Annotated in this window: 47 protein-coding genes, 1 tRNA gene and 1 pseudogene (2 of these 49 cut by a window edge); 31 read left to right on the top strand and 18 right to left on the bottom strand. The window is 70.8% G+C overall.

Going from position 1 to position 55,805, the window contains the following annotated elements; genetic code table 11:
* Positions 1-425 carry the 5' portion of an FhaA domain-containing protein gene (locus tag SMA5143A_RS12295; RefSeq protein ID WP_107462992.1) on the bottom strand. 406 nt of this gene lie to the left of the window's left edge, so the window shows 425 of its 831 coding nt (coding positions 1-425); the start codon lies at positions 423-425; its stop codon lies off the left edge, out of view.
* Positions 426-910: 485 nt separating this feature from the next.
* Between SMA5143A_RS12295 and SMA5143A_RS12290 the strand changes: the two genes are divergently transcribed.
* Positions 911-994: transfer RNA gene (locus SMA5143A_RS12290), tRNA-Leu, on the top strand.
* A gap of 229 nt (positions 995-1,223) precedes the next feature.
* On the opposite strand, the gene SMA5143A_RS12285 is transcribed toward SMA5143A_RS12290, so the two are convergent.
* Positions 1,224-1,463: a hypothetical protein gene (locus tag SMA5143A_RS12285; RefSeq protein WP_107462991.1), complete on the bottom strand. Its 240-nt coding sequence runs from the start codon at positions 1,461-1,463 to the stop codon at positions 1,224-1,226.
* 344 nt (positions 1,464-1,807) lie between these two features.
* On the opposite strand from SMA5143A_RS12285, the gene SMA5143A_RS12280 reads away from it, so the two are divergent.
* Complete coding sequence (locus SMA5143A_RS12280) at positions 1,808-4,615, top strand: beta-L-arabinofuranosidase domain-containing protein (RefSeq protein ID WP_107462990.1); 2,808 nt, start codon at positions 1,808-1,810, stop codon at positions 4,613-4,615.
* Positions 4,616-4,739: 124 nt separating this feature from the next.
* On the opposite strand, the gene SMA5143A_RS12275 is transcribed toward SMA5143A_RS12280, so the two are convergent.
* Complete coding sequence (locus tag SMA5143A_RS12275; RefSeq protein WP_107462989.1) at positions 4,740-5,393, bottom strand: FMN-dependent NADH-azoreductase; 654 nt, start codon at positions 5,391-5,393, stop codon at positions 4,740-4,742.
* A gap of 101 nt (positions 5,394-5,494) precedes the next feature.
* On the opposite strand from SMA5143A_RS12275, the gene SMA5143A_RS12270 reads away from it, so the two are divergent.
* The 4 genes from SMA5143A_RS12270 to SMA5143A_RS12255 all read left to right on the top strand — a co-directional run bounded on the left by SMA5143A_RS12270 (position 5,495) and on the right by SMA5143A_RS12255 (position 9,145).
* A complete protein-coding gene (locus SMA5143A_RS12270; RefSeq protein WP_107462988.1) occupies positions 5,495-5,872 on the top strand; it encodes a winged helix-turn-helix transcriptional regulator in 378 nt (125 codons plus the stop codon).
* A gap of 126 nt (positions 5,873-5,998) precedes the next feature.
* Positions 5,999-7,477 carry a DUF2252 domain-containing protein gene (locus SMA5143A_RS12265; protein WP_107462987.1) on the top strand — a complete coding sequence of 493 codons (1,479 nt, stop codon included), beginning with the start codon at positions 5,999-6,001 and terminating at the stop codon, positions 7,475-7,477.
* Positions 7,478-7,694: 217 nt separating this feature from the next.
* Positions 7,695-8,699, top strand: coding sequence for a J domain-containing protein (locus tag SMA5143A_RS12260; protein WP_258193488.1), 1,005 nt, complete (start codon positions 7,695-7,697; stop codon positions 8,697-8,699).
* A gap of 116 nt (positions 8,700-8,815) precedes the next feature.
* Positions 8,816-9,145, top strand: a complete 330-nt coding sequence (locus tag SMA5143A_RS12255) for a rhodanese-like domain-containing protein (protein WP_107462986.1) — start codon at positions 8,816-8,818, stop codon at positions 9,143-9,145.
* Between the two features lie 96 nt (positions 9,146-9,241).
* Here SMA5143A_RS12255 and SMA5143A_RS12250 read toward each other — a convergent pair whose 3' ends face one another.
* A complete protein-coding gene (locus SMA5143A_RS12250) occupies positions 9,242-10,435 on the bottom strand; it encodes an acyl-CoA dehydrogenase family protein (RefSeq protein ID WP_107462985.1) in 1,194 nt (397 codons plus the stop codon).
* Between the two features lie 331 nt (positions 10,436-10,766).
* On the opposite strand from SMA5143A_RS12250, the gene SMA5143A_RS12245 reads away from it, so the two are divergent.
* From SMA5143A_RS12245 to SMA5143A_RS12235, 3 genes are read left to right on the top strand one after another with little or no spacing between them, the layout of a single operon-like run.
* The gene (locus SMA5143A_RS12245; protein WP_107462984.1) at positions 10,767-11,777 is read left to right on the top strand and encodes a DUF5819 family protein; all 1,011 of its coding nucleotides are present in this window, start codon (positions 10,767-10,769) and stop codon (positions 11,775-11,777) included.
* Positions 11,774-13,111 (top strand): HTTM domain-containing protein, encoded by a 1,338-nt coding sequence (locus SMA5143A_RS12240; protein WP_258193487.1) that lies wholly within the window; start codon positions 11,774-11,776, stop codon positions 13,109-13,111. The genes SMA5143A_RS12245 and SMA5143A_RS12240 overlap by 4 nt, the downstream gene beginning before the upstream one ends.
* A gap of 19 nt (positions 13,112-13,130) precedes the next feature.
* Positions 13,131-13,904, top strand: coding sequence for a TrmH family RNA methyltransferase (locus SMA5143A_RS12235; protein ID WP_107462983.1), 774 nt, complete (start codon positions 13,131-13,133; stop codon positions 13,902-13,904).
* A gap of 149 nt (positions 13,905-14,053) precedes the next feature.
* Here SMA5143A_RS12235 and paaN read toward each other — a convergent pair whose 3' ends face one another.
* Positions 14,054-15,745: a phenylacetic acid degradation protein PaaN gene (paaN, locus tag SMA5143A_RS12230; RefSeq protein ID WP_107462982.1), complete on the bottom strand. Its 1,692-nt coding sequence runs from the start codon at positions 15,743-15,745 to the stop codon at positions 14,054-14,056.
* Between the two features lie 147 nt (positions 15,746-15,892).
* Here paaN and SMA5143A_RS12225 point away from each other — a divergent pair, with 147 nt between their 5' ends.
* Positions 15,893-17,410, top strand: coding sequence for a 3-hydroxyacyl-CoA dehydrogenase (locus SMA5143A_RS12225; protein ID WP_107462981.1), 1,518 nt, complete (start codon positions 15,893-15,895; stop codon positions 17,408-17,410).
* On the top strand, positions 17,407-17,997 hold the full coding sequence (locus tag SMA5143A_RS12220; protein WP_107462980.1) for a TetR/AcrR family transcriptional regulator: 591 nt from the start codon (positions 17,407-17,409) through the stop codon (positions 17,995-17,997). Before SMA5143A_RS12225 ends, SMA5143A_RS12220 begins: the two co-directional genes overlap by 4 nt.
* A 71-nt stretch (positions 17,998-18,068) precedes the next feature.
* On the opposite strand, the gene SMA5143A_RS12215 is transcribed toward SMA5143A_RS12220, so the two are convergent.
* Positions 18,069-18,554, bottom strand: coding sequence for an Lrp/AsnC family transcriptional regulator (locus SMA5143A_RS12215; protein ID WP_055542543.1), 486 nt, complete (start codon positions 18,552-18,554; stop codon positions 18,069-18,071).
* A 189-nt stretch (positions 18,555-18,743) separates the two neighbouring features.
* Between SMA5143A_RS12215 and pdhA (SMA5143A_RS12210) the strand changes: the two genes are divergently transcribed.
* From pdhA (SMA5143A_RS12210) to SMA5143A_RS12185, 6 genes are all read left to right on the top strand, one after another.
* Positions 18,744-19,877: a pyruvate dehydrogenase (acetyl-transferring) E1 component subunit alpha gene (pdhA, locus tag SMA5143A_RS12210; RefSeq protein WP_107462979.1), complete on the top strand. Its 1,134-nt coding sequence runs from the start codon at positions 18,744-18,746 to the stop codon at positions 19,875-19,877.
* On the top strand, positions 19,877-20,881 hold the full coding sequence (locus tag SMA5143A_RS12205) for an alpha-ketoacid dehydrogenase subunit beta (RefSeq protein ID WP_107462978.1): 1,005 nt from the start codon (positions 19,877-19,879) through the stop codon (positions 20,879-20,881). The genes pdhA (SMA5143A_RS12210) and SMA5143A_RS12205 overlap by 1 nt, the downstream gene beginning before the upstream one ends.
* Entirely contained in the window at positions 20,881-22,434 is a 1,554-nt protein-coding gene (locus tag SMA5143A_RS12200; RefSeq protein WP_107462977.1) for a dihydrolipoamide acetyltransferase family protein, read from the top strand. Before SMA5143A_RS12205 ends, SMA5143A_RS12200 begins: the two co-directional genes overlap by 1 nt.
* 248 nt (positions 22,435-22,682) lie before the next feature.
* Positions 22,683-23,747 (top strand): DUF6457 domain-containing protein, encoded by a 1,065-nt coding sequence (locus SMA5143A_RS12195; protein WP_107462976.1) that lies wholly within the window; start codon positions 22,683-22,685, stop codon positions 23,745-23,747.
* Positions 23,744-25,105, top strand: a complete 1,362-nt coding sequence (locus SMA5143A_RS12190) for a molybdopterin molybdotransferase MoeA (protein ID WP_107462975.1) — start codon at positions 23,744-23,746, stop codon at positions 25,103-25,105. Before SMA5143A_RS12195 ends, SMA5143A_RS12190 begins: the two co-directional genes overlap by 4 nt.
* A 111-nt stretch (positions 25,106-25,216) precedes the next feature.
* Positions 25,217-26,308 (top strand): potassium channel family protein, encoded by a 1,092-nt coding sequence (locus tag SMA5143A_RS12185; RefSeq protein WP_107462974.1) that lies wholly within the window; start codon positions 25,217-25,219, stop codon positions 26,306-26,308.
* Between the two features lie 60 nt (positions 26,309-26,368).
* Here SMA5143A_RS12185 and SMA5143A_RS12180 read toward each other — a convergent pair whose 3' ends face one another.
* From SMA5143A_RS12180 to SMA5143A_RS42560, 3 genes are all read right to left on the bottom strand, one after another.
* Complete coding sequence (locus SMA5143A_RS12180) at positions 26,369-27,217, bottom strand: ABC transporter permease (RefSeq protein WP_107462973.1); 849 nt, start codon at positions 27,215-27,217, stop codon at positions 26,369-26,371.
* Entirely contained in the window at positions 27,214-28,236 is a 1,023-nt protein-coding gene (locus SMA5143A_RS12175; RefSeq protein ID WP_107462972.1) for an ATP-binding cassette domain-containing protein, read from the bottom strand. The genes SMA5143A_RS12180 and SMA5143A_RS12175 overlap by 4 nt, the downstream gene beginning before the upstream one ends.
* A 71-nt stretch (positions 28,237-28,307) precedes the next feature.
* Positions 28,308-28,523, bottom strand: a complete 216-nt coding sequence (locus SMA5143A_RS42560; RefSeq protein WP_146193899.1) for a hypothetical protein — start codon at positions 28,521-28,523, stop codon at positions 28,308-28,310.
* Between SMA5143A_RS42560 and SMA5143A_RS12170 the strand changes: the two genes are divergently transcribed.
* Complete coding sequence (locus SMA5143A_RS12170) at positions 28,522-29,502, top strand: NAD(P)H-quinone oxidoreductase (protein WP_107462971.1); 981 nt, start codon at positions 28,522-28,524, stop codon at positions 29,500-29,502. The two genes, SMA5143A_RS42560 and SMA5143A_RS12170, sit on opposite strands and share 2 nt — an antisense overlap.
* Positions 29,503-29,738: 236 nt before the next feature.
* Here SMA5143A_RS12170 and SMA5143A_RS12165 read toward each other — a convergent pair whose 3' ends face one another.
* Complete coding sequence (locus SMA5143A_RS12165) at positions 29,739-30,143, bottom strand: hypothetical protein (protein ID WP_258193486.1); 405 nt, start codon at positions 30,141-30,143, stop codon at positions 29,739-29,741.
* A gap of 312 nt (positions 30,144-30,455) precedes the next feature.
* Between SMA5143A_RS12165 and SMA5143A_RS12160 the strand changes: the two genes are divergently transcribed.
* A complete protein-coding gene (locus tag SMA5143A_RS12160) occupies positions 30,456-30,998 on the top strand; it encodes a bacterial proteasome activator family protein (protein ID WP_055511741.1) in 543 nt (180 codons plus the stop codon).
* Between the two features lie 104 nt (positions 30,999-31,102).
* Here SMA5143A_RS12160 and SMA5143A_RS12155 read toward each other — a convergent pair whose 3' ends face one another.
* Positions 31,103-32,749, bottom strand: coding sequence for a protein kinase domain-containing protein (locus SMA5143A_RS12155; protein ID WP_107462970.1), 1,647 nt, complete (start codon positions 32,747-32,749; stop codon positions 31,103-31,105).
* A 390-nt stretch (positions 32,750-33,139) separates the two neighbouring features.
* Between SMA5143A_RS12155 and SMA5143A_RS12150 the strand changes: the two genes are divergently transcribed.
* The 4 genes from SMA5143A_RS12150 (at position 33,140) to SMA5143A_RS12135 (ending at position 38,839) form a co-directional block, all read left to right on the top strand.
* Positions 33,140-34,705 (top strand): protein kinase domain-containing protein, encoded by a 1,566-nt coding sequence (locus tag SMA5143A_RS12150; RefSeq protein WP_107462969.1) that lies wholly within the window; start codon positions 33,140-33,142, stop codon positions 34,703-34,705.
* A gap of 440 nt (positions 34,706-35,145) precedes the next feature.
* On the top strand, positions 35,146-36,369 hold the full coding sequence (gene pdhA, locus SMA5143A_RS12145; RefSeq protein ID WP_107462968.1) for a pyruvate dehydrogenase (acetyl-transferring) E1 component subunit alpha: 1,224 nt from the start codon (positions 35,146-35,148) through the stop codon (positions 36,367-36,369).
* Positions 36,370-36,371: 2 nt separating this feature from the next.
* A complete protein-coding gene (locus SMA5143A_RS12140) occupies positions 36,372-37,385 on the top strand; it encodes an alpha-ketoacid dehydrogenase subunit beta (RefSeq protein WP_107462967.1) in 1,014 nt (337 codons plus the stop codon).
* A gap of 11 nt (positions 37,386-37,396) precedes the next feature.
* Positions 37,397-38,839 carry a dihydrolipoamide acetyltransferase family protein gene (locus SMA5143A_RS12135; protein ID WP_107462966.1) on the top strand — a complete coding sequence of 481 codons (1,443 nt, stop codon included), beginning with the start codon at positions 37,397-37,399 and terminating at the stop codon, positions 38,837-38,839.
* 107 nt (positions 38,840-38,946) lie between these two features.
* Here the strand turns inward: SMA5143A_RS12135 and SMA5143A_RS12130 are convergent.
* Positions 38,947-39,992 (bottom strand): annotated as a pseudogene (locus SMA5143A_RS12130) (BRO-N domain-containing protein).
* A gap of 197 nt (positions 39,993-40,189) precedes the next feature.
* The gene (locus tag SMA5143A_RS12125; protein WP_107462965.1) at positions 40,190-41,092 is read right to left on the bottom strand and encodes a D-alanyl-D-alanine carboxypeptidase family protein; all 903 of its coding nucleotides are present in this window, start codon (positions 41,090-41,092) and stop codon (positions 40,190-40,192) included.
* Between the two features lie 248 nt (positions 41,093-41,340).
* Here SMA5143A_RS12125 and SMA5143A_RS12120 point away from each other — a divergent pair, with 248 nt between their 5' ends.
* Positions 41,341-42,027 carry a GntR family transcriptional regulator gene (locus SMA5143A_RS12120; RefSeq protein ID WP_107463147.1) on the top strand — a complete coding sequence of 229 codons (687 nt, stop codon included), beginning with the start codon at positions 41,341-41,343 and terminating at the stop codon, positions 42,025-42,027.
* A complete protein-coding gene (locus SMA5143A_RS12115; protein WP_107462964.1) occupies positions 42,024-43,337 on the top strand; it encodes an MFS transporter in 1,314 nt (437 codons plus the stop codon). Before SMA5143A_RS12120 ends, SMA5143A_RS12115 begins: the two co-directional genes overlap by 4 nt.
* A gap of 78 nt (positions 43,338-43,415) precedes the next feature.
* Here SMA5143A_RS12115 and SMA5143A_RS12110 read toward each other — a convergent pair whose 3' ends face one another.
* Positions 43,416-44,240 (bottom strand): maleylpyruvate isomerase family mycothiol-dependent enzyme, encoded by an 825-nt coding sequence (locus SMA5143A_RS12110; RefSeq protein ID WP_107462963.1) that lies wholly within the window; start codon positions 44,238-44,240, stop codon positions 43,416-43,418.
* 232 nt (positions 44,241-44,472) lie between these two features.
* Between SMA5143A_RS12110 and SMA5143A_RS12105 the strand changes: the two genes are divergently transcribed.
* On the top strand, positions 44,473-45,270 hold the full coding sequence (locus tag SMA5143A_RS12105; RefSeq protein WP_107462962.1) for a carbon-nitrogen family hydrolase: 798 nt from the start codon (positions 44,473-44,475) through the stop codon (positions 45,268-45,270).
* A gap of 128 nt (positions 45,271-45,398) precedes the next feature.
* On the opposite strand, the gene SMA5143A_RS12100 is transcribed toward SMA5143A_RS12105, so the two are convergent.
* Positions 45,399-45,893 (bottom strand): LURP-one-related/scramblase family protein, encoded by a 495-nt coding sequence (locus tag SMA5143A_RS12100; protein WP_107462961.1) that lies wholly within the window; start codon positions 45,891-45,893, stop codon positions 45,399-45,401.
* 175 nt (positions 45,894-46,068) lie between these two features.
* Between SMA5143A_RS12100 and SMA5143A_RS12095 the strand changes: the two genes are divergently transcribed.
* A complete protein-coding gene (locus SMA5143A_RS12095; protein WP_107462960.1) occupies positions 46,069-47,919 on the top strand; it encodes a thioredoxin-like domain-containing protein in 1,851 nt (616 codons plus the stop codon).
* Between the two features lie 31 nt (positions 47,920-47,950).
* Here the strand turns inward: SMA5143A_RS12095 and SMA5143A_RS12090 are convergent, their stop codons facing one another.
* The 3 genes from SMA5143A_RS12090 to SMA5143A_RS12080 form a co-directional block, all read right to left on the bottom strand.
* Positions 47,951-48,190, bottom strand: coding sequence for a DUF6458 family protein (locus tag SMA5143A_RS12090; protein ID WP_107462959.1), 240 nt, complete (start codon positions 48,188-48,190; stop codon positions 47,951-47,953).
* Positions 48,191-48,321: 131 nt separating this feature from the next.
* On the bottom strand, positions 48,322-49,620 hold the full coding sequence (locus tag SMA5143A_RS12085) for a M18 family aminopeptidase (protein ID WP_107462958.1): 1,299 nt from the start codon (positions 49,618-49,620) through the stop codon (positions 48,322-48,324).
* 174 nt (positions 49,621-49,794) lie between these two features.
* The gene (locus tag SMA5143A_RS12080) at positions 49,795-51,621 is read right to left on the bottom strand and encodes an acyl-CoA dehydrogenase (protein ID WP_107462957.1); all 1,827 of its coding nucleotides are present in this window, start codon (positions 51,619-51,621) and stop codon (positions 49,795-49,797) included.
* A 149-nt stretch (positions 51,622-51,770) separates the two neighbouring features.
* Here SMA5143A_RS12080 and SMA5143A_RS12075 point away from each other — a divergent pair, with 149 nt between their 5' ends.
* The 4 genes from SMA5143A_RS12075 to SMA5143A_RS12060 form a co-directional block, all read left to right on the top strand.
* Entirely contained in the window at positions 51,771-52,277 is a 507-nt protein-coding gene (locus SMA5143A_RS12075; protein ID WP_107462956.1) for an SseB family protein, read from the top strand.
* A 193-nt stretch (positions 52,278-52,470) separates the two neighbouring features.
* The gene (locus tag SMA5143A_RS12070; RefSeq protein ID WP_107462955.1) at positions 52,471-53,442 is read left to right on the top strand and encodes a pirin family protein; all 972 of its coding nucleotides are present in this window, start codon (positions 52,471-52,473) and stop codon (positions 53,440-53,442) included.
* A 406-nt stretch (positions 53,443-53,848) separates the two neighbouring features.
* The gene (locus SMA5143A_RS12065; RefSeq protein WP_258193485.1) at positions 53,849-55,021 is read left to right on the top strand and encodes a helix-turn-helix domain-containing protein; all 1,173 of its coding nucleotides are present in this window, start codon (positions 53,849-53,851) and stop codon (positions 55,019-55,021) included.
* A 117-nt stretch (positions 55,022-55,138) separates the two neighbouring features.
* Positions 55,139-55,805: the 5' portion of an AI-2E family transporter gene (locus SMA5143A_RS12060; RefSeq protein WP_107462953.1), read on the top strand. The gene runs 374 nt beyond the window's last position; 667 of the gene's 1,041 nt are visible here — the first part of the coding sequence; the start codon lies at positions 55,139-55,141; the stop codon falls past the right edge of the window.

Below are 55,805 nucleotides of genomic sequence, written 5' to 3'. Positions count from 1 at the left end.
CGGCCACCGCCGGCGTTCGCCGGGGCGCCCCCGGGGCCCTGCTGGTCGGTGGAGGAGGCGAGCGTACGGCTGCGCACCCGGTACAGGCCGGTGTCGAGGTCGTCCGCCTTCTCCAGGTGGACCTTGATGGGGCCCATGAAGGTGTACCGCTGCTGTTTGGCGTAGTCGCGCACCATGCCGGCGAGCTCGTCGCCGAGCTGGCCGGAGTAGGGGCTGAGGCGCTCGAAGTCGGGCGTGCTCAGTTCCACGATGAAGTCATTGGGGACGACCGTCCGGTCGCGGTTCCAGATCGTCGCGTTGTTGTCGCACTCACGCTGGAGTGCTCCCGCGATCTCCACGGGCTGGACCTCGGACTTGAACACCTTGGCGAAGGTGCCGTTGACCAGACCTTCGAGACGCTGCTCGAACTTCTTCAGGACTCCCATGGGGCACCTCCTCCGTCGTCACCGCTCTGCGTACTGCGTCCGTACTGCTTACTGATCGTATCCACGCGCCGGGAAATCGGCTGGTTCCCCCGGTCGGCCTCGTCGGCCGGTGTCACCGGCGCCGAAGCCCACTGAGGTCCCCTCCCGGCTTCCCACCGGAGCTCCTCTTCGAACTACCCCCGCCCGAACTCTGCCAAGGATCGTAGAGGCGGCACGAGACCAGTGTCCCGCACCTGACCGTGGACCCTGCCCTCCTCCAGTGGAGATGGCCGGGACCGGTACGAGGTTGATACGTGAACCAGCACTCGTTGATACGTGGCGCAACGGAGCAGGTGTTCGGCCCTCGCCGGTCGCTCCGTGGCCGGTGAGCCGGGGCGGGGCCCACCACGGATAAGGGATGTGAACCCACCCTCTCCACCGTGCTAATCTTCTGGATGTCGGAAGGCGCCAGCACCGAAAGGGCAGGGCCTGAGGACACACCCAATGCGCGGGTGGCGGAATAGGCAGACGCGCTGGATTCAGGTTCCAGTGCCCGCAAGGGCGTGGGGGTTCAACTCCCCCCTCGCGCACAGCGAAGCGGTCCCATCGTGAAGACGATGGGACCGCTTCTTTTTATGTCCGCGGGGACTCCGGGGGCACGATCGCCTGGTGGGCGAAGTGTGAGGAGTCTCTCAGCAGGTTCGGTAAGGGCTTTCGTTCTTTGGTGGCGCGAGACGGCGTGGGGGCGTGCCGAGTCTCCTGTGCGCGGGCGGGTCATGTTTCACGTGAAACGTCACAGAGCGGTGTATCGGTGATGTTCTAGGTGAAGCAGTGCGGGGCGTAGCTGGTGAGGCGGCGCGCTCGGACCAGGAGGTCCTGGTAGACGGGGTGCTCGGCGATGGCGGGCTGCTGTTGTCCGTGCGTGACAGGGGGCCGGAGGCGGTCGGAGCCGGCGATCAGACCGGTGCGGGTGTGCCGTATGACCGCGTGGAACTCCTGTCGCTCGCCGTCGGAGAGAGCTCGGGGTCGCGGGGTGCTGAACTCGATTGGGCTGTCCATGGTCCGGACAGGATCAGCCGGTCGGCCTGCGCTTCGATCACCAGCCGCTGGGATGGAAGGTGGGAGTGGGGCGGCTGACCAGCGTCTATCGGGATCGCCTGCGGGTGGATTCCCCGTGGCTCCCGGGGGCGCGTGATTCCGGGTTCGCGCTGGTTCGGCGCAACGTGCGCGGGCGGCGGAGGGCCTCCTGCCTGGGCGTGAGGCCCCTGAGTTCCCGTCAGTTCCGTTGACGCCCGCCCATCCCCTACCTATGTTCTCGTCGGTAAATCGCACAGCGTTCGTAATTTCGAATGATTGTTGTCTGGCCCCTTGCCCCCCACACACATGCCAGAGACGAGGCGCACATGGCTCCGCCCCTCTCCAGACGCTTTCTGCTCCAGTCCGCGATCGTCGCCGCGGCCATGCCCGGAGTCTCCTTCGGGGCGGGCGGTGGTCGCGCGGCCGCCGCCGTTCCATCGCCGTCCACCTGGTCCGTGCGGCCCTTCGGACTCAAGGACGTGACGCTCGGCCCTGGCCTCTTCGCCGACAAACGGCAGCTGATGCTCGACCACGGCCGCGGTTACGACGTCGACCGGCTGCTCCAGGTGTTCCGTGCCAACGCGGGGTTGTCCACCAAGGGCGCGGTCGCCCCCGGCGGCTGGGAGGGTCTCGACGGCGAGGCCAACGGCAACCTTCGGGGCCACTACACCGGGCACTTCCTGACGATGCTGGCCCAGGCCTACGCCGGCGCCGGGGACACCGCGTACGCCGACCGGATCCGGAGCATGGTCGGCGCCCTGAGCGAGGTGCGTGAGGCGCTGCGCGGTGACCCGAAGGCGCTCGCCGTCACCGGGAAGTGGGGTGGCGCCCACGAGAACGTCCGTGGTTCGTACCAGTACGTCGACCTGCCGTCCGCCGTGCTCGGCGGTGCCGCGGCGATCACCCTGTCGGTCTGGGTGAGGCCCACCCACAACGCCCATTGGCAGCGCGTCTTCGACTTCGGCGACAACACCACCCGGTACATGTACCTGGCCACCCGCAACGCCGACGGGGTGCCCCGGTTCGCCGTCACCACCAGCGGCCCGGGAGGCGAGCAGGGGCTCAACGGCACGGCCGCGCTGCCGCTGAACCAGTGGAGCCACGTGGCGGTGACCCTCTCCGGCTCCACGGGCACCCTCTACGTCAACGGCACAGCCGTCGCCCGGAACACCTCGATGACGCTCAACCCGTCCGTCCTGGGCACCCTGGCGAACAACTGGCTGGGACGCTCCAACTTCTCCGGCGACCCGGTGTACGCGGGCGCCTTCGACGAGTTCAACGTCTGGTCACGGGCCCTTACGGCGGCCGAGATCACCTCCCTCCAGTCGAACGAGGCCGGGCAATCCTCCGCGGGACTCGGCGACCTCGCGTCCTACGCGTTCGCGGCCACGGACGGCGGCACGTTCGCCGACGCCTCCGGACGCGGCCTCACCGCCACCCTGCGCCGCACCTGGGGCGGGCCCAGCCATCCCGGGTTCCTCGCCGCGTACCCGGAGACGCAGTTCATCGCGCTGGAATCGATGACCAGCGGTGACTACACGAAGGTGTGGGCGCCCTACTACACCGCGCACAAGATCCTGAAGGGCCTGGTCGACGCCTGTCTGGCCACCGACGACGCCCGGGCGCTGGACCTCGCGTCCGGCATGTGCGACTGGATGTACTCCCGGCTGTCCAAACTGCCGGACGCCACGTTGCAGCGGATGTGGGGCATTTTCTCCAGCGGCGAGTTCGGCGGCATCGTCGAGACCATCGTCGACCTGTACACGATCACCGGCGAGGCCGATCACCTCGCCTTGGCCAAGCTCTTCGACCTCGACCGGCTCATCGACGCCTGCGCCGCGAACACCGACATCCTCGACGGCCTCCACGCCAACCAGCACATCCCGATCTTCACCGGGTACGTGCGCCTGTACGACGCGACGGGCGAGAGCCGCTATCTCACCGCCGCCAAGAACTTCTGGGACATGGTCGTCCCCCAGCGCATGTACGGCATCGGCGGGACGAGCACGGCCGCGTTCTGGAAGGCCCGCGGGGCCGTATCCGGCACGATCAGCGACACCAACGCCGAGACCTGCTGCGCGTACAACATGCTCAAACTGAGCCGGATGCTGTTCTTCCACGAGCAGGACCCGAAGTACATGGACTACTACGAGCGGGCCCTGTTCAACCAGGTGCTCGGCTCCAAGCAGGACACGGCCGACGCGGAGAAGCCGCTGGTCACGTACTTCATCGGCCTCAAGCCCGGCCATGTGCGCGACTACACCCCGAAGCAGGGCACGACCTGCTGCGAGGGGACGGGCATGGAGAGCGCCACCAAGTACCAGGACTCCGTGTACTTCGCGAAGGCCGACGGCAGCGCGCTGTACGTCAACCTGTACAGCGCCACCACGCTCAACTGGACCGCCCAGGGCGTGATGGTCACCCAGACCACCGACTACCCGCGCGAACAGGGCTCCACGATCACCGTCGAGGATGGCAGCGGCACTTTCGAGATGAAGCTGCGCGTGCCCTCCTGGGCGACCGCCGGGTTCCGGGTGACCGTCAACGGCAGCGCGGTGAGCGGAACGCCGGCCGCCGGGAGCTACTTCACGATCCCCTCCCGCACCTGGCGTGACGGGGACGTCGTACACGTGACGATCCCGTTCCGGCTGAGGGTGGAGAAGGCCCTCGACGACCCGAGCTTGCAGACCCTGTTCCACGGGCCGGTGAACCTGGTCGGCCGGAACGCCAGTACGAGCTATTTGTCCTTCGGCCTGTACGGCAACGCCGGCCTCTCCGGTGACCTGCTGCCCTCTCTCACACCGGTGAGCGGAAAGCCGCTGCACTTCACGCTGGACGGCACCGAGTTCGCGCCCTTCCACGAGGGCACCGAGGATCCCACGCACGCGTACATCAGGCGTTCCGAACCGAAGGTCGTCCTCGGCGGCACCGACTCGGGCGTGGCCAACCCGGCGAAGTCCGACGGGACGACGCTGCTCGACGAGATCTGGGCGGGGGCGCCGTTCGCCGACAAGGACGCACTGGTCGCGCGCGTGCGGGCGACCGTGAGCTCCTGGGTGTCGGCCGGGCTGCTCGACCGGGCCGACGGGCAGAAGGTGGTCACGACCGCGGAAGCCGCGTCCTACGAGGCCTGAGGGTCTTGAGTCTGTGTGGTGGCCCGATCCCTGGAGGCGGCGCCGGTCTGGCGATCTCGTGGGTGACGGGGCCGGCCGGCGCGCGGTGGGCAGGTGTGCCGCCGTGCGCCGGCCGGTCGTCGGGTTACGCGGCCAGACGCTCCGCGATGGTCTTCGCCTTGCTGGCCGCGTCGTCGAGGGCCTGGGCGCGGGAGGCCTCGGCGAGCGGGATCAGCTCGCTCATCGCCGGGTTGTGCGGTGCCATGGTCAGCTCCGGGACGATGAAGTCGACGTCCAGGCCGAGGGCGTCGGCGAGCACCGCGTTCAGGTAGTTCTGCACGTACTCGAAGGGCTCGCGCGGCGTGCCCGGCGCGTAGGAGCCGCCGCGGCTGGCGACGACCGTGACAGGGGTGCCCTTCACCTTCGAGTCCTCGGTCATGGCGGTACGGCCGATGAGGACCACGTTGTCCAGCCAGGCCTTCAGGGTCGACGGGATCGAGAAGTTGTACATGGGGGCGCCGATCAGGATCGCGTCGGCCTCCTCCAGCTCGGCGATGAGCTTCTCGCGCTCGGCGAAGGCGGCGGCCTGCCCCGGGGTGTGCGTGGCCGGGTCGGCGAAGCCGGCGGTGTGCGCGTCGGCGCTGATGTGCGGCACGGGGTCGATGTGGAGGTCGCGGTAGATGACCGTGCCGTCCGGGTGCTGCTCCTCCCAGGCCTTGCGGAAGGTCTCCGTCACCGCGCGCGACGTCGAGGCGTCGATGGGGAAGACCGACGAGTCCAGGTGGAGAAGGGTGGCCATGGGGCACTCCAAGGAAGTCGCTTCGTTTTCGTACTCGACTATGGATAACACAGTCACTTACTTTTTTTCACCCCCGAACGGGAGCCCAGTACGCTGGACGCATGGCGGAAAAGCAGCGGGATCTCCATGGCGCCGGTCCGTGCCGGCCGGTCGGAGAAGGCATGACGCGTGTGTTCGCTCTGCTCGGAAAGCGATGGACGGGCCTGATCGTGGCCGCGCTGATGCCGCATCCCGCGCACTTCGTCGACCTGCGCCGGGCGATCCCCGGCATCAGCGAGCGCATGCTCTCCGACCGCCTCACGGAACTCGCCGCGGCCGGCCTCGTCCTGCGCGAGGTCGACGAGGGGCCGCCCCTGCGGGTCACTTACCGCCTGACGGACGCGGGCGCAGCGCTGGACCCGGCGCTCCAGGAGCTCGCCGCATGGGCGAAGGTCCATCTGCCGCAGAGCTGGCCTTGTGCGGGGGCGGGGCGGGAGTAGGGCCGGTTGGGTGTGCCGGTCGAGACGGCGGTTCGGGGTTTTCCACAGGCTGGCTGGCAGTCGCGGTGGAGTTGTCCACAGGGCCTGACGCGTTTCGGCCACCGGCTGTACCGTCATCACGAGTTGATGTTCGTGCGGGGACATGTGCGGGGGAAGGCGGTCGCTGTGATCGAAGACGGTGTGACGGCGGCGGGGGCCGAGTCGGGGGGCCGGGCGGGGCAGGAGCGGGTGCCGTGGGTGCCCGGGTTCGCGCGGTGGCCCTCGCAGGGTTCGCCGAAGGAGGAGGGCAAGGCCCTGCGTGAGCGGGTGCCGCGCAGTACGCACGCGGACCTGACCCTCACCACCGACCGGCCCGACGCGGTGACGGCGGTCGAGGAGTCCAACCGCGGCCGCATCGCCGCGCTCACCCCGATAAGGGTCGGCCGGATGGCCGCCACCCCGTTCGCGTTCCTGCGGGGCTCGGCCGGCCTCATGGCACACGACCTCGCCCGTACGCCGATGACCGGCATCGGCACGCAGATCTGCGGCGACGCCCACGCGGCGAACTTCGGCCTCTACGGGGACGCCCGCGGTGGGCTCGTCATCGACCTCAACGACTTCGACGAGACCGTGCATGGCCCCTGGGAATGGGACCTCAAGCGCCTCGCCACCTCGCTCGTGCTCGCCGGACGCGAGGCGGGCGCGGACGAGGACACCTGTCGCAAGGCGGCGCTCGACACGACCGGCGCCTACCGGCGCACGATGCGGCTCCTCGCCAAGCTCCCCGCCCTCGACGCGTGGAACGCCATCGCCGACGAGGAACTCGTCTCGCACACCGACGCGCACGACCTGCTCGGCACGCTGGAACGGGTCTCGGAGAAGGCGCGGGCCAACACGAGCGGACGCTTCGCGGCCAAGTCGACCGAGGCGGTGGAGGGCGGCGGGCGCCGCTTCGTGGACGCCCCACCGGTGCTGCGCCGGGTGGACGACGGCGAGGCCGCGGTGGTCGCCGCCTCCCTGGAGCAGTACCTGACCACCCTCTCGGAGGACCGCCACCCGCTGCTCGCCCGCTACGCCGTGCACGATGTGGCGTTCCGCGTGGTCGGCACCGGCAGCGTCGGCACGCGCTCGTATGTCGTGCTGCTCCTGGACCACCGGGGTGAGCCGCTCGTGCTCCAGGTGAAGGAGGCCCGCCCCTCCGCGCTCGAACCACATCTCGCGACGGCCGGTTTCGACGTTCCGACCGTGGCTCACGAGGGCCGTCGTGTGGTCCTGGGGCAAAAGCGCATGCAGGTGGTCAGCGACAGCCTGCTGGGCTGGACGACCGTCGACGACCACCCCTTCCAGGTGCGGCAGTTCCGCAACCGCAAGGGAAGCGTCGACCCCGCGGCCCTCGCGGCCGACCAGGTCGACGATTACGGCCGGATGACCGGCGCCCTGCTGGCCCGTGCCCACGCCCACAACGCCGACCCCCGGCTGATCGCCGGCTACTGCGGCAAGAACGAGGAGCTCGACGAGGCCGTCGCGACGTTCGCCGTCACCTACGCCGACCGCACGGAGGCGGACCACGCGGACCTGGTGGCGGCGATACGGGCCGGTCGTATCGAGGCCGAGGCCGGGGTGTGACGAGGGCCGGGGCGTCGGGGCCCGGTGAGCGGTAGCGGGTGCGGTCGGCTCGGGTCGATTCCCGGCTTGGAGGGTGCGGTCGGCTCGGGTTGATGCTCTGGTCGGTTCTCGGCTCGGTCGCCTCGGCGTGAGCGGTCCGATCTCGTCGTTCCCGGTCGGGCGGGGTGCCTTCGGGCGGGCTCGGTGGCGCTCGGAGTCGTGGCCTAGGCTGGGTCGGGTGACGAGCCCGGAAGCCGATCAGACCCAGTCCGAGCACCCTGCCGAGCCCGTGGAGCCCGCTGGGGGTCCGGGGCAGGGCGAGGGCACTTCCGCCGAGGGCGCGGTGTCCGGTGGCGGCACCGGGGGTGAGCGGCCCGAGGAACGGCTGGAGCGGGCCGTGCGGGCGGCCGAGCAGGCGTTGATCGAGTACGAGATCGCGGTGGAGACCTTCCGGGTCGAGGTGGAGAACTTCTCCCGGTTGCACCACCAGAAGCTCGGACCGATGTACGCCCGGCTCGACGAGCTCGACGCCCAGATCGCCGAGGCCAAGGCCGCACGGACCGGCGACCCCGAGGACGTGCGCAAGGCGCAGGAGGCACGGGCGCGGGTCATGCCCATGCCGGGCGTGGAGGAGCTCTTCCACGGCTGGATGGACTCGGAGGGCCTGTTCCCGGAGGCTGCGGCCATGCTCACCGACCAGGCCGTGCGGCCCCCGGAGCGGGTGCGACCGAGCGACGAGGCCCGTCGGCTCTACCGCGAGTTGGTCCGCAAGGCTCACCCCGATCTGGCCCAGGACGACAAGGAGCGCGAGCGGCGGGACGCGTTCATATCGCGGGTCAACGCGGCCTACGGACGGGGTGACGAGACGCTGTTGCGGGAGCTGTCGCAGGAGTGGGCCGCGGGTCCGGTGCCGGAGGAGCGCAGGCCCAGCCGCAGCGAGGAGCTGTACGCCCGCCTTGAATGGCTGGCCCAGCGCAAGGAGCTGCTCACCCTTGTCGCCCGCGAACTGGAGGAGGGCGCCATCGGCTCCATGCTTCGCATCGCCCCCGACGACCCCGACCGCCTCCTGGACGAGATCGCCGAACAACTGCTGACGGAGGTCGCCCAGCGGGAGGCGGAACTGGCGGGGCTGCTCGGCGAGGGTGGTCAGGTCGGCCAGGCGGGGCATGGTGGTCAGGACAACCACGAGGGGCAGGTCGGCCAAGGCGGTCCGGGCAGCCAGGGCGGTCAGGAGGGCCCCTGACGGCCAGGGGCAGGGTGGCCACGCCCGGAGGCCGGGCGGGGCGAGTAGGTGGGGCACGGCGACGGTGTGGGGCCGTGCGGTCGGGTAGCGTCGTACGCATGCATTTCGGAGCTGGTGTGCCCACGGTCGAGGTCGGGGACCTCAAGGACGACGACTTCCTGCTCGATGTCCGGGAGGACGACGAGTGGCAGGCGGGTCATGCCGAAGGGGCGCTGCACATCCCGATCAGCGAGTTCGTGGCGCGGTACGTGGAGTTGACCGAGGCGGCACCGCAGGACGGCAGGGTTCATGTGATCTGCCGTTCGGGCGGGCGTTCGGCGCAGGTCACCATGTACCTGGTCCAGCAGGGCATCGACGCCGTGAACGTGGACGGCGGGATGCAGGTCTGGGCGGCCGCCGGGCGGCCGGTGGTGGACGACAAGGGCGAGAGCGGGTTCGTTCTCTAGGTTCGGAGAGCTTTCCAGGTTCAGGGGCGCGCGGGTTTGTTTCGCGCGCCCCTTTGGTCGGTGTGCACGGCGCTCGGCCCAGCGGGTGGGTGGTGCTCAACCCAGGGGGTGAGCTGCCAGTAGATCGCCCAGGGACTCCTCGTGTGCCGCTGCCGGGCCGAGGGAGAGTTCGAGGTGCTTGGCCCAGGCGTGGTAGCGGTGCAGGGGGTAGTCGACGTCGGCGCCGAAGCCGCCGTGCAGGTGTTGCGCGGTCTGCACGACCCGCCGTACCCCTTCCGAGGCCCAGATCTTCGCCACGGCGACGTCCCCGGCCGAGGGCAGGGCGCCTGCCGCTCCGGAGCTGATGCGCCAGGCGGCCTGCCACAGGGTGGCCTCCATGGCGCGGAGGTCGATGTACCGGTCGGCGGCCTGGACGGCGACGGCCTGGAACGAGGCGATCGGGTGCCCGAACTGCTCCCGCTTGCCGGTGTATTCGCCGGTCATGGTGAGGACCCCCTCCCCCAGACCGAGGGCCAGCGCGCAGGTGCCGATGGTCAGCAGTTCGCGGAGTCCTTCCCAGGCGCCGTCCGCGTCGATGACGTCCCGTGCGGCGATCCGGGCCGAGTCCAGCCGCAGCTCGGCGAGCCGCTCACCCGCCGTCGAGATCTGCTCGGCGAGGACCACGCCCTCGTGGACGCGGGGGACGAGGGCGAGCAGGACGTTGTCGGTGCCGACCGGTGCCATGGCGGTGTGCTGGGCCTCGGTGGTGAGCCCGGCGTCCCCGGCCACTGCCGTCGCCGGTACGACGATGTAGTCGGCGTTGTACGCCCAGGGAACCGCCGTCTGTACTCCGTCGAGGACCCATGCCCCGTCGGCGTCCCGCTGAGCGGTGACCGCGAGTTCGGCCGGGTCGTGGCCGGTGCGGCCGTGCGCGGCGACGCTCAGCACGACCTCGCCCCGGCCCACCCGGGTGAGCAGATCGGTCCTCGCTTCCTCACTGCCGTACGCCTGGACGGTCACGGCGGCCGCACTGCTCTCCAGCAACGGCACCCGGGCCAGGACCTTCGCCGACTCGCGCAGCACCAGGCACAGCGCGATCACGTCGAGCCCCGAGCCTCCGTAGGAGGGGTCCAGCAGGAGGCTGAGCAGGTCCGCGTCGGCCAGCCGCGTCCACAGGGCCCGGTCGAAGTCGTCGGCCACGGCCCCCGGAACGAGCGAGGGGCTCGGCACCCCGTCCGGGGCGACCCCGGCGAACACCGCTCTCGCCGCCTCGGCCGCCGCCTGCTGCTCCTCGGTGAAGGTGAAGTCCACGGTTCCGCCCTTCCGTGTCGCCGATGACGGGGCGTCAAGATAGAACAGGTTCTAGAAGAAGGGAATGACGTGGGGGCCGGACAGGGGCCGGCAGTGAGTCGGTGAAGGTCAGGGTGGTTCGGCTGCTCGCCTCTGGCTGCGTCGGCCGCTCACCTCAATGGTGGAGCACCGCGCCGTAAGGTGTCCGAGGCTGTGGATAACCTCGTGGGTGCCGTGTGATCGGTGTGACGATGTGACTGCTGCGGCCATCGGGACTGTGCCGGATGCGCGCGGCTGAGTAAGTTTCCGGTGGGGAAACGGACCGGGAGTGGGAATCGGGGAGCGGGGCGGAATGGACGCGTACGACGAGGTCTCGAACGCCCGGCGCGGGCCGGACGAGCCCGAGGGCTCCGCTTCCATAGGCCCGGGAGACGCGACCGCCGACCGTGGCGACGGCGACAGCGCCGACGCGGACACCGACCCACCTGCTCCCGCTTCCACACCCGCCCCGGAAACCGGCTCCGCCCCGGAAACCGGCTCCGCCCCGGAAACCGGCTCCGCCCCGGAAACCGGCTCCGCGCCGGTTCCGGCTCGTGCTCCGGCGTGGGCTGCGCGGCAGAGTCCGCAGACCCCGCCCCCTCCGTACACCCCGCCGTCTTCGGACGACGCTCTCTCCTCGCCGCAGCCGCCGCCCCCCGCCGTGTCCGGCATAGCCGCGCTCTCGCTGCCGTACCAGATCGTCGTGGCGCTGGCGCTGGCCGTCGTGGCCGTGGTGGCCTGTGTGCACGTCGGCATGGTGTTTCTGCATGTGGCGCCCTCGAACACGATGACGAAGCAGCACGGTCAGGCGGTGGACGACTGGGTGTACCCGGAGTTCGAGCAGAACTGGAAGCTGTTCGCCCCGAACCCGTTGCAGCAGAACATCGCCGTGCAGGTCAGGGCGGAGGTCCGCAAGCCGGACGGCGGATCCAGTGAGACCGGCTGGTACGACCTCTCCGCGTTGGACGGGGCCGCCATCGACGGCAACCTGGTGCCCAGCCATACCGACCAGAACGAGCTGCGTCGGGCCTGGGACTTCTATGTCTCCACGCACGACACCGAGAACCGCGCGACGAGCTCACGCGGTGAGCTGTCCGAGCGCTATCTGCGCCGCATCGTGGTGATGCGCCTCGACCGCGAGCTCGACGGCGAGCGGGCCGGCGGCTCCGGTGGGGTCGTCGAGCGGATACAGGTCCGGTCCCGTACCACCAATGTCCCGGCGCCCGAGTGGAGCGAGGAACAGGTGTCCGACAAGCCCGTCATCCGGGAGCTGTCCTGGTGGTCGGTGGCCGACCGCGACCGCACGGAGGCGAGCGCCGAATGAGCCCCACGACTCCCGCCGGTCCCACTGGCAGCACCGACAGCACCAACAGCTCCAGCAGCCCCATTGGCACCTCCGGCGCCCGTCTCACCGCCGTCATCGGCTCCGGGATCGCCCGCGTCACCGACAACGCGCTGGGTCCGTACCAGAGCGCGATCGTCCGGATCGGTTTCGCCGGGACCTGGCTGTTGTTCCTGCTGCGCGAGTTCCCGCACCGGCGTGAGCTGTACGGGCCGGACGGGCCGTGGAGCTGGGACCTCGCGCACGAGTTGATCGCGAGCAACGGCGCGTTCACGACCCTGATGTGGTCGGACGGCATGGTGTGGTTCGAGATCGTCTACGCCCTCGCCGTGCTGTCGAGCCTGATGCTGCTGCTCGGGTGGCGCACCCGCACCGCGAGCGTGCTGTTCATGGTGGGTGTGCTGTCGCTGCAGAACCGCAGCGTGTTCATGGGCGACGGCGGCGACAACGTCATCCACCTCATGGCCATCTATCTGGTCTTCCTCCGCTGTGGCCAGGTCTGGTCCCTGGACGCCCGGCGCAGACGGCGCACGCGCGAGCGCCTGGAGCGGGAGGCTGCGGCGCGGGCGGACCGTGTGGGCCCCCTCCTTTGGTGCGCCCTCGGCTTCGCGCTGCTCGTGGCGACGTTCGGCGGTCTGGTTCCCGGTGGCTTCGGGGGCGGCTGGCTGACCGTCTTCTGGGGACTGTGGGTGGTGCACGGCGTGTGGTGGGCCGTGCACCGGATCGAGTCGGACATCCGGCCCCGCGTGCTGCTCGACATCGTCGGCAACCTCGCCCACAACGCCGCCCTGTTCGTGATCATGGCCGAGGCGTGTCTGATCTACGCGACGGCCGGCTGGTACAAGATCCAGGGCTCGCGCTGGCAGGACGGCACGGCCGTCTACTACCCGCTGCACCTGGACTACTTCTCGCCGTGGCCCGCGCTCTCCGACCTGATGACGTCGAGCGGCACCATGGTGATGCTGGTGACGTACGGGACGGTCATCGCGCAGGTCGCCTTCCCGTTCACGCTGTTCAACCGGCGCGTCAAGAACGTCCTGCTCGCGGTGATGATGACCGAGCACGCGGCGATCGCGCTCGTCCTCGGTCTGCCGTTCTTCTCGCTCGCGATGATCGCCGCCGACGCCGTGTTCCTGCCGACGTCGTTCCTGAAGCGCCTGGGCGGCTGGACGGCACGCGCGCGTGACGGTGTGGTGCGGCGGGTGCCGTTCGGGCGCGGCCGCAGCCGGTCCGGTCGGTCCGGTCGGTCCGAGAAGGGGGCGCCGCCCTCGGAGAAGGAGACGGCCGAGCAGGCGCACGTAGGCTTCACCGCATGAACGATCCGGTGAGCGCGGTATGAGCGCGCCCCAGTCGGGACCGGCGCACGGGGTCGGCGATCCGGTGCGGACCTGGCGCCGTCTCGCGGACACCTCCGTCCTGCTCGACGGCTTCCACGCCCTCAAGCACGCTCTGCGCTTCGGGGCGGAGATCCCGGTGGCGGTCACCGTCGACCGGGCGGCGGCGCTGGCGCTCGCCGACGACCTGGCGCCGGACGTGCGGGAGCCGCTGACCGCGCTGCTCGTCGAGGTGCCGGAGGAGACGTACCGCACGCTCGTACCGCGCCCGCATCCCACGGCCGTCGCCGCCCTGGCCGTGCGCCCCGCGCGCGCGACCCGTCTGGCGGCGCTCGCGCACACCCCGCGCACCGCGCCCGTCGTGGTGCTCGACAATCCCCGCAATCTGGGCAATGCCGGGGCCGTGATCCGGCTGGCCGCCGGCTTCGGCGCGACCGGGGTGGTCACCACCGGCACGCTGGACCCCTGGCACCCCACCGTCGTGCGCGGCGGGGCCGGGCTGCACTTCGCGACCGCCGTGGAGCGGCTGGAGGTGGCCGACCTGCCGTCGGGCCCGCTCTTCGCCCTCGATCCCGAGGGGGACGACATCAGGGCCCTGAAGCTGCCGGACGACGCGTTGCTCGCCTTCGGCTCCGAGCGCAGCGGGCTCTCCGCCGAACTGCGGGAACGCGCCGACCATCTGGTGTCCCTGCCGATGCGCCCCCAGGTGTCCAGCTACAACCTGGCGACGAGCGTGGCGATGACGCTCTACCACTGGAGCATGGGCGCGGTCTGAGCTCGGGCGCTCTCCGAGTGTCCGTGCGCCCTCTGAGCAAGGGCGCCGCGTCTGAGCACGGTGTCTCCGCGTGCCGAGTGGCCCGTCTGAGCGCACGTGGCCCGGCATCCCCAACGGGGCACCGGGCCACGGGTCGAACAGGTGTGCGTTTACGCCTCGCGTCGGATCTCCACCATCCGGAAGCGGTTGGCGACGAACGCCGCGTCGCACAGCGCCGCGTTGGCCGCCGGGTTGCCTCCGGAGCCGTGGAAGTCGGAGAACGCCGCGGTCTGGTTCACATAGACCCCGCCCGTGAGGTTCAGCGAGAGCTGCGCGCACTCGTCCAGGCAGACCTCCTCGACGGCCCCCGCGACCTCGTCGGACGTGGTGTACGCCCCGACGGCCATCGCGCCCTTGTCGGCGATGGTCCGCCGCAGCAGTTCGACGCCGTCGGTCGCCGAGTCGACGGCGACGGCGAAGGACACCGGCCCGAAGCACTCGCTCATGTACGCGGCCTCGTCGTCGGGCTTGGCGCCGTCGAGCTTCACGATCACCGGCGTACGGACGACGGCGTCCGGGAACTCCGGGTTGACGATCTCGCGGGAGGCGAGGGCGACCTCGCCGAGGCCGGCGGCGGCTTCCAGACGGGCCTTCACATCGGGGTTGACGATGGCGCCGAGCAGGGCGTTCGCGCGGGCGTCGTCGCCGAGCAGACCGCCGACCGACCTGGCGAGGTCGGTGACGACCTCGTCGTAGGACTTCGCGCCCTCGTCGGTGGTGATGCCGTCGCGGGGGATCAGCAGGTTCTGCGGGGTGGTGCACATCTGGCCGCTGTACAGGGACAGGGAGAAGGCCAGGTTGGAGAGCATGCCCTTGTAGTTGTCGGTGGACTCCACGAGGACCGTGTTGACGCCGGCCTTCTCCGTGTAGACCTGCGCCTGGCGGGCGTTGGCCTCCAGCCAGTCACCGAACGACGTCGACCCCGTGTAGTCGATGATCCGGATCTCGGGGCGCGTGGCGAGGGTCTTGGCGATGCCCTCGCCGGGGCGCTCGGCGGCCAGCGCGACCAGGTTCGGGTCGAAGCCGGTCTCGGCGAGCACCTCGCGGGCCACCTGCACGGTGAGCGCGAGGGGCAGGACCCCGCGCGGGTGGGGCTTCACCAGGACCGCGTTGCCCGTGGCGAGGGAGGCGAACAGGCCCGGGTAGCCGTTCCACGTCGGGAAGGTGTTGCAGCCGATGACCAGCGCGATGCCGCGCGGGACCGCCTTGAACCGCTTGTCCAGCTTGAGCGGGTCGCGCTTGCCCTGGGGCTTGGTCCACTCCGCCTCGTCCGGGGTGCGGACCTGCTCGGCGTACGCGTAGGCGACCGCCTCCAGGCCCCGGTCCTGCGCGTGCGGGCCGCCGGCCTGGAACGCCATCATGAACGCCTGGCCGCTGGTGTGCATGACGGCGTGGGCGAACTCATGGGTGCGGTCACTGATCCGCTTGAGGATCTCCAGGCACACCACCGCGCGCGCCTGAGCGCCCGCGTCGCGCCACGCGCGCTGGCCGGCCTTCATGGCGGGCAGCAGTGTGTCGATGTCCGCGTGCGGGTAGGTGACGCCCAGTTCGATGCCGTACGGGGAAATCTCGCCGCCCACCCAGTCGTCGGTGCCGGGCTGGTCGAGGTCGAGGCGGTTGCCGAGCAGCGCGTCGAAGGCGGCCTTGCCCTCGGCCATGCCCAGGCTGCCGTTCTCGCCGTACGCCTTGGGGTGCTCGGGGTGGGGTGACCAGTACGCGCGGGTGCGGATCGCCTCCAGCGCCTGGTCGAGCGTGGGCCGGTGCTTGGCGATCAGGTCGTGCGCGGACAGTTCGGCGGCCATGCGTGACCAACTCCTCACGTCAGGGACTCTGCGTCGAGACCTGACCTGGGCAGCGACAGGAGGACAGAGTTAGAGTAACCGAACGATCGGTCGGGACAAGGGGGTCCGCCGCATCTGTGGACAACCCCGTGCGGGAGGATCGCGCACATGACAGGACTCGACCTCAGCAGCCCCGTGGCCGTCGTCGGCACCGGCACCATGGGCCAGGGCATCGCCCAGGTCGCACTGGTCGCCGGCCACCCCGTACGTCTGTACGACGCCATGCCCGGCCGTGCCCAGGAGGCGGCCGAGGCGATCGGCGCCCGGCTCGACCGCCTCGTGGCGAAGGACCGCCTGACCGCCGGGGACCGGGACGCCGCCCGCGCCCGGCTGCACCCCGCGCGGGACCTCGCCGACCTCGCGGACTGCGCCCTCGTCGTCGAGGCCGTCCTGGAGCGCCTCGATGTGAAGCAGGAGCTGTTCCGGGCGCTGGAGGACGTCGTCGACGACGACTGCCTGCTCGCCACCAACACCTCCTCCCTGTCCGTCACGGCCATCGGCGGCGCCCTGCGCAACCCCGGACGCTTCGTCGGCCTGCACTTCTTCAACCCGGCGCCGCTGCTGCCGCTGGTGGAGGTCGTCTCCGGGTTCGCCACGGACGTCACGTCCGCCACGCGCGCGTACGAGACGGCCCGCGCCTGGGGCAAGACGCCGGTCGCCTGTGCCGACACACCCGGCTTCATCGTCAACCGCATCGCACGGCCGTTCTACGCCGAGGCCTTCGCGGTGTACGAGTCGCAGGCCGCCGAGCCCGCGACCATCGACGCGGTGCTGCGGGAATGCGGCGGCTTCCGGATGGGCGCCTTCGAGCTGACCGACCTCATCGGGCAGGACGTCAACGAGTCCGTCACCCACTCCGTGTGGCAGGCGTTCTTCCAGGACGTCCGGTTCACGCCCTCGCTGGCCCAGCGGCGGCTCGTCGAGTCCGGCCGGCTCGGCCGCAAGACTGGCCACGGCTGGTACGACCACGCGGACGACGCCGAGCGCCCCGAGCCGCACACCGCCGAACCCGCCCGGGCGCCCGCGTACGTCGTCGTCGAGGGCGACCTGGGGCCCGCCTCCGAGCTGCTCGCGCTGATCCGGGAGGCCGGCATCGGGGTGCGCGAGGAGGACGAGGACCACGGCACCCGGCTGGTCCTGCCGAGCGGCGGCCAGCTGGCCCTCGCGGACGGACAGACCTCCGTGGAGTTCCGCGACGTCGTCTACTTCGACCTGGCGCTCGACTACCGGCGGGCCACCCGGATCGCCCTGTCGGCGTCCCAGGACACCTCGTCGCAGACGCTCACCGAGGCCATCGGGCTCTTCCAGACGCTCGGCAAGAACGTCAGCGTCATCGGGGACGCCCCCGGCATGATCGTCGCGCGCACGGTGGCCCGGATCGTCGACCTCGCGCACGACGCCGTGGCCAAGGGAGTGGCGACGGAGGAGGACATCGACACGGCGATGCGGCTCGGGGTCAACTACCCGCTCGGTCCCTTCGAATGGGGCCGCAAGCTGGGCCGTAACTGGGCGTACGCCCTCCTCGACGACCTGCATCTGCGCGACCCCTCCGGGCGCTACGCGCCGTCCCTGGCGCTGTACCGCCACGCCTACGCCTCCGACAAGCGGGAGGGGACCTCCTCATGACCACCGCCAAGCGCGACACGTATACCCCGGAGACGCTCCTCTCCGTCGCCGTGCAGGTCTTCAACGAGCGGGGCTACGACGGCACGTCCATGGAGCATCTCTCCCGGGCGGCCGGGATCTCCAAGTCGTCGATATACCACCACGTCAGCGGCAAGGAGGAGCTGCTGCGGCGGGCGGTGAGCCGGGCGCTGGACGAGCTGTTCGGGATCCTCGACGAGGAACCCGCGCGTGTGGGGCGTGCCGTGCAGCGGCTGGAGCACGTGGTCCGGCGGATGGTCGAGGTCCTCATCGGCGAGCTGCCGTACGTGACGCTGCTGCTGCGGGTGCGCGGCAACACCGACACCGAGCGCTGGGCGCTGGAGCGGCGCCGCGACTTCGACCACCGGGTCGCCGAGCTGCTGAAGGCCGCGGCCGCCGACGGGGACGTGCGCGGGGACGTGGAGATGCGGCTGGCGACCCGGCTGGTCTTCGGGATGATCAACTCGATCGTGGAGTGGTACCGGCCGGACGGGCGCGGGATGGGCGAGCGCGAGGTGTCCGAAGCGGTGGCGCATCTGGTCTTCTCGGGGCTGCGCGCCCAGCACTGACGCTCACCCGTCGTCCGATTCCCACCGCCGGGTATCGGCCAGCCGTTCCGGTTCCGGCCGGTGTGTGCCGGTCACCCCTCCGGCTCGACGTGCTCCTCCTCGAAGACCAGCAGTGTGCGGGTGCTCAGGACCTCCGGGATGCCCTGGATCTTGGTGAGGACGACCTCGCGCAGGGCTCTGTTGTCCGCCGTGTGCACCAGGAGCAGGACGTCGAAGTCGCCGCCCACCAGGGCGATGTGGGCGGCGCCGGGGAGTTGGCGCAGTTGTTCGCGGACGGTGCGCCAGGAGTTCTGCACGATCTTCAGCGTGATGTAGGCGGACGTGCCCTTTCCGGCGCGTTCGTGGTTCACGCGCGCCCCGAAACCGCGGATCACGCCGTCCTCGATGAGGCGGTTGATACGGGCGTAGGCGTTGGCCCGGGACACATGGACCCGCTCGGCGACGGACCGTATCGACGCGCGGCCGTCGGCCTGGAGCATGCGCAGGATGTCCTGATCTATGGCGTCCAGCGGTCTGGGGGGCGGCAGGGCCGGGCCGTGCTCCGGCGGCTCGGCCATTTGTTCAGGTGCCATGTGCCCCCGCCTCTCTGCCATGGACGTGTTGCGTTCATTTGAGGCTGTGCAGAACCGTTTGTCCACAGCCTCGGGGTGCCTGTAGCCAAAATGCGTCATCGACCGAACAATCGGTAGGTGAGACGTGTCACAACCGTGCCGCGTCCCTGAGCCACTCCCACGAGGAGGTGCCGTATGACGGTCATGGAGCAGCGGGGTGCGTACCATCCGACACCGCCCCCCGCCTGGCAGCCCCGCACCGACCCCGCGCCCCTGCTGCCCGACGAGCGTCCGTACCGCGTGCTCGGTACCGACTCGGCGGCTGACGTCGACCCCGCACTGCTGCGCCGCCTCCACGCGGAGTTGGTGCGGGGCCGGCGGTACAACACGCAGGCCACGGCCCTGACCAAGCAGGGCAGGCTCGCGGTGTACCCGTCCAGCACCGGCCAGGAGGCCTGCGAGGTCGCCGCCGCGCTCGTCCTCGAGGAGCGCGACTGGCTCTTCCCGAGCTATCGCGACACGCTCGCCGCCGTCGCCCGTGGTCTCGACCCCGTGCAGGCGCTCACGCTGCTGCGCGGTGACTGGCACACCGGCTACGACCCGCACGAGCACCGCGTCGCGCCCCTGTGCACCCCGCTCGCCACCCAGCTCCCGCACGCCGTGGGCCTCGCGCACGCCGCTCGCCTCAAGGGCGACGACGTGGTCGCGCTCGCCCTGGTCGGCGACGGCGGCACCAGCGAGGGCGACTTCCACGAGGCGCTCAACTTCGCCGCCGTCTGGCAGGCCCCGGTCGTCTTCCTCGTCCAGAACAACGGCTTCGCGATCTCCGTGCCGCTGGAGAAGCAGACCGCCGCCCCGTCCCTCGCCCACAAGGCCGTCGGCTACGGCATGCCGGGCCGCCTGGTCGACGGCAACGACGCGGCCGCCGTGCACCAGGTGCTCGCCGAGGCCGTGGCCCGCGCCCGTGCGGGCGGCGGCCCCACCCTGGTCGAGGCGGTGACGTACCGCATCGACGCCCACACCAACGCCGACGACGCGACCCGCTACCGCGGCGACGCCGAGGTGGAGACCTGGCGCGCGCACGACCCGATCACGCTCCTGGAGCGCGAGCTGACCGAACGCGACCTCATCGACGAGGCCGGCATCCAGGCCGCCCGCGACGCCGCCGAGACGATGGCCGCCGATCTGCGCGAGCGCATGAACCAGGACCCCGTGCTCGACCCCATGGACCTCTTCGCCCATGTGTACGCCGATCCCACTCCCCAACTGCGCGAGCAGGAGGCCCTGCTGCGGGCCGAGCTGGCGGCGGAAGAAGAAGGGGCGCACTGATGACCACCGTCGCTCTCAAGCCCGCCACCATGGCGCAGGCGCTCACCCGGGCCCTGAGGGACGCCATGACCGCCGACCCGACGGTGCACGTCATGGGCGAGGACGTCGGCACTCTCGGCGGGGTCTTCCGGGTCACCGACGGACTCGCGAAGGAGTTCGGCGAGGACCGGGTCACGGACACCCCGCTCGCCGAGGCGGGCATCCTCGGCACGGCCGTCGGCATGGCGATGTACGGGCTCCGGCCGGTCGTCGAGATGCAGTTCGACGCGTTCGCCTACCCGGCGTTCGAGCAGCTAATCAGCCATGTCGCCCGCATGCGCAACCGCACCCGCGGCGCCATGCCGCTGCCGATCACGATCCGGGTCCCCTACGGCGGCGGCATCGGCGGCGTCGAGCACCACAGCGACTCCTCCGAGGCCTACTACATCGCGACTCCGGGTCTCCATGTCGTCACCCCCGCCACCGTCGCCGACGCCTACGGGCTGCTGCGCGCCGCCATCGCCTCCGACGACCCCGTCGTCTTCCTGGAGCCCAAGCGCCTGTACTGGTCGAAGGACTCCTGGAACCCCGAGGAACCGCAGGCCGTGGAGCCGATCGGCCGTGCCGTCGTGCGCCGTGCGGGCCGCAGCGCCACGCTCATCACCTACGGTCCGTCCGTGCCCGTCTGCATGGAGGCCGCCGAGGCCGCCACGGCCGAGGGCTGGGACCTCGAAGTCGTCGACCTGCGCTCGCTGGTGCCCTTCGACGACGAGACGGTCACCGCGTCCGTACGGCGCACCGGGCGGGCCGTCGTCGTCCATGAGTCCGGCGGTTTCGGCGGGCCGGGCGGCGAGATCGCGGCCCGGGTCACCGAGCGCTGCTTCCACCACCTGGAGGCGCCCGTGCTGCGCGTCGCCGGGTTCGACATCCCGTACCCGCCGCCGATGCTGGAGCGGCACCACCTGCCCGGCGTCGACCGGATCCTCGACGCGGTCGGGCGTCTGCAGTGGGAGGCGGAGAACTGATGGCACAGGTCCTGGAGTTCAAGCTGCCCGACCTCGGTGAGGGGCTCACCGAGGCGGAGATCGTCCGCTGGCTGGTCCAGGTCGGCGACGTCGTCGCCATCGACCAGCCCGTCGTCGAGGTCGAGACGGCCAAGGCGATGGTCGAGGTGCCGTGCCCCTACGGCGGTGTCGTCACCGCCCGTTTCGGCGAGGAGGGCACGGAACTTCCCGTCGGGGCGCCGCTGTTGACGGTGGCGGTGGGAGCACCCGTCGCCGGCGGGTCCACGGGGTCCTCGGGCACCGCGGGTGCCGTGCGGGGGTCGGACTCCGCGGGGAAGGCCGAGGGCTCCGGGAACGTGCTGGTGGGATACGGCACTTCGGAGGCGCCGAAGCGCCGCAGGAGGGTCAGGCCGACGTCTCCCGTGAGTCCGCCGGCTTCGACGACTCCGGTGGATCGGACGGCTCCGGTGGCTCCGACGGCATCGACCCCTGCGACGGCATCGACCCCTGCGACGGCTTCGGCGGCTCCGACGGCTTCGGCGGGGGCCTCCGGTGGTGTGGTGAACGGTGGGGTGACCGCGGTGGTCGCCGAAAGGGCGCTCGCCGACGCCACCCAGCTCGCGTCCGACCCGGTGCGTGGCGACGGCCCTGTGCCCGTGATCTCCCCCCTCGTCCGCCGTCTCGCCCGTGAGAACGGGCTGGACCTGCGGAAACTGCATGGCTCGGGCCCTGACGGACTGATCCTGCGGGCCGATGTGGAGCAGGCCCTGCGGGCCGGAACCGCCGGTGCCACGACGTCACCGGCCGCCCCCACGGCCGTCGCGCAGCCTGTCCCGGTGTCCGCCGGGGTGCCCGTCGCGATGCCCGCGCGGGCGGAGAGCCCCGCCGGCGCCCGTGTTCCGCTGCGGGGTGTGCGCGGTGCGGTCGCCGACAAGCTCTCCCGGAGCCGGCGCGAGATCCCGGAGGCCACCTGCTGGGTGGACGCCGACGCGACGGAACTGATGAACGCCCGCGCGGCCATGAACGCGGCCGGTGGCCCGAAGATCTCCCTCCTCGCGCTGCTCGCCCGGATCTGCATCGCCGCGCTGGCCCGTTTCCCGGAGCTCAACTCGACGGTCGACATGGAGGCCCGCGAGATCGTGCGCCTCGACCAGGTGCACCTCGGGTTCGCCGCGCAGACCGAACGAGGGCTCGTCGTGCCCGTGGTGCGGGACGCCCACGTGAGGGACGCGGAGTCGCTCAGCGCGGAGTTCGCCCGGCTCACCGAGGCCGCTCGGACCGGGACGCTCACCCCCGCCCAGCTCACCGGCGGCACCTTCACGCTGAACAACTACGGCGTGTTCGGCGTCGACGGCTCCACGCCGATCATCAACCACCCCGAGGCGGCCATGCTCGGCGTCGGCCGTATCGTCCCGAAGCCCTGGGTCCACCAGGGCGAGCTGGCGGTACGGCAGGTCGTGCAGCTCTCGCTCACCTTCGACCACCGGGTGTGCGACGGCGGCACGGCGGGCGGCTTCCTGCGCTACGTCGCGGACTGCGTCGAACAGCCGGCGGTGCTGTTGCGCACGCTCTGACCTCGTACGTCGCCCGGTAGATCGCCCGGTCGAAGGCCGCCGACCCCGCCTCCGGCGTCGGCGGCCTTCGCCGTCGTCCCACGGGTCTGCGGGTCTTACGGTGCCGACTTTCGCGGGCCACCATGATCGACCGGAGTCCCCGGGCATCACCTGGCCTCCCCCGGCCTCACTTCACGTTTCCCCGGCATCACCGGGGTCCCCCGCGTCCCCGCGTTCCCTGTGATCGCCGGGGCCCCCATACTCGGGGGATGACCGCGTACGAGCCGCCGGACGGCCCCGGTACCGAGGTGTACGACGCCGTCGTGCTCGCCGGGGGTGCCGCCCGGCGGCTCGGCGGCGCGGACAAGCCCGGGGTGCGCGTCGGCGGGCGGGCCCTGCTCGACCGGGTGCTGGCCGCCTGCGCGGGGGCCCGGACGACCGTCGTCGTCGCCGACCCCCGGTCAACCGCCCGTCCGGTGCTGTGGGCCCGCGAGGAACCCCCCGGTGGTGGCCCCGTCGCCGCGCTGGACGCCGGGCTCCGCCGCACCACCGCCCCATATGTCGTCGTCCTCTCCGCCGACCTGCCCTTCCTCGCCGAGGAGACGGTACGGAGGTTGCTCGACACCCTTCGCGGCAGCGCCGTGGCGCCGCGGGGGGCGGCGCCGGACGTCATCGAGGGCACCGATGGCACGCCCCCGCCCACCGGAGCCCCCGGTGGCTCCCCGCCCGCCCCCGCTCAGGCCCCCACCGACGGTGTCCTCGTCACCGACCCCGGCGGCCGCGATCAGCCCCTCGTGGCCGCGTACCGGGCCGACGCACTGCGCCGGGAGCTGGCGCGGCTCGGTGTCGAGCACGCAGGGACGGCCGGGCTGCCCCTGCGGCGGCTGGTCGGGGCGCTCCGCCTCACCCGTATCACCGACCCGGTCGCGTCGTTCGACTGCGACACCTGGGACGACATCGCCGCCGCCCGCGCACGGATCAGGGAGCATGGCCACGTGTTGGATGAATGGATTTCCGCAGTCAAGGACGAGCTGGGCATCGACCTCGACGTCGACACCCGAGAACTGCTCGACCTCGCCCGTGACGCCGCCCACAACGTGGCCAGGCCCGCGGCCCCGCTGACCACCTTCCTCGTCGGCTACGCGGCCGCGAAAGCCGGGGGAGGCCCGGAAGCGGTCGCTGAGGCCGCCCGCAAGGCCACGGCCCTCGCTCTCGGCTGGGCCGACGAGACCGGCGCCGACGGGTCCGACGCCAAGCCCGGTTCCTCGGGCGCCAAGCCCGGCTCCTCGGACACGGCGTCCGACGCCCCCGGATCCGCCCCGGACGCCGGATGACCGCCCAGGACGCCGAGGGGCTCGACGTGGATGTGGAGGAGGCGCTGGCCGTGGCCAACGACAGGCCTGTCCGAGGGCCGCGCGCACCCCGCCCCGCCGACGGCACCCCGGCCGACGGCCCTCCCACCGCGCACGGGGTGAAGAAGGACGCCCACCACCGGGCCACCCCCTGGCCCGAGGCCCGCGCCGTCGCCGAGCGTGCCGCCCGTTCCTGCGGACGCCGCTCCCCGCTTTCCGTGACCGTCGAGGACGCCCTCGGTCTGGTGCTGGCCGCCCCTCTCACCGCCCTCACCGACCTGCCGTCCTTCGACACGTCCGCGATGGACGGCTGGGCGGTCGCGGGGCCCGGCCCCTGGGCCGTCCGGGAGGACGGTGTGCTGGCGGGGCACGCCGAGCCCGAGCGGCTCACCGACGGCGAGGCGGTCCGGATCGCCACCGGCGCACGCATCCCGCTCGACACCACCGCCGTCCTGCGCAGTGAACACGGCCGCACCGACGAGCAGGGCCGACTGCACGCCACCCAGGACCTGGCGCACGGTCAGGACATCCGCCCCCGGGGCCAGGAGTGCCGCAGCGGCGACCAACTGCTGCCGCTCGGCACACTGCTCACCCCCGCCGCCCTCGGCCTCGCCGCGGCCGCCGGGTACGACACCCTGACCGTGCTGCCGCGCCCCCACGTGGAACTGCTCGTCCTGGGGGACGAATTGCTCACCGAGGGACTTCCGCGCGAGGGCCTGATCCGTGACGCGCTCGGCCCGATGCTGCCGTCCTGGCTCCGGGCGCTCGGCGCCGAGGTCACCGCCGTACGCCGACTCGGCGATGCCGCCGACACTCTGTACGAGGCCGTACGGTCCTCCTCCGCCGACCTGATCGTCACCACGGGCGGTACCGCCGCCGGGCCCGTCGACCATGTGCACCCCACGCTGCGGCGCATCGGTGCCGAACTCCTCGTCGACGGCGTCAAGGTGCGCCCTGGCCACCCCATGCTGCTGGCCCGCACCAAGGGGAAGCAGCATCTCGTGGGCTTGCCGGGCAACCCCTTGGCCGCTGTCTCGGGGCTGTTCACACTCGCCGAGCCCCTTCTGCGGACCCTGGCGGGGCGGGCCGCGCCCGAGCGATACGGGATGCCCCTGAGGGAGGCGGTGCACGGGCACCCGTACGACACCCGGCTCATCCCGGTCGCCCTGCGCGGTGACGACGCCGTACCGCTGCACTACAACGGTCCCGCTATGCTCCGCGGCATCGCCACCGCCGATGCCCTTGCCGTCGTCCCACCCGGCGGTGCCCGTCCCGGTCAGGAGCTGGAACTGCTCGACCTGCCCTGGGCGACCGCGGGGATCCAGGTGTGTTTCACGTGAAACATCCCGGGGCCCAACCGGCTTGCGGGCGTGGGGGTTTCACGTGAAACAAAGGGCACATGAAGGCGTAGTGAAGCCAGGGGATGTACGGGGAAGCGGGGAGTGTTTCACGTGAAACTGCCGGGTTATGACGTGATCGCCCGCACGGCGGACGAGCGTCATGTGACGCATCCGGTGAAGCTGCCGAAGAGGGAGGTCGAGCGCCCCAGCCACCAGGTCGGCAAGCGGCTGGCGATGGCGTTGCTCGTCCTGGTCGCGACGGCGTTCATCGTCTACGCCGATCACGAGGGCTACAACGACAACTCGGACGGCCGCGTCGACCTGCTGGACGCGTTCTACTACGCCACCGTCACCCTCTCGACCACCGGATACGGCGATATCACCCCGGTCAGTGACGCCGCCCGGCTCACCAACATCTTCGTGATCACACCGTTGCGCGTGCTGTTCCTGATCATCCTGGTCGGCACCACGCTGGAGGTCCTCACGGAGCGCACGCGCGAGGAATGGCGACTGAACCGCTGGAGGGCGGCCTTGAGGGAGCACACCGTTGTCGTCGGCTTCGGGACCAAGGGGCGGTCGGCGATCCAGACCGTCTGCGCGACGGGACTGAAGAAGGAGCAGGTCATCGTCGTGGACCCCAGCTCCAAGGTGATCGAGGCGGCGACGGCCGACGGATACGCGGGCATCGTGGGGGACGCGACCCGGAGCGATGTGCTGCTGCGGGCCGAGGCGCAGAAGGCGCGGCAGATCATCATCTCCACAGCCCGGGACGACACCGCCGTGCTGGTCACCCTGACCGCGCGCCAGATGAACCGTGGCGCGAAGATCGTGGCCGCCGTCCGGGAGGAGGAGAACGCGCCGCTGCTGAAGCAGTCCGGGGCCGATGTCGTCATCACCAGTGCCAGCGCGGCCGGACGGCTCCTCGGTCTCTCGGTGCTCAGTCCCGCCGCCGGCATGGTCATGGAGGACCTCATCCAGCAGGGCAGCGGCCTCGACATCGTCGAACGGCCCGTCATAAAGGCCGAGGTGGGGCGGAAGGTACGGGAGACGGAGGACCTGGTCGTCAGTGTGCTGCGCGGCCACCGGGTGCTCGGCTACGACGACCCGTCCATCGGCGAACTCCAGCTGACGGACCGCCTCATCACGATCATCCGGGCCACACCGAGCACCAAAATCACTCCCGAGACCAAGCACCTGCCGTAGCCACACCACGAGGGCGCCCCCGGAGATGTGATGTCCGGGGGCGCCCTCGTCGTGTGACCGCTACTTGCGGTTGTACAGCCGCATCGTGATCGGCCCGAAGACGAGCACGAACAGGGCGGACCAGCCGAGCGACCAGGCGACCTCGGCCGCGGGCCACTCACCCGCCATCAGCTCGCGCACCGCCGAGGCGAGATGGGTGATCGGGCTGTTGTTGACGAACGCCTGGAGCCATCCCGGCATGGTGCTCGGGTCGACGAAGACGTTGGACAGGAAGGTCAACGGGAAGATCACCATCATGCTGACGCCCATCACCGACTTCTCGGTGCGCAGCATCAGCCCGAACATCGTCCAGATCCACGAGAACGCGAACGAGAAGACGATGAGCAGCGCGACCCCGGCGACCACGCCCACGACGCCGCCGTCCGGCCGGTAGCCGAGGATCAGGCCGACGGTGAGCATCACCACGGAGGCGATGGCGTACCGCAGGGCGTCGCCCAGCAGATAGCCGACCATCGTCGACGGCCGCCAGATCGGCAGCGAGCGGAACCGGTCGAAGACACCCTTCTCGATGTCCGTGTTGACCGAGACACCGGTGTACATCGTGATCATCACGACCGACATCACCAGGATGCCCGGCAGCAGGAACTGGATGTACTCCTTCGGGGAGCCGGCCAGGGCACCACCGAAGAGGTACGTGTACATCAGCACCATCATGATCGGGAAGGCGGTGACGTCGAACAGCTGCTCCGGGACGTGCTTGATCTTGAGGATGGCCCGCCAGCCGAAGGTCAGCGACGCCGACAGCGCGCTGGGCCGCGGTGGGCGTTCCCTGGTGATGAGCAGCGCGGCGAGCGACTCGGCGCTGACGGGGGCGAGTTCCTTGCTGTCGGTGCTGGTCGCGGTGCTCATGCCGCCGCCTCGTCCTTCTTCTCGACGTGTCGGGAGTCGTGGGCCTTGGTGTCGTGTCCGGTGAGGGCGAGGAACACCTCGTCCAGGCTGGGCTGCCCCAGCGAGAAGTTGTCGACGACGACGCCGACGCGGGCCAGCTCTGCGAGGGCGCGGGCCGCGGCCTCGGCGGCACCCTGGCCGTTGGCGGACCCGCCGCCCACGCGCGCCGTCAGCGCCACCGGATCCGGCTCCCGCTGTACCTCGGCGTCGAGCGCGAGACGCAGGATCTCCTCGGCCTGTGGACGCTGGACGGCGTCCCGCAGCCGCAGATGGACCGAACCGGCCCCCACGGACGCCTTCAGCTCGCCCTTCGTGCCCTCCGCGATCACCTTGCCGCGGTCGATCACGGCGATCCGGGACGCCAGTTGGTCCGCCTCGTCCAGATACTGCGTGGTCAGCAGCACCGTCGTGCCCTGGGCGACCACCGCGCGCACGATGTCCCACACCTGGTTGCGGCTGCGCGGGTCGAGACCGGTCGTCGGCTCGTCGAGGAACAGTAGATCCGGGGTGTTCAGGATGGATGCGGCGATGTCGATCCGGCGCCGCATGCCGCCCGAGTAGTGCTTGACCTGTTTCCCGGCGGCCTCGCTCAGCCCGAAGGCCTCCAGCAGCTGCTCGGAGCGGAGCCGCGCCGCCCGTTTGTCGTGGCCGAGGAGACGGCCCAGCAGCACCAGGTTCTCGGTGCCGGTCAGGTCCTCGTCCACGGAGGCGTACTGCCCCGTCAGACTCACCCTGCCGCGTACCTCGTCGGCCTCGCGGACGACGTCATGACCGAAGACATGGGCCTCGCCGCCGTCGGGTCGCAGCAGGGTGGCGAGCATCTTCACCGTGGTGGTCTTGCCGGCGCCGTTCGGGCCGAGGACGCCGTAGACCGTGCCGGCCGGCACGGCGAGGTCGACGCCGTCGACGGCCCGGGTCTCGCCGAACGTCTTCACCAGACCCGCGGTCTCGATCGCGAGGCCGGATGTCTGTGCGCTCATGTCTGAGGTCCTTCCGCGTACTGGCCCGTGTCCGGGGCTACGCAAGGGGAGACCGCCGGTTCTGCCGGAACTCATCGGCCGTGCGGGCGTGATTTCTCCACGGTCCCGCCGACGGGGATCGAACGCACCCCAATTTCCGCCGTCGCGGCGCCGGACTCGGCTGGGGCCTCGGCGGTGGCGAGGGTGCGCCGGGCGAGGTCGAGGGCATGACCGGCGTGGTCGCTGGTCGCGTACGGACCCCGGGCACGCTGGGAGTGGCGGAGGGACGAGGAGTAGCGTCCCCCCATGCATGCGATCACGATTCCCGAACCCGGTGGACCCGAGGCCCTGGTGTGGGACGAGGTCCCCGACCCCGAGCCCGGCGAGGGCGAAGTGCTCGTCGAGGTGGCGGCGAGCGCGGTGAACCGCGCCGATCTGCTCCAGCGGCAGGGCTTCTACGACCCCCCACCGGGCGCCTCCCCCTACCCCGGCCTGGAGTGCTCCGGACGTATCGCGGCGGTCGGGTCCGGCGTGTCCGGATGGAGCGTCGGCGACGAGGTGTGCGCGCTGCTCTCGGGTGGCGGCTACGCGGAGAAGGTCGCCGTCCCGGCCGGCCAGCTGCTGCCCGTCCCCTCCGGCCTCGACCTCAACCGGGCGGCCGCGCTGCCCGAGGTGGTCTGCACGGTCTGGTCGAACGTCTTCATGATCGCCCACCTCCGTCCGGGCGAGACCCTCCTCGTCCACGGCGGCTCCAGCGGCATCGGCACGATGGCCATCCAGCTGGCGAAGGCGGTCGGCGCGAAGGTCGCCGTCACCGCGGGCACCGAGGAGAAGCTCCGCCGGTGCGCCGAGCTCGGCGCCGACATCCTGATCAACTACCGCGAGCAGGACTTCGTCGAGGAGGTCCGCAAGGCCACCGACGGCAAGGGGGCCGACGTCATCCTCGACAACATGGGGGCGAAGTACCTCGACCGCAATGTCCGGCTCCTCGCCGTCAACGGCCGTCTCGCCATCATCGGCATGCAGGGCGGCGTCAAGGGCGAGCTGAACATCGGGGCGCTCCTCGCCAAGCGGGCCGCCATCAGCGCGACCTCGCTGCGTGCCCGGCCCCTGGAGGAGAAGACGGCCATCGTCGCCGCCGTACGCGAGCACGTGTGGCCGCTGGTCGCCGGTGGTCGGGTGGTCCCCGTCGTCGACCAGGAGATCCCGATGCACGACGCGGCCACGGCCCACCGGGTCCTGGAGGAGAGCGGCCACGTCGGCAAGGTGCTGCTGGTGGTGCCGTAGCCGTCCCCCTCGTGCCCGCCGGCGGCTCCGCCGCGTCGGCGGGCGGCTCCGGGCGTATGGCCCGTACGAGTGACCGTACAAGTCACTCGAACGCTGTACGACGAGCCGTACGGAGGCCGTTGTCGACGCCACCGCCCAGGCCGCACGCGGGCCGAGCGGCGGCGAAGGGCGGGGCGGGGCGCGGACCGGCGGCGCAGGTCGGCGGCCGTCGCGGCGGAACGGCCGGCCCCGCCCCCTCAGCCCTTCCGGATCCGCAGGCCCACGAAGGCCAGGCCCAGGCCGACGCCCATCAGCATGAGGCCGCCGCCCAGGGCGAGGGCCTCCAGCACGGGTCCCTCGGCGGCTTCGGCGCCCGCTCGGCCGGCGGGTGAGGCGGGGGGCAGCGCGGCGTTCTGCGACGGCTCGGGCGTCGCGGTGCCCGCAGGGTCGTCCGGGGCCGCGGTCGGCTCCGTGGAGGCTTCGTAGAGGTCCTCCGGGTCCATGAGCCCCGCGTCCGGGCGTCCTGGGCGCTCCCGGCCCTCTCCCGCGCGGCTGCCGGCCCAGGAGGAGCCGGGGGCGGGCTCGACGGGCGCGTGGACGGACGGCACCGTGCCCGCCACCGGGACCATGAGGAGTCCCGTGACGAGGACCAGTCCCGTCACGTGCGACGAACAGAGCCTGAGTCGAGGAACCACGAACTCAGCGTCACACGCGCCCCACACCCCGGCATCTCGGCCTCATCCGGCCGATGACCGGCGGCGACCACGCGCGAGAGCGGCAAGCCGCCACCCCGGAGCCCCGAGCCATCGACCCCCGACGGCCCCGGAGCCCCAGCGTCCCCACCCGCGCTCAAGAGCCACCAGGCGTGCCGTCGTCCCGCCCCCGGAACGTCCGGACCTCCTACGTGAACGGTGGATCACGCTGTGTCGGGGGCACCACGTCGGTGAGGTGCAGGCGTGCGAGAGAATGGCGGCATGGAGATGCCGAGGAACGAACGATCGCCCGAACAGCCCCAGATCCTGGTCGTGGGCCAGGACGGAATGGCGGTGGGCGGTGGCGGAGACGAGGACTCCCGCGAGGTTCCCGTGACGGAGATGGTGGAACAGCCCGCGAAGGTCATGCGCATCGGCAGCATGATCAAGCAGCTGCTGGAGGAGGTGCGGGTGGCACCCCTCGACGAGGCGAGCCGGGCCCGGCTGAAGGAGATCCACGCCAGCTCCGTCAAGGAGCTGGAGGACGGGCTGGCACCCGAGCTGGTCGAGGAGCTCGAACGGCTCTCCCTGCCCTTCACCGACGAGGCGATTCCCAGCGACGCGGAACTGCGGATCGCGCAGGCCCAGTTGGTCGGCTGGCTCGAAGGCCTCTTCCACGGGATCCAGACCACGCTGTTCGCCCAGCAGATGGCGGCCCGGGCCCAGTTGGAGCAGATGCGGCGCGCCCTGCCCCCCGGCGTCGGCGGCCACGAGGGGGACGACGACCCCCGCACCCTCGGCCGCTCGGGCGGCCCGTACCTCTAAGGTCTCCACGACCCGCGCGGCCCCGCGACACCCCCCACCGTAGGCACGGGAAGGGCCCGGCACATGGAGTGCCGGGCCCTTCCCCCGTCGGTGGGCGGCCGGTGTCAGGCCGGGTTGCCCGTGGAGACCTTGAGGACGATCGTCGGCATCTGCTTGGGGTCGACGTCCTCGTTCGCCGAGGGGTACTGCTCCATGACGGTGCCCTCGCCGTACGTGTTCTCGTCGACGTCCTTGGTGTCGTACTCCCAGCCCGCGGCCTGGAGGCACTTCTTCACCGAGTCGATGTTCTTGAAGGTGAAGTCCGGGAGTTCGACCTTCTCGGGGTCGTTGTAGGACTCGACCGGCTCCGTGCACTCGGTGGTCTCGACGACCTTCGACGTGTCGGGGCCCTTGTGTCCCTCCACCACGGTCGGCGAGGAGGACGCCTTGGCGCCGCTGTCGCCGCCCTCGTCGTCCTTGCCGTTCAGCGAGAGGGCCGCGATCAGACCACCGATCGCGACGAGCGAGACGACGATCGCGCCGATGACGACACCCTTGTTGCTCTTGCCGCCCCCGGAGTGCCCGGCCGACAGGGAGGACTGCTGCGGCGTGATGTTGTACGGCGGAGGCGTGGCCGCGCCCTGCTGCGGCGCGTACGCGGAGGTCTGGGGCGGCGGCTGGTACCCGCCCTGCTGCGGGTAGCCGTACGACGGGGCGGGGGCCGGCGCGGGCGTCGGGGGGCCGTATCCGCCCGTCGACGGCGGCTGGTACGGCGTCTGGACACTGCCCGACTGCGGCGCGCCCGTCTGGTCGATGGGCGGGAAGACCGCCGACGACACCCCGGCGCCGTTCGACGTCTGGGCGCCCGGCACGATGCTCGGCGCGACGGGCTGGAGGGAGGCGGCGACCCGCAGGCACTCGTCCCGCATGGCCTCGGCGCTCGGGAACCGCTCGTTCGGGTTCTTCTTCAGCGCGCGGGCGACGAGGGCGTCCACGGCCGGCGGCAGCGAACGGTTGATCGAGGAGGGAGCGACCGGCTCCTCCTGGACGTGGGCGTACGCGATGGCCAGCGGCGAGTCCGCCTCGAACGGCAGCCGCCCGGTCGTCAGCTGGAACAGCATGATGCCGACCGAGTACAGGTCGGAGCGGGCGTCGACACCGCGGCCGAGGGCCTGCTCGGGCGAGAGGTACTGCGGGGTGCCGACGACCATGCCGGTCTGCGTCATCGACGTGACACCGGACTGCATGGCGCGGGCGATGCCGAAGTCCATGACCTTGACGACACCGCGCTTGGTCATCATCACGTTGCCCGGCTTGATGTCCCGGTGGACCAGGCCCATCTCGTGGCTGATCTCCAGGGCCGCCAGCACATCCGCGGTGATCTTCAGCGCCTTGTCGGCGGGCATCGCGCCCTGCTGCTGGATGTCCGCGTCGAGGACCGAGCCCAGCGGCCTGCCCTCGATGTACTCCATGACGATGTACGGCGTCGTCAGGCCGTCGAGGTCGTCCTCGCCGGTGTCGAAGACCGAGACGATGTTCGTGTGGGTGAGCTTCGCCACGGCCTGCGCCTCGCGGCGGAAGCGCTCGCGGAAGGCCTGCTCGCGGCCGAGCTCGGTGTGAAGTGTCTTGATAGCGACCTGTCGGTCGAGCACGGAGTCGTACGCGAGGTGGACGGATGCCATGCCGCCCTCACCGAGCAGGTCACGCAGCTGATAGCGGCCGCCGGCGAGCGAACGCCCCGCGTACCGGCCTTGTGCGGCGTCCTGGCTCATCTTCCTGCGTCCCCCATCGGCGCGCGCGGAGCCCCTCGGCGGGCGTCCGCGATCGGTGATCCCGGTGATCCTTTGTGCTATTCCCGGCCAAGTCTGCCCCAGGGCACTGACACGTCAAGCGCGGTGCCCGTTCCGTGACCGTACGCGAAAGAAGCGTCGCGGAAGCGTTACAGGGGGCGTACGCCCGGTACACAGAACTTGCACGAGTGCGCGCGGGGCGGGTTTCATGGCCGGTCAATCCCTGAATCCACCTTGAATCCGTCGCGAGCCCCCTCGTTGCCGGTCGCGCATCGAAGTCGGACCGGCCCCTTGCGGGAAGGCTGTAGCGTGGCCGACGGAGACCGTAACAAGAACCGCGCGGACCGCGGGCAGAAACGACGGCGAGGACTGATGGCACAGCAGCAGCGCTCTCAGGGCCCGTCCGACCCCGAGGCGACTGGCGGCGGAATGTCAGATGCGCCGGAGCAGTGGGGCAACGGCGGGCTTGTCGGCGACGGTCGTTACCGGCTGACGCACAGACTCGGCCGGGGCGGCATGGCCGAGGTGTTCGCGGCCGAGGACGTGCGCCTCGGTCGTACCGTCGCGGTCAAACTGCTGCGCTCGGACCTCGCCGAGGACCCCATCTCCAAGGCCCGCTTCACGCGTGAGGCGCAGTCCGTGGCCGGCCTCAACCACCACTCCATCGTGGCGGTCTACGACTCCGGCGAGGACATCGTGAACGGCACTCCCGTGCCGTACATCGTCATGGAGCTGGTCGAGGGCCGCACCATCCGTGACCTGCTGCTCAACGCCGAGGCACCCGGCCCCGAGCAGGCGCTGATCATCGTCTCGGGTGTACTCGAGGCGCTCGCCTACTCCCACCAGCACGGCATCGTGCACCGTGACATCAAGCCGGCCAACGTCATCATCACCACCAACGGCGCGGTGAAGGTGATGGACTTCGGCATCGCGCGCGCCCTGCACGGCGCGTCCACCACGATGACGCAGACCGGCATGGTCATGGGCACGCCCCAGTACCTGTCGCCGGAGCAGGCGCTCGGCAAGGCCGTCGACCACCGCTCCGACCTGTACGCGACGGGCTGCCTGCTCTATGAACTGCTGGCGCTGCGTCCGCCCTTCGTCGGTGAGACCCCGCTGTCGGTGGTCTACCAGCATGTGCAGGACATCCCGGTCCCGCCGTCCGAGGTCGCCCCGGCGGCGCCGCCGGAGCTCGACGGCCTCGTCATGCGCTCCCTCGCCAAGGAGCCCGACGACCGCTTCCAGACGGCCGAGGAGATGCGCGGCCTCGTCCAGTACGGCCTGGAGATGCTGTACGACCAGGGCAGCCACACCGGCACCTGGAACACCGGGCCCGTCACCCTGCACGAGGGCCGGCACACCCCGCCGGGCGGTATGGCCGGGACGACCGTCATGCCCCACCCCGGCGAGGGCACCTCACAGATCCCGCAGCCGATCCTCCCCGGCTACGGCGGCCGCGACGACGGCGGCTTCGAGGGCGGCGGCAACCGGGGCAGCGGCCGCGGCAAGCTGTGGATCCTCGCGGTCCTCGCGGTGATCGCCATCGCGGCGGGCGTCGCCCTGGCGCTGAACGGCAACGGCGACAAGACCGGCAACGGCAACGAGGTCACCAAGTCGCCGTCGGCCTCCTCGTCCAGCAAGGACAAGAACGACGACGAGACGCCGAGCGCCGAGGAGAGCCAGGACGACTCGGGCGGCAATACCGACTCGGGGAACAACCAGAACTACACGCCCCCGGTCCCGCGGACACCGAGCTTCAGTGAGAAGCCCACGCAGAGCGAGCCTGCCGAGGAGCCGACGAGCGAGGAGCCCTCGGAGGAGGAGCCGACGACTTCACAGGAGCCGGAGCCCTCGGACAGCCCGCCGCCGGACGAGGAGAGCGGCGGCGCCGACGCCGGCGGTCTGACGAGCGGTGTCACCGGCGGTGACGAGGAGTGACGGATCGAGGCCCCCTTCACGGGGGCCTCTTCCGTTTGGGGGTTTCGTACGGGGTTCGTACGGGGAGGGGCGACCCACCCCTAACGGCCCTCCAAAGTGAAGTCTTCCCGTGGCCGGGGTGGCCGGGATAACGTGCCCGTGTTCCGGCCCCCTGCCGGGCTGTAACCAGTGCTGTGACCAGCAGGTGTTCCCCCACCGACGCGACTTACTTGGATCCCCTAGTACCGAAATACTTGGAAATCCAAGGAAAATCGCAGGTCAGTAGGGGTTTCACAGGAATGTGGAGCACTGGGTAACGTGCCTCGTGCAGGGCGCTCGCCGGGGCACCTGTCACGTCTGTTCCCGGCCAAGGGCACCCACCCCGTGCACGGGTTCCGGGATCAGGCGAGCCGCACTGGTCTACCGGCAATCCCGGGGGCCGGACCGACGGAGGAGCACACGTGACCGTGGAGAGCACTGCCGCGCGCAAGACGACGCGACGCAGCGCCGCAGGCAAGACCGGCAGCACCGGCAGCAAGGCGGCCGGCACCACCGGCACCAGGCGCGCCACTGCGAAGAAGACGACCGGCGGGGCCGAGCCCGAGCTCGTCCAGCTGCTGACGCCCGAGGGCAAGCGCGTCAAGAACGCGGAGTACGACCCGTTCGTCGCCGACATCACCGACGACGAGCTGCGCGGCCTGTACCGCGACATGGTGCTGACCCGTCGTTTCGACGCCGAGGCCACCTCCCTGCAGCGCCAGGGCGAGCTGGGCCTGTGGGCGTCGCTGCTCGGCCAGGAGGCCGCCCAGATCGGCTCCGGCCGCGCCACCCGCGAGGACGACTACGTCTTCCCGACCTACCGCGAGCACGGCGTCGCCTGGTGCCGCGGCGTCGACCCGACCAACCTGCTCGGCATGTTCCGCGGCGTGAACAACGGCGGCTGGGACCCGAGCGGCAACAACTTCCACCTCTACACGATCGTCATCGGCTCCCAGACGCTGCACGCCACGGGCTACGCGATGGGCATCGCCAAGGACGGCGCCGACTCGGCGGTCATCGCCTACTTCGGTGACGGCGCCTCCAGCCAGGGCGACGTCGCCGAGGCGTTCACCTTCTCCGCGGTCTACAACGCCCCCGTCGTGTTCTTCTGCCAGAACAACCAGTGGGCGATCTCCGAGCCCACCGAGAAGCAGACCCGCGTCCCGCTGTACCAGCGCGCCCAGGGCTTCGGCTTCCCGGGCGTCCGCGTCGACGGCAACGACGTCCTCGGCTGCCTCGCGGTCACCAAGTGGGCGCTGGAGCGCGCCCGCCGGGGCGAGGGCCCCACCCTGGTCGAGGCGTACACCTACCGCATGGGCGCCCACACCACCTCCGACGACCCGACCCGCTACCGCCACGACGACGAGCGGGTGGCCTGGGAGGCGAAGGACCCGATCGCGCGCCTGCGCAGCTACCTCGAGTCCGAAACCGACACGAACGAGGGATTCTTCGCGGAACTCGAAACGGAGAGCGAGGCGTTGGGAAGGCGAGTGCGCGAAGTGGTGCGTGCCATGCCGGACCCCGACCACTTCGCCATCTTCGAGAACGTGTACGCGGACGGGCACGCGCTGGTGGACGAGGAGCGCGCGCAGTTCGCCGCGTACCAGGCGTCGTTCGCCGACGTGGACGTAGAGGAGGGCAAGTAGCGATGACCACGCAGACCGCGACATCGTCGTCGATCTCGGCGCCGAAGAACATGGCGCTGGCCAAGGCGATCAACGAATCGCTGCGCAAGGCCCTCGAAGCCGACCCGAAGGTCCTCGTCATGGGCGAGGACGTCGGCAAGCTCGGCGGCGTGTTCCGGGTGACGGACGGCCTCCAGAAGGACTTCGGCGAGGACCGGGTCATCGACACCCCGCTCGCCGAGTCGGGCATCGTCGGCACGGCCATCGGCCTCGCCCTGCGCGGCTACCGGCCGGTGGTCGAGATCCAGTTCGACGGCTTCGTCTTCCCCGCGTACGACCAGATCGTCACCCAGCTCGCCAAGATGCACGCCCGCTCGCTGGGCAAGGTCAAGCTGCCGGTCGTCGTCCGCATCCCCTACGGCGGCGGCATCGGCGCCGTCGAGCACCACTCGGAGTCCCCGGAGTCGCTGTTCGCGCACGTGGCGGGCCTGAAGGTGGTCTCGCCGTCGAACGCGTCGGACGCCTACTGGATGATGCAGCAGGCCATCCAGAGCGACGACCCGGTGATCTTCTTCGAGCCGAAGCGCCGCTACTGGGACAAGGCCGAGGTCAACCCGGACGCGATCCCCGGTCCCCTGCACAAGGCCCGCGTGGTCCGTGAGGGCACGGACCTCACCCTCGCCGCGTACGGCCCCATGGTGAAACTCTGCCAGGAGGTCGCCGACGCGGCCGCCGAGGAGGGCAAGTCCCTGGAGGTGTTGGACCTGCGGTCGGTGTCCCCCCTGGACTTCGACACGATCCAGGCGTCCGTGGAGCGGACCCGCCGGCTGATCGTGGTCCACGAGGCCCCGGTCTTCTTCGGCTCGGGCGCCGAGATCGCCGCCCGCATCACCGAGCGGTGCTTCTACCACCTGGAGGCCCCCGTCCTCCGGGTCGGTGGGTACCACGCCCCGTATCCGCCGGCGCGTCTCGAGGAGGAGTACCTGCCGGGTCTGGACCGGGTGCTCGACGCCGTCGACCGCTCGCTGGCGTACTGAGGGAGAGGTCCGTGACGACGATGACAGACACGTCTCTGCGCGAGTTCAAGATGCCCGACGTGGGCGAGGGACTCACCGAGGCCGAGATCCTCAAGTGGTACGTCCAGCCCGGTGACACCGTCACCGACGGCCAGATCGTCTGCGAGGTCGAGACGGCCAAGGCCGCCGTCGAACTTCCCATCCCGTACGACGGCGTCGTACGGTCCCTGCACTTCCCCGAGGGCACCACCGTCGACGTCGGCACGTCCATCATCGCGGTGGACGTGTCGGGCGGCGCCGCCCCCGCGCCGGTCGAGGAGGCGGCGCCCGCGAAGCCCGCCGCCGAGCCGCCGTCGGCGGAGCCCGCCCCGGCCAAGCCGGAGGGCCGCAAGCCGGTCCTCGTCGGCTACGGCGTCGCCGAGTCGTCCACGAAGCGGCGCCCCCGCAAGGGCGTCCCGCCCGTCGTGGCGCCCGTCGAGGACACCCTGTACGGCGCCACCGCCCTCCAGTCCGTCCAGGGCGAGCTGAACGGCCATGGCGCGCTCGGCGCCACCGCGCCGCGCCCGCTGGCGAAGCCGCCGGTGCGCAAGCTGGCCAAGGACCTCGGCGTCGACCTGACGACGGTCACCCCGTCCGGCCCGGACGGCATCATCACCCGCGAGGACGTCCACGCGGCGGTGGCCCCGCCGAAGGCCCCCGAGCCCGCCACGGCGGCGCCCGCAGCGGACGCGGCCCCCGCCGCCGCTCCGGCACCGGTGGTGTCGTACGGCGGCGCCCGCGAGACCCGTGTCCCCGTCAAGGGCGTCCGCAAGGCGACGGCCGCCGCGATGGTCGGCTCGGCGTTCACCGCCCCGCATGTCACGGAGTTCGTCACGGTCGACGTGACGCGCACGGTGAAGCTGGTCGAGGAGCTCAAGCAGGACAAGGACATGCAGGGGCTGCGGGTGAACCCGCTCCTTCTGATCGCCAAGGCCCTGCTGGTCGCGATCAAGCGCAACCCGGACATCAACGCCTCCTGGGACGAGGCGGCCCAGGAGATCGTCGTCAAGCACTACGTGAACCTGGGTATCGCGGCCGCCACGCCGCGCGGTCTGATCGTGCCGAACATCAAGGACGCGCACGCGAAGACGCTGCCGCAGCTCGCCGAGTCCCTGGGCGAGCTGGTCTCCACGGCGAAGGAGGGCCGCACCTCCCCGGCCGCCATGCAGGGCGGCACGGTCACCATCACCAACGTCGGTGTCTTCGGCATCGACACCGGCACGCCCATCCTGAACCCCGGTGAGTCGGCGATCCTCGCCGTCGGCGCGATCAAGCCGCAGCCGTGGGTCCACAAGGGCAAGGTCAAGCCGCGTCAGGTGACGACCCTGGCGCTCAGCTTCGACCACCGGCTGGTGGACGGGGAGCTGGGGTCCAAGGTCCTCGCGGACGTCGCCGCGATCCTGGAACAGCCGAAAAGGCTGATCACCTGGGCGTGACACCGCCCTGTGCCGGATAGGCTCACGGTGAAGGGGCCGGTCGCAAATTCGTCTTGCGACCGGCCCCTTCGTCCTTGGCGCCGCTCGGGCCGCGTCAGCGCTGTGGCTCAGCCCTGGTTGAGCACGTACACCGGGGCGCCGTCCTCCGTCGCGCCCATGGGCCGGATGCAGGCGTGCTTGCGCAGCAGCCGCAGGCAGTCGTTGACGCGCTGCACGGACAGCCCCGTACGGGCGGCGATCGCCTCCAACGGTTGACGCAGTTCACCCTCCTCGACGAGCACAGGGGCGATCACGACGGCCACGGTCCAGACGTCCGCCGTCACCGACAGCCGCTCCCGCCAGTCGGCCAGCACGGACTCGGTGGTGGGGTGCGTCTCGAAGGCGGAGCCGGAGGGGGCCGGGTGTTCGACGGAGAGGGCGTCGAGCCGATTGGCGATGCGCTCCATGGCCTGGGCCATGGCTTGCTGGGCGACGAGGCCGACGCGCTGCATCTCGACCATCTGCTGCTGCGTCTCCAGCGTCTGTTGCTGGGTGCCCACCATCTGTTGCTGTGTCTCCAGCTTCGTCTGCTGTGTGTCGACCATTTGCTGTTGCAGCGCGAGTGACTTCTGCTGGGCGACCGCCAGTTGCCGTCGGCCTGGAGGTTGCGTTCCTCCAGCCGGACGATGGCGTCGGCGATCTGCTCGGGCATGGCGTAGGCGATGGGGGCGCCGGGGTCGGCGGGCTGGACCTCGGCCTCGTCCAACATGTAGGAGCCTTGCCGCTGTACGGCTTCGATCACTTGGATGGCCCACTGTTTGAAGGCAGCGGCTGTGGGCTTCGTACAGGCGGTGACCAGAAGAAGAAGGCCCCCGATGTCGATGAGAATCAGATCTCGGCGCCACTCTCTACCTGCGGGAATGCTGAGACCGTAAGCCTGGCTGACGGTCTCGAGGGTCGCTCGATGATCTTCCGGTACATGGTCGGCGACTGCTTTGCTCGGGCTTGTATGCCCTAGTTGCTTGCACACATCCACCGCCGGAAACCAATGCGTCCCGTCCGGCATGGTCAGTCGGCGGACGCGGGCTCCCGTGGCCGCGTACACGAAGTCGCCGGCGTCGATGGCGTCGCGCTGCGTCCGGGGGTCGGGTTGGTGCTTGCTGGGTTCGATCATGTGAACCACCTCCGCTGCGGAACGTAGGGCGGAGGAAATCGAATATGCCAGCTGAATGGGTGATGTTCACTATCGCGAGCGAAGATCGCGGAATCGGCCTGCGGCGGGAACGGCGAAGGGGGCCACCGCTGTCGCGCGGTGGCCCCCTTCGGCAGTCCGAAGAGCGGCCCGAAGGGCGGCTTTCGGGTTCAGACGGCTCAGACGGCGAAGCCGTAGTTCAGCAGCTTCTTGGCGTCGACCGCGCGGTTGTCGATCGTCGAGGACGCGAGAACCGTGCCGATGATCGTCTTGCCGTTGCGGGTGGCGGCGAAGACCAGGCAGTACTTGGCCTCCGGACCGGAACCGGTCTTCACGCCGATCGTGCCGCTGTAGGTGCCCAGCAGCGGGTTGGTGTTGGTCCACGGCGCCATCGTGCGGGTCGCGCCGGACTTCGTGATCGTCTTGGCTGTGTACGACTTTGTCTTCACGACCGACTTGAACGTGGAGTTCTTCATCGCGGCCCGGGCGAGCTTCGTCAGGTCGCGCGGCGTCGAGTAGTTGGCGCCGTGGCCGATGCCGTCGAAGGAGTCGAAGTGCGTGTTCGTCAGGCCGAGGCTCTTGGCCTTGCTGTTCATCTTGGAGATGAACGACTTCACGCGGGCCGAACGGGTCGAGCCGGTGCCGTACTTGTCGGCGAGGGCGTAGGCGGCGTCGCAGCCGGACGGCAGCATCAGCCCGTAGAGCAGCTGGCGGACGCTGACCTTGTCGCCCACGATCAGCTTGGCGTTGGAGGCGTAGTTGTTGGCGACGATGTAGTCGCTGTACGCCTTCTGGACCGTCACCTTGCTGTCGAGGTTCAGGTTCGACTGGCTGAGCACGACCAGCGCGGTCATGATCTTCGTGGTGGAGCCGGTGGAACGCTTCGTGTCGGCGGCCTTGGTGTACAGGCTCTTTCCGGTACCGCTGTTCATCACGTAACCGCCCGCGGCGGTGATCGTGGGCTTCGCGGGAGCGGCCTGCGCCGGAGCGGAGCCGAGAACGCCGGTCGCGACGAGCGCGCCGGTGGTGACGACTACGGCAGCGGCTCTGCGGACACGCGGACCCTTTATGGCGGTAATCAAGTCAAGTACCCCGATTGTGTCAAATGTCTGAGGAGCGCGGCCGGTTGGGAGCCGGTTCGGCAGGCACAGAAGGGCCGCTTCTCGTGTGACAAGTGAGTAGCACAAAAGGTTGTGCTGCGGGTGGCGCGGGGGTCAATTCAGGTCCATCTCACACCTCGCCGAGGGGGTGAGGATGGATTTCGAAGGGGGATCATCCCGGATCGTGGACGAGGCGAGCGATGCATACGTGTTGTATCTATGCTGTGGGCATGGCCTCCGCAGCACCCTCGAAGTCCCGTCCGTCCGCATCTCCGTCGCTCAAGCAGCCCCCCGCCGCCGACCGGGTGTACGCGCACGTCAAGCAGGGTGTGCTGGAGCGCCGCTACGAGGGCGGCACCCTGCTCACCGAGGGCGAGCTGGCCGAGGCGGTCGGGGTGTCCCGGACGCCGGTGCGGGAGGCGCTGCTGCGGCTGGAGGTCGAAGGGCTGATCAAGCTCTACCCGAAGAAGGGCGCGCTGGTCCTGCCGGTCTCCGCGCAGGAGATCGCCGACGTGGTCGAGACCCGGCAGCTCGTCGAGGAGCACGCGGTCCGCAAGACGGTCCCGGCCTCGCCGCGGCTCATCGCCCGGCTGGAGGAACTCCTCGAACAGCAGAAGGCGCAGGCCGCCGCCGGTGACCTGGCGGGTGCGGCGGTGACCGACCGCTGTTTCCACGCCGAGATCGTCCGCAGCGGCGGCAACGAGATCCTCTCCCGCCTCTACGACCAGCTCCGCGACCGGCAGCTGCGTATGGGCGTCGCCTTCATGCACGCGCACCCGGATCGCATCACCAAGACGCTCACCGAGCACGAGGAGATCCTCCGGGCGCTGCGCGCGGGTGACGCGGAGGCGGCCGTGAGCCTCGTCCACCGGCATGTGAACTGGTTCTCCAACCTGGCGCGGGGGGACGTCCGGTGAGCCGCCCCTCCTTGTCCTCGTCCTCCGCGCTGCCCGGAGACCCGCCCGGTGGCCGCCGCGCCCTGACCGTGTGGGGCATCGGTGTCTCGGTCTACTTCGTCGCCGTCATCTTCCGTACGTCGCTGGGGGTGGCCGGCCTCGACGCCGCCGACCGCTTCCATGTGAGCGCCTCCGCCCTGTCGACGTTCTCGATCCTGCAACTGCTCGTGTACGCGGGCATGCAGATACCGGTGGGTCTGCTGGTGGACCGGCTCGGCACCAAGAAGGTGCTGACCCTCGGGGTCGTGCTCTTCACGGCCGGTCAGATCGGTTTCGCGCTGGCACCGTCGTACGGCATGGCGCTGGCCTCGCGGGCGCTGCTGGGCTGCGGGGACGCGATGACGTTCATCAGCGTGCTGCGGCTCGGCACCCGTTGGTTCCCGGCCCGGCGCGGTCCGCTGATCGCGCAGTTCGCGGGGCTCGCCGGTATGGCGGGCAATCTGGTGTCGACGCTGGTGCTGGCCAGGCTGCTGCACGGGGTGGGCTGGACGGCGGCGTTCGCGGGCAGCTCCGTCGCCGGGCTCGTCGTCCTCGTCCTCACCCTGCTGTTCCTGAAGGACCACCCGGACGGGCACGAACCGGAGCCCTTCCCGCACCAGGGGGCGGCGTACGTGCGGCGGCAGATCGCGGCGTCCTGGCGGGAGCCGGGCACCCGGCTCGGGTTGTGGGTGCACTTCACCACGCAGTTCCCGGCGATGGTGTTCCTGCTGCTGTGGGGGCTGCCGTTCCTGGTGGAGGCGCAGGGGCTGAGCCGGGCCACCGCCGGTGACCTGCTCACCCTCGTCGTCCTGTCCAACATGGTGGTCGGACTGGTGTACGGCCAGGTCGTGGCCCGGCACCACGCGGCGCGGCTGCCGCTGGCGCTCGGGACGGTGCTCGCGACGGCGGCGGTCTGGGCGACCACGCTGATCTACCCCGGTGCGCACGCGCCGATGTGGCTGCTGATCGTCCTGTGCGCGGTCCTCGGAGCCTGTGGGCCCGCCTCGATGCTCGGCTTCGACTTCGCCCGTCCCGCGAACCCGCCGGAACGTCAGGGCACGGCCTCCGGGATCACCAACATGGGCGGTTTCGTCGCCTCCATGACGACTCTGCTGGCTGTCGGCATCCTCCTCGACCTCACGAACGACAACTACCGCATCGCCTTCTCCGCCGTCTTCGTCCTCCAGGCCCTGGGCCTGACCCAGATCTTCCGCCTGCGCGCCCGAGCGGCCCGCCGCGAACGCGAACGCCTCGTCGCCAGCCGTGTGGAGACGGTGCACGTACCGGCGTGAGGGCACACTCCCGGCCGGGTCGAGCGATCGGGCCCGGCTTGCAGGGGTGCAGCCGGGAGCCACACCCGCCGCCGTCCGCTACACCGTCACCGCGAAGGCGTGGAGGATGGCCGCGATGAGGTGCGGGTCGCCCTCCGCCTTGATGCGGTCGGCGACCGTGTCGGCGGTGACGCGGCCGCACGCGAGGCGGACGTAGGTCTCCCAGTCCAGGGTGAGGGTGGCGGCGGGGCCGAGCGCGGGTGTGGTCTCCAGGGTGCCGCGGCCCTGGATGTCGACGCGGACCGTGCGGATGAACTCCACCGGGCCGTGCACGTCGAGGACGACGGCCGAACTGCGCGGGGCCTGCGCGTCCTCCGCGACGACCTTCGGCAGGACGGAGAGCAGCTCGTCCCGGACGATGTACGCGCCCGGCGAGTCCAGGTTCCCGGGCCGGCCGAGCGCCGCCCGCAGGTCCTGCTCGTGGACCCACACGTCGAAGGCCCGGTTGCGCATGGCCTGTTCGAGGGTCAGTTCCGTGCCGAGCGGGCCGCGCACCTTGTGGTCGGGCTGCCGCGACTCGTTCCGCAGCTGGCGGTTGCGCCGGATGATCGTGTACTCCAGCTCGGACGTCATCTCCGGCGCCGTGTGATGGCGGCGGGCGTCGACCTGCATCTCCATGTACCGCTGGTGCTCGGTGCGCACGTGGTACAGGTCGCGCGGCAGGGAGTGGATCGGCCGCGGGTCGCCGAGCATCTCGCAGTCCATGCCGATGACATGGGAGACCACATCGCGCACCGACCAGCCGGGGCACGGCGTCCGCCTGTTCCACTCGCCCTCCACGAGCGGTGCCACCAATTCGGCTATCGCATCCACTGCGTGGGTCCAGGCGTCGGCGTAGGGCTGAAGAGTGGGATGCAGACTCACGGAACGGGACCCCTCGGGCGGTCGGTACGTGTCAGTACGGTCGGTACGTGTCGGCTACGTGGCGGGTGGTCTTCAGTAGGGGCGTCGGCGTTGACGGCGGGGGCGGGCGTCGGCGGCGGTCAGTGGGTGCTGTGGAACGTTAAGTTACGCTGCTGTGCGGCACCCCGGCAGTGCTTTCGTGTGACGATCGTAGGCCCGTGTTTGACGGCTCGAATGCCAGGACGGTGGTAGTGTGCGCGCCTCGCTCCTTCAGATCGGTGTAGACGAGGGCGAATCGGTCGATTCGCGCAGGCGTCGGGTGGCTTCGCTGGTCCGTGAGCAGGCCGGAGCCGATCTCGTCGTCCTCCCGGAGCTGTGGACCACCGGCGCATTCGCGTTCGAATCCTTCACCGCGGAAGCCGAGCCGCTCGACGGGCCGACCCATGAGGCGATGGCCGGGGCGGCGGCCGACGCGGGCGTCTGGCTGCACGCCGGCTCGATCCCCGAGCGGGACCCTGAGGGCCCCCTCTACAACACGTCTCTCGTCTTCTCCCCCTCCGGTGAACTCGCCGCCGCCTATCGCAAGATCCACCGCTTCGGCTTCGACAAGGGCGAGGCCGTCCTGATGGGCGCGGGCGAGGAACTGGTGACGGTCCGGCTGCCGGACACCACCCTCGGCGTCGCCACCTGCTACGACCTCCGCTTCCCCGAACTCTTCCGCGGCCTGGTCGACGCGGGCGCCGAGACCTTCGTCGTCCCGGCCGGCTGGCCCGAACGCCGCCGCGCCCACTGGACCCTGCTCGCCCGGGCCAGGGCCGTCGAGAACCAGGCGTATGTCCTCGCCTGTGGAACGGCGGGCACGCACGCGGGAGTTCCGCAGGCCGGTCACTCGATCGTGGTCGACCCCTGGGGAGAGGTGCTGGCGGAGGCGGGCTCCGGGGAGGAGGTCCTCACCGTGGAGCTCGACCCGGCGAAGGTGGCGACGACCCGCGAGCAGTTCCCGGCCCTCAAGGACCGACGGCTGGGTCTGGAGACCCCGCGCCGCCCCTGATCTCCGGCTGCTGACCGCTGACCGCTGACCGCTGACCGCTGACCTCCGGCCGGAGACCGCTGACCGCTGACCACCGGCCGCGGCCGGCGGCGCCGGGTGAACCGTGGCCCACACCGTCTCCAGGCGCTCTAACCGATCCCCCTCTCCCGTTCCGCCAGGTTGATCACGCACACCGTCACGGCGATCAGCAGTGACGGGTCCGCGTCGTCGCGGACGACGTCCAGGCCGTATGTCTCCCTGACGTGCAGCCATCTGCGGGAGACGACGGCGAGGGCCTCACCCTGGTACTCGATGAGGAACTCGCGGTCGAGGACCTTGCCGCTGACGTCGAGTTCCGTGCCGTCCGTCAGCGACACCCGGTAGTGGTTGCGCAGCAGGGACAGGCGCTTGCGGCGGACCGTGGCCAGCGGTTCGCCCTCCCGTTCGATCACCATGGTGTCGCGCAAGGCGAACATCTTCTTCCGGATGTCGATCAGGACCCGCCCCGCCGAGTCCTTCAACTCGAAGGTGTCCCGAAGCCGCAGGGCCTTGCCGTCGACGAGGAAGACCTTCCTGCCGTGCTCGTCCTCGATCCAGTAGTCGTCACCGATGCCGAGGATCCGGTCGCGTACGAGGAATCTCATGCCCTCAGGCGTTCCCCGGCGCCCGCCGTCCCACCTCGCCGGTAGGCCGAAAGGACGCAGGTCCCGGCCTTGCACCCAGGTTGTCCACAGGCCGTTGGTGACTTTGTCCACAGGCGCGGCCGCGAGTTGTCCACAGGCTCAGCGGCGGGCCGCGGGCAAGTGGCACCCTTGATCCATGAGCGATTCCACGACCCAGCACCCCGCACCCCGCCGTGTCCGTGTCCGCGCCCCCGAACTGACCGGCAAGGGCGGCTGGCTGAACACGGGTGGGACGCGGTACACCCTTGCTGACCTGCGGGGAAAGATAGTGTTGCTGGATTTTTGGACGTTCTGCTGCATCAACTGTCTGCATGTCCTCGACGAGCTGCGCGAACTGGAGGAGAAGCACCGCGACACCGTCGTGGTCATCGGGGTGCACTCCCCGAAGTTCGCGCACGAGGCGGAGCACGCGGCGGTGGTCGACGCCGTCGAGAGATACGGGGTCGAGCACCCGGTCCTCGACGACCCGGAGCTCGCCACCTGGAAGCAGTACGCCGTACGGGCCTGGCCGACCCTCGTGGTCATCGACCCGGAGGGATATGTGGTCGCCCAGCACGCGGGCGAGGGCCATGCGCACGCCATCGAGCGGCTAGTCGCCGAACTGGAGGCCGAGCACGGGGCGAAGGGCACCCTGCGGCGCGGCGAGGGACCGTATGTGGCGCCGGACCCCGAGCCGACGGTGCTGCGCTTCCCCGGGAAGGCGCTGCTCCTGCCCGGCGGGGACTTCCTCGTCAGCGACACCACCCGCCACCAGCTGGTGCGGCTCGCCCCGGACGGCGAGACGGTCGTCCGCCGGTACGGCGCCGGTGAGCGCGGCTTCATGGACGGCAGCGCCGAGCACGCCCGGTTCAGCGAGCCGCAGGGCCTGGCGTTGCTGGACGGAGGGACGGTGGTCGTCGCCGACACCGTGAACCACGCGCTGCGCCGCCTCGACCCGGACACCGGCGAGGTCTCCACCCTCGCGGGCACGGGCCGGCAGTGGTGGCAGGGCTCGCCCACCTCGGGCCTGGCCTGGGAGGTCGACCTGTCCTCACCGTGGGACGTGGCCGTCTTCGGCGGCAAGGTGTGGATCGCGATGGCCGGCGTCCACCAGTTGTGGACGTACGACCCGGAGGACTGCACCGTCGCCGTGGCGGCGGGCACGACGAACGAGGGGCTGGTGGACGGCCCGGGTGCGGAGGCGTGGTTCGCGCAGCCGTCGGGGCTCGCGGCCGCCGCGGACCGGCTGTGGCTCGCCGACTCCGAGACGTCGGCGCTGCGCTGGGTCGACCTCGACGGGGCGGTCCACACGGCGGTCGGCACCGGCCTGTTCGACTTCGGGCACCGCGACGGCGCCGCAGACCAGGCGCTGCTCCAGCATCCGCTGGGGGTCACGGTCCTGCCCGACGGCTCGGTCGCGGTCAGCGACACCTACAACCACGCGCTGCGCCGCTACGACCCGGCCACGGGCGAGGTGACGACTCTCGCGACGGACCTGCGGGAGCCGAGCGACGCGGTGCTTGTCGGGGACGACATCGTGGTCGTCGAGTCCGCCCGCCACCGGCTGACCCGGCTGCGGCTGCCGGAGGAGACGGTGAAGGTGGAGGCCGTCGCCCATCGCACCCGGCGCGCACCCACCGAGGTCGCTCCCGGCGGCCTCCGGCTCGACATCGTCTTCCAGGCGCCCACCGGGCAGAAGCTCGACGAGCGGTACGGACCGTCGACCCGACTGCTCGTCTCCTCCACGCCGCCCGAGCTGCTGCTCGGGGGTGAGGGCGCGGACACGGCCCTGTCCCGGAGACTGGAGCTGAACCCCTCCATATCCGAGGGCGTCCTGCACGTCTCGGCGATGGCGGCGTCCTGCGACGACGACCCGGCCAACGAGTACCCGGCCTGCCATGTGCACCAGCAGGACTGGGGCGTGCCGGTCCGGGTCTCGTCCGGTGGCGCGGACCGGCTGCCGCTGGTGCTCGCGGGAATGGACGAGGGCACCGCCGGCCTCGGCTGAGGCCCTTCGCCCTCGTCGTCCACCGGGACGGTCACACGCCGCCGTACCCGTCCCGGTGGTGGTGCCGCTCCTCGTCGATGACGGGCGTCGCGGACGGCACCACGACCCGCCTGCGCCTGGCGATGCTGCTGAACGTCGCGACCCCGATCAGTCCGACGATCATGAAGATGATGCCGACCAGGTCGAGGTTGACCCCCTGCATGTCCCAGTCGGTGGCGAACGTGAGGATGGCGCCCACGGCGATCAGAATGATGCACCCGCCCAAACCCATGAGTGTTCCCTCCCAGTCCGGTTGGGTCGGCCGGTCGTTCCGGTCGTTCGGTCCTACCGGTGGACTCCGGGTACCCGAACTGGCTTGTCAGTAACAGGGGGAGGCCGTTCGGGTGCCGGGCGGGGTGCCGGTCAGCCCTCCAGGAACGCGGCCAGGGCGTTCGCCAGGAGGTAGGGGTCCTTGGCCCCGCAGAGTTCACGGGCGCTGTGCATGGAGAGGATGGCGACGCCGATGTCGACGGTCTGGATACCGTGGCGGGCCGCGGTGATGGGCCCGATGGTCGTGCCGCACGGCATGGAGTTGTTGGAGACGAACGTCTGGAACGGCACGCCGGACTTCTCGCAGGCGGCGGCGAACACCGCGCGGCCCGAACCGTCGGTGGCGTAGCGGTTGTTGACGTTCACCTTCAGCAGCGGGCCGGCGTCCGCGCGCGGGTGGTGCGTGGGGTCGTGGCGCTCCGCGTAGTTGGGGTGGACGGCGTGACCGGTGTCCGAGGAGAGACAGATCGTGGCGGCGAAGGCGCGGGCGCGGTCCTCGTACGAGCCGCCGCGGGAGAACACCGAGCGCTCCAGCACCCCGCCGAGGAGCGGCCCGTCGGCGCCGGTGTCGCTCTGGGAGCCGTTCTCCTCGTGGTCGAAGGCGGCGAGGACGGGGATGTACGAGGGGCCGTCACCGGAGGTGGCGACCGCGGCGAGCGCCGCCGTGGCGGCGTGCACGGAGAGGAGGTTGTCCATGCGGGGCCCGGCCAGCAGTTCCTTGTCGCGGCCCAGGTAGGCGGGCGGTTCGACGGAGTGGGTCATCAGGTCCCAGCCGGTGACCTCGCCCGCGGGCAGGCCCAGTTCCTGCTCCAGGAAGGCGATCAGGTCACCGTCGCGGACGTCGTTGCCGAGGCCCCAGACGGGCTGGAGGTGGCGCTGCTTGTCGAGCTTCAGACCCTCGGAGGAGACGGAACGGTCGAGATGGATGGCGAGTTGCGGCACCCGCAGGAGGGGCCGGTCGATGTTCACGAGGCGGCTGGTGCCGTCGCGCAGCGAGAGCCGGCCGGCGAGGCCGAGGTCGCGGTCCAGCCAGGAGTTGAGCAGCGGGCCGCCGTAGATCTCGACGGCGACCTGGCGCCAGCCGTGGGCGCCGCTGTCGGGGCGCGGCTTCACCCGCAGGTTGGGGGAGTCGGTGTGGGCGCCGACGATACGGAACGGCGTGTGGGGTTCGGCGCCCTCCGGCACGTACCAGGCGATGATCGCGCCGCCGCGCAGCACGTACTTGCCGCCCAGGGAGCCGTCCCACGCGTCCGTCTCGGACACCTGGCGGAAGCCGGCCTTCTCCAGCCGCTCCGCGGCGTTCGCCACCGCGTGGTACGGGGACGGGCTTGCCGCGAGGTAGGTCATCAGGTCGTCGGTGTGGCCGCGATCGAAGCGTGGGGGTGTGCGCATGGGGTTCACCTTAACGACGTACGAGGGCCCGCTCCCGGGGTTGGGAGCGGGCCCTGGTGTGAGGAACGGGGGACGGGGCGGCGGACGGACGGGCAGGGCCCGTCCGTCCCCCGACCGCGTCGCAGTGGGGCCTCGGCCCCGGCGGCGGTGCCGCCCGGGGCCGAGGCCGGGAGGTCAGAACGCGTCTTCGTCCAGCTCCATCAGGTCGAGGTCGACGCCCTCGGAGATCTTGCGGGCCAGGGTGACGCCGGGCAGGACGTTGGCGGCGAAGAACTTGGCCGCGGCGATCTTGCCGGTGTAGAAGGCCTTGTCCTTGGCGGACGCGTTCGGCAGCTTCTCGGCGGCGACGGCGGCGCCCTTGAGGAGCAGGTAGCCGACGACGACGTCACCGGAGGCGAGCAGCAGGCGCGTGGTGTTGAGGCCCACCTTGTAGATGTTCTTGACGTCCTGCTCGGTCGCGGCGAGGTCGGTGAGCATGAGGCCGACGATGGCCTCCAGCTCGACCGCGGCCTTGGCGAGGTGCTCACGGGCACCGGCCAGCTCCTCGCCGCCCTCGCCCAGTGCCAGGAACTTCTTGATCTCCTCGGCGAGGGAGTTCAGCGCGGCGCCCTGGTTGCGGACGATCTTCCGGAAGAAGTAGTCCTGGCCCTGGATCGCGGTGGTGCCCTCGTACAGGGTGTCGATCTTGGCGTCGCGGATGTACTGCTCGATCGGATACTCCTGCAGGAAGCCGGAGCCGCCGAAGGTCTGCAGGGACTGGGCGAGCTGTTCGTAGCCCTTCTCGGAGCCGTAGCCCTTGACGATCGGGAGGAGCAGGTCGTTCAGGGCGTGCTCGGTGGAGGAGTCCTCGCCGGCCGCCTCCTTCACCGCGATCGAGTCCTGGACGGAGGCGGTGTAGAGGACGAGGGCGCGCATGCCCTCCGCGTACGCCTTCTGCGTCATCAGCGAGCGGCGGACGTCGGGGTGGTGCGTGATGGTGACCTTGGGCGCGGTCTTGTCCATGAAGTTCGCCAGGTCGGGGCCCTGGACGCGCTCCTTGGCGTACTCGAGGGCGTTGAGGTAGCCCGTGGAGAGGGTGGAGATCGCCTTCGTGCCGACCATCATGCGGGCGAACTCGATGATGCGGAACATCTGGCGGATGCCGTCGTGCTTGTCGCCGATCAGCCAGCCCTTGGCGGGGTGCCGGTCACCGAAGGTCATCTCGCAGGTGTTGGAGGCCTTCAGGCCCATCTTGTGCTCGACGTTGGTGGCGTAGACGCCGTTGCGCTCGCCCAGCTCGCCGGTCTCGAAGTCGAACAGGTACTTCGGGACGAGGAAGAGGGACAGGCCCTTGGTGCCGGGGCCGTGGCCCTCGGGGCGGGCGAGGACGTAGTGGAGGATGTTCTCCTCCATGTCGTGCTCACCGGAGGTGATGAAGCGCTTCACGCCCTCGATGTGCCAGGAGCCGTCCTCCTGCTGGATCGCCTTGGTGCGGCCCGCGCCGACGTCCGAACCGGCGTCCGGCTCGGTGAGCACCATGGTGGAGCCCCAGGTCCGCTCGACCGCGATCTGCGCGATCTTCTTCTGTACGTCGTTGCCCTCCTCGTGGAGGATGCCGGCGAAGGCCGGGCCGGAGGAGTACATCCACACGGCCGGGTTCGCGCCGAGGATCAGCTCCGCGAAGGCCCAGATCAGGGAGGCGGGGGCGGTCGTGCCGCCGATGCCCTCGGGCAGGCCGAGCCGCCAGTACTCCGACTCCATGAAGGCCTTGTAGCTCTTCTTGAAGGAGGCCGGGACCGGGGCGGTGTTCGTCTGCGGGTCGAAGACCGGGGGGTTGCGGTCGGCGTCCGTGAAGGACTCCGCCAGCTCGTTCTCGGCGAGGCGGGTCAGCTCCTCCAGGATGCTCTTGGCGGTGTCCGTGTCCATCTCCGCGAACGGGCCGGTGCCGTACAGCTTGTCGCGGCCGAGCACCTCGAAGAGGTTGAACTCGATGTCGCGGAGATTCGACTTGTAGTGCCCCATGGCGACGGCTCCGTAAGAGAGGGATCGGCGAGGCACTGGATCCTCGCGCTAGTTCACATACCAACAAGTAGCTTCTCCCGATGATGCTACCCACCGGTAATAAGAAGCAACCCCGATCGGGTCATCTGTGACTCGTTACGCTTTGCCGCATGTACGGCTACGACCAGAGCGCTGGCACTCAGCAGCAGTACGCCCCGCCGCAGCAGCCCATGGCCGGGCAGCAGATGCCGGGGCAGATGCCCGGCGGCCCGATGGGTGGGGGCTACGGGCAGCAGCCTCCGCTGTACCCGGAGCCGTCCCCGCCGTCCCTCGCGGACGCGGTGCGTGCCTTCACCACGGGTCAGATGGCCGCCGAGGACTTCCAGCAGGTCTTCGCGACGTCCAAGGTCTACTGCCCGCGCGGTGACAACCCCGGGTTCCTGGCGCTGCACAACACGCAGCAGCCGGTGATCCCGATGTTCACCTCGCTCAAGGAGCTGCGCCGGTACGCCGGCAAGGAGTCCAAGTACTTCGTGATCACCGGCGCCGAGGTCATCGATCTGCTGCCCACCGGCTACGGCTTCGTCCTCGACATGGAGGGGGAGCACCGGATGGTCTTCGACGCGAAGGCGGTGGAGCAGATGGTGGAGTTCGCGATGCGGCGCATGTACGGATAGCTCCGCGCCACGCCCGACGGCCGTGTGGCCCGGTGTGGGCGACGGCAGGCGGGGTGTCGGTCCCGGCTCGGTGTCCGGGGTCGATCGCCGGACGAAGGCGAACGCCCGGAGGGAATGCCCTCCGGGCGTTCGTCGTTAGACCTGGCAGAAAGTTCAACAATCAACTAAAGTGAACGCACAAGGAGGTACCGACATGCCCGCAGTGACCGTCGAGAACCCGCTGACCCTGCCCCGTGTCGTCGCGTCGACCGACGCGGTGTCCCGTCCGGTGCTCGCCGTGACGACCGCGCCCAGCGGCTTCGAGGGCGAGGGCTTCCCGGTCCGCCGTGCGTTCGCCGGGATCAACTACCGTCACCTCGACCCGTTCATCATGATGGACCAGATGGGCGAGGTGGACTACGCGCCGGGAGAGCCGAAAGGCACGCCCTGGCACCCTCACCGTGGCTTCGAGACCGTCACCTACATCATCGACGGGATCTTCGACCACCAGGACAGCCACGGCGGTGGCGGCACCATCACCAACGGTGACACCCAGTGGATGACGGCCGGTTCCGGTCTCCTCCACATCGAGGCGCCGCCGGAGGCGCTCGTCATGTCCGGCGGACTCTTCCACGGCATCCAGCTGTGGGTGAACCTCCCGGCCAGGGACAAGATGATGGCGCCGAGATACCAGGACATCCGCGGCGGCCACGTCCAGCTCCTCACCACCCCCGACGGCGGCGCGCTGCTCCGCGTCATCGCCGGTGAGCTCGACGGGCACCAGGGGCCCGGCATCACCCACACCCCGATCACCCTCCTCCACGCGACCGTGGCGCCGGGCGCGGAGATCACGCTTCCGTGGCGCGAGGACTTCAACGCGCTGGCGTACGTGCTCGCGGGGCGCGGCAGCGTCGGTGCGGACCGGCGCCCGATCCACCTCGGTCAGACGGCCGTCTTCGGTGCGGGCTCGTCCCTCACGGTGCGGGCGGACGAGAAGCAGGACTCCAACGCGCCCGACCTGGAGATCGTGCTGCTCGGCGGACAGCCGATCCGTGAGCCCATGGCCCACTACGGCCCGTTCGTCATGAACACCCGCGAGGAACTCCAGCAGGCGTTCGAGGACTTCCAGAAGGGGCGGCTGGGCACGGTTCCGGCGGTCCACGGCATGACCGAGGGCGGTCTCTGACGGTCGCACCCCGGCTCGCCGGCTCTGCCTGCGCGTAGCTGCTGACGGCTGTTGACGGCTGCTGATGAGGCCCCTGCCCGACCGGGCGGGGGCCTCCGGCGTGTGCGGGGACCGACAGCGTGGATGCCGCCGGGCTGAGGACGAGGACGGACTGCGCGAGGCAACAACAGAGCTGATGGTCGACCGGCGGGCACGGGCCCTGCCCCGGGTACGTGGCGGCGGGGCCGGCCGTCGCGACAGCAACCGAGCCTGGGCCGTCTGATCCTGTCCGGCAACGCCTTGCCGTGTCCCGGACGGAGCGTGGCTGTTTCGGCTGTTCAGCGGCTTGTCCGGACCGTGCGGCGGGGTGCTCGACATGGCTGGGACAGGGGTTGTCGGCGGTTTGCCCCCGGCTGACAATGACCGCATGGCGAGCACGGGGGACCGCGGGAGGGCCGGAAAGCCGGAGGCGGGTGGGGAGTTGACGCCGGAGGCCGCGCGCACCTCCGCCGAGTACGTCGCCCTGCTGCGTCGGCTCAAGGAGCGCAGTGGGCTGACCTACCGGCAGTTGGAGCAGCGTGCCGCCGAGCAGGGCGAAATTCTCGCCCGCAGCACCCTCGCCGATGTCCTGCGGCGGGACGCGCTCCCGCGTGCCGAGGTCGTCTCCGCGCTCGTCCGGGCCTGTGGGGTACCGGAGACCGCCGTATCCACGTGGCTGGCCGTCAGGGAACGGCTCGTCGTCACGGGGGACGCCCCGCGAGAAGCGGAACGACAGGGGCGGGAAGGGCGGGGAGCCGGCGACGGGCCGGGTGGACGCATGAGGGGTGCGTCGGGTGGGGCGGTCCGTCGGGTCGTCGGGGGCGGTGGTGGCCGGGTGTTCGGGGGGCGGGCCGGTGCCGCTTCGCTCGCCGCCGTGGCCTCGCTCGGTACGGTCGCCCTGCTCGTCGTCGGCGTGCTGGTGTGGCTGCCGCGCGACGGGACGGCGTCGAACGGCGGCGGGGACGGGGACAGCGGGCGGACGACGCGGACGTCGGAGCCCTCCGGGACGCGGGCCGCTGAGGGCGGCGGCGCTCCCGTGCCGCCCGGTCCCGCTCCCGGGCTCACCCGCATCCGCCCCGTACGCGCTCCCGACCTGTGCCTCACCGACGGGGACGTACGGGTGCACAGCGGGGAGTCGAAGGTGGTGGCGATGCAGCGGCCGTGCGAGGAGGCCGTGCCGCCGAAGACGTATCTGCTGCGGGCGGACGACGGGTACTACCGCATCCAGTGGGACCATCCGCGGCACGGCAAGGGCTGTCTCACGCTGCTCAGCGACAGCGAGTTCCAGCACATGTTCGAGCCCTGGGACGACTGCAAGGTCGGCGGCTCCTCTCAGCTGTTCCGCATCGAACGGGCCGAGGGCACCGGCAAGGGCACGAAGGGCGCGTGGCGGTTGCGGCCGGGGCGGGGGGAGGCGGACGTCTGCGTCGGTATGCGCGGCGGCCCCGAGGAGAAGGGGGCGGTCGCGGTGGCGGAGGGCTGCGCCGACGCGACGGGGGCCGGTGGCGCGGGCGACGCGCAGCTGTTCCTGATCGGCCGCGACCCGACCGGGCGCGGATGAGTTGACCGGGCGCGAATGAGCCGCGGGCGACCCGCACTCGGCCGTCCGGTCGCCCGCGTCACCCGGACGGGGCGTCCGCGCACGACAGGGTGACGGTGGCCGTGCTCCGCTGGAGGGGTGCAGCTGCTCCCCGAACCCGTGCGGCGTCTCGCCGCCTGGTGTGCCGTCGTGCTGCTCGTCGCCGGGGTCGTGTACGTGGGGGTCCGGCTGTGCGTGGAGTTCAGGACGGCCGTCACGCCGGTGCTGCTCGCCCTGCTGGGGGCCGCGTTGCTCGGACCGCTGCACCGGCGGCTGGTCAGGGCGCGGATGAACCGGTCGCTCGCCGCGGGCCTCACCTGCGTCGCGGTGGTCGCGGTCGTGGGCGGGGCCGTCTACGTCGTGGCCGCCGCGCTCATCGGCACCGGGGACCAGATCATCGCCTCCCTCAGGGACGCGGCCGAGGACGTCACCCGGCACTTCGGTGCGGCCGGCACCTCGCTGGACGATCTCGCCGCCAACGCCAAGGAGTTGCTGGGCAGGTTCGGGGGGACCGCGGCGTCCAACGTCATCAGCGGGGTGAGCATCGTCGGCGAGGCCGTCGCCATGGCCGTCCTCGCGCTGCTGCTCGTCTTCTTCTTCCTGCGGGACGCCGACCGGGTGTCAGGAACCATCCGCGCGTTGTCGCCGTGCGGGCTCGCCGACACGGTGGAGGCCATCGCGCGGCGGGCGTTCGAGGCCGTCGAGGGGTTCATGCGCGGGACGACCCTCGTGGCACTCATCGACGCCACGTGCATCGGGGTCGGGT

It is taken from the genome of Streptomyces sp. MA5143a (genome assembly GCF_900290235.1).
GTDB lineage: Bacteria > Actinomycetota > Actinomycetes > Streptomycetales > Streptomycetaceae > Streptomyces.
This window is presented reverse-complemented; position numbering and strand designations above follow the sequence as displayed.

Excerpts from the sequence above, each read along its gene's own strand:
- SMA5143A_RS12285 (WP_107462991.1), bottom strand. The coding sequence starts at position 1,463 with ATGGACAGCCCAATCGAGTTCAGCACCCCGCGACCCCGAGCTCTCTCC.
- SMA5143A_RS12280 (WP_107462990.1), top strand. The coding sequence starts at position 1,808 with ATGGCTCCGCCCCTCTCCAGACGCTTTCTGCTCCAGTCCGCGATCGTC.
- SMA5143A_RS12275 (WP_107462989.1), bottom strand. The coding sequence starts at position 5,393 with ATGGCCACCCTTCTCCACCTGGACTCGTCGGTCTTCCCCATCGACGCC.
- SMA5143A_RS12270 (WP_107462988.1), top strand. The coding sequence starts at position 5,495 with ATGGCGGAAAAGCAGCGGGATCTCCATGGCGCCGGTCCGTGCCGGCCG.
- SMA5143A_RS12265 (WP_107462987.1), top strand. The coding sequence starts at position 5,999 with ATGTTCGTGCGGGGACATGTGCGGGGGAAGGCGGTCGCTGTGATCGAA.
- SMA5143A_RS12245 (WP_107462984.1), top strand. The coding sequence starts at position 10,767 with ATGGACGCGTACGACGAGGTCTCGAACGCCCGGCGCGGGCCGGACGAG.
- SMA5143A_RS12240 (WP_258193487.1), top strand. The coding sequence starts at position 11,774 with ATGAGCCCCACGACTCCCGCCGGTCCCACTGGCAGCACCGACAGCACC.
- SMA5143A_RS12235 (WP_107462983.1), top strand. The coding sequence starts at position 13,131 with ATGAGCGCGCCCCAGTCGGGACCGGCGCACGGGGTCGGCGATCCGGTG.
- paaN (WP_107462982.1), bottom strand. The coding sequence starts at position 15,745 with ATGGCCGCCGAACTGTCCGCGCACGACCTGATCGCCAAGCACCGGCCC.
- SMA5143A_RS12225 (WP_107462981.1), top strand. The coding sequence starts at position 15,893 with ATGACAGGACTCGACCTCAGCAGCCCCGTGGCCGTCGTCGGCACCGGC.
- SMA5143A_RS12220 (WP_107462980.1), top strand. The coding sequence starts at position 17,407 with ATGACCACCGCCAAGCGCGACACGTATACCCCGGAGACGCTCCTCTCC.
- SMA5143A_RS12215 (WP_055542543.1), bottom strand. The coding sequence starts at position 18,554 with ATGGCCGAGCCGCCGGAGCACGGCCCGGCCCTGCCGCCCCCCAGACCG.
- pdhA (WP_107462979.1), top strand. The coding sequence starts at position 18,744 with ATGACGGTCATGGAGCAGCGGGGTGCGTACCATCCGACACCGCCCCCC.
- SMA5143A_RS12205 (WP_107462978.1), top strand. The coding sequence starts at position 19,877 with ATGACCACCGTCGCTCTCAAGCCCGCCACCATGGCGCAGGCGCTCACC.
- SMA5143A_RS12200 (WP_107462977.1), top strand. The coding sequence starts at position 20,881 with ATGGCACAGGTCCTGGAGTTCAAGCTGCCCGACCTCGGTGAGGGGCTC.
- SMA5143A_RS12195 (WP_107462976.1), top strand. The coding sequence starts at position 22,683 with ATGACCGCGTACGAGCCGCCGGACGGCCCCGGTACCGAGGTGTACGAC.
- SMA5143A_RS12190 (WP_107462975.1), top strand. The coding sequence starts at position 23,744 with ATGACCGCCCAGGACGCCGAGGGGCTCGACGTGGATGTGGAGGAGGCG.
- SMA5143A_RS12180 (WP_107462973.1), bottom strand. The coding sequence starts at position 27,217 with ATGAGCACCGCGACCAGCACCGACAGCAAGGAACTCGCCCCCGTCAGC.
- SMA5143A_RS12175 (WP_107462972.1), bottom strand. The coding sequence starts at position 28,236 with ATGAGCGCACAGACATCCGGCCTCGCGATCGAGACCGCGGGTCTGGTG.
- SMA5143A_RS12170 (WP_107462971.1), top strand. The coding sequence starts at position 28,522 with ATGCATGCGATCACGATTCCCGAACCCGGTGGACCCGAGGCCCTGGTG.
- SMA5143A_RS42560 (WP_146193899.1), bottom strand. The coding sequence starts at position 28,523 with ATGGGGGGACGCTACTCCTCGTCCCTCCGCCACTCCCAGCGTGCCCGG.
- SMA5143A_RS12160 (WP_055511741.1), top strand. The coding sequence starts at position 30,456 with ATGGAGATGCCGAGGAACGAACGATCGCCCGAACAGCCCCAGATCCTG.
- SMA5143A_RS12155 (WP_107462970.1), bottom strand. The coding sequence starts at position 32,749 with ATGAGCCAGGACGCCGCACAAGGCCGGTACGCGGGGCGTTCGCTCGCC.
- SMA5143A_RS12150 (WP_107462969.1), top strand. The coding sequence starts at position 33,140 with ATGGCACAGCAGCAGCGCTCTCAGGGCCCGTCCGACCCCGAGGCGACT.
- SMA5143A_RS12140 (WP_107462967.1), top strand. The coding sequence starts at position 36,372 with ATGACCACGCAGACCGCGACATCGTCGTCGATCTCGGCGCCGAAGAAC.
- SMA5143A_RS12120 (WP_107463147.1), top strand. The coding sequence starts at position 41,341 with ATGGCCTCCGCAGCACCCTCGAAGTCCCGTCCGTCCGCATCTCCGTCG.
- SMA5143A_RS12100 (WP_107462961.1), bottom strand. The coding sequence starts at position 45,893 with ATGAGATTCCTCGTACGCGACCGGATCCTCGGCATCGGTGACGACTAC.
- SMA5143A_RS12095 (WP_107462960.1), top strand. The coding sequence starts at position 46,069 with ATGAGCGATTCCACGACCCAGCACCCCGCACCCCGCCGTGTCCGTGTC.
- SMA5143A_RS12090 (WP_107462959.1), bottom strand. The coding sequence starts at position 48,190 with ATGGGTTTGGGCGGGTGCATCATTCTGATCGCCGTGGGCGCCATCCTC.
- SMA5143A_RS12085 (WP_107462958.1), bottom strand. The coding sequence starts at position 49,620 with ATGCGCACACCCCCACGCTTCGATCGCGGCCACACCGACGACCTGATG.
- SMA5143A_RS12080 (WP_107462957.1), bottom strand. The coding sequence starts at position 51,621 with ATGGGGCACTACAAGTCGAATCTCCGCGACATCGAGTTCAACCTCTTC.
- SMA5143A_RS12075 (WP_107462956.1), top strand. The coding sequence starts at position 51,771 with ATGTACGGCTACGACCAGAGCGCTGGCACTCAGCAGCAGTACGCCCCG.
- SMA5143A_RS12070 (WP_107462955.1), top strand. The coding sequence starts at position 52,471 with ATGCCCGCAGTGACCGTCGAGAACCCGCTGACCCTGCCCCGTGTCGTC.
- SMA5143A_RS12065 (WP_258193485.1), top strand. The coding sequence starts at position 53,849 with ATGGCGAGCACGGGGGACCGCGGGAGGGCCGGAAAGCCGGAGGCGGGT.